We start from the raw sequence: 57671 nt of genomic DNA on the forward strand, positions 1-57671 counted from the left end.
GGTACTTTCAAAGATAGTACCGTTCAACAATCTCCCTTCATAATCTGCAGAGATTACGGTAGAAGTTGAATAAGTTACATTTCCTGAGCCGGGAGCTATAATCTGATAAAAAATACCGCTTGCATCTTTTGTCCCCGAAATATTATTCGTCTTCACAAAAGCAGCTATAGCAGTTGTATCTGCTTTAAATTGTGGAGTAGGGTCGTAATTATCTTCAAAAGATACATCTTTCTTACAGGCGGTAAAACATCCTGCAAGGCAAATTAAAAATATAAAATATTTAAACTTAACCATCATCCGCAAAAATAAGCTTTTAATGTGGTTGCAACAATTTTTAACCTATTTTAACAATTGTTGCACTTAAAAAACAGACTTATCGTGAAAATAAAAATCGCTGCTTTGGTCTTTCGCCTTTAATCTTATGCTTATTGTACGTTTGATAGTTGGATATTAAAATCCAACACCGAATTTCCGGGGATGGGGCCTACCGAACTACTGCCATAGCCCAAACCCGGTGGAACAATCAATCTGATTTCGCCACCTTTCTGGATTTTAGGAATGCCTATTCTCCAGCCCTGGATTAATTCTGCCAGATTAAAGGTCTGTTCTTTTCCGCCGCCATTATCAAATACACTTCCATCTAACAACCTGCCTTCGTATTTAATGGTGATTTTGGTATTACCCGGATAAGTAAACGAACCCGAACCAGGTTTAATAATCTGATAATATAAACCAGAATTGTCTCTAACCGCATTGATATTATTTTTTTTGATAAAATCGGTGATCTGTTTTTCCGGATCTTCATCCTTTTTACAAGATGAAACTGCAGCTACACATAAAAAGAGTATGGTGAGGAATCTAAATTTAATCATATGCGAAAATAGGATTTAATATCATAAAGCTAAGGACTTATTATTTTTTCAACAGCTGTCATGCTGAGTTTTAATTTGCCACATAAAAATCAATATAAGCGACTGTAATCAATTTACTTGTAAAAAAATCTCTCAAGTTACAATCATTTTGAGCTGCTTGCAACGCAGTCGAGAACCCGAAGGCTCTGCGAAGCAAAATCTGCCTAGATAGATCTCTCCATTTCGCTGTGCTACAGTCGAGATGACTACCATTCTACTGATGTCCTGTCACTTCGTACCTCAGCATGACAGCATATTATAGCCTTATGTAGAATAAAAAAAGGTTTAGCGCTTGAGTTAATGCACCCAAACCCTAAACCTTAAGCCCTACACCCTAAACCTACCTTAAAAAATATATTTATTTGCCTCAATCAGCTGCTGTGCAACTCTTTGACGGGCATCTTTAACATTAAAAGGTTCTACTTTTGTAAAACGACGTAAACCTACCTGCATCATACGTAGTTCATCGCCTTCTGCAAAAGCCCAAAGTGCTTCTTTACCCGCTTTGGCTATACCATCTACGGCTTCCACCATGTAAATCCGCAATAAATCGAGCTGACCTGCACATGCTTCTTCACCTCGTGTATGTACCAGTTTTTCCGTCCTTAGCAAAGCCGATTCAAGTACATAAACGTAACTGGCCATGTCGGCAATGTTCATTAAAATTTCCTGTTCCTTGCTTAGGGTCATCATCAATTTTTGAACCGCAGCACCAGCCACCATTAACGTTGCTTTTTTCAGATTGGAAAGTACTTTTTTCTCTGCTGCAAATAAGGTATCATCTTCTTCACCAAAATCAGGGATGCTCATCAGTTCGGCAGCAACTGCAGTAGCAGGCGTCATCAAATCAAGCTCACCTTTCATGGCGCGTTTCAACATCATATCAACCGTTAGCAGGCGGTTAATTTCGTTTGTACCTTCAAAAATCCGGTTGATCCGGGCATCGCGGTAAGCCCTGTCCATTGGTGCATCGGCGCTAAAGCCCATACCACCGTAAATCTGCACACCTTCATCTACCGTATAATCTAAAGCTTCAGAGCCCCATACTTTTAAAATGGCACACTCTACCGCGAACTGCTCAACCGATTTCAGCCTGGCTTTACCAGATTCCATTCCACCTGCAACCAGTTGATCATAAGTATCATCAATATTTTGCCCTGCGCGATAGTTTGCCGCATCAACTGCATAAAGCTTAGCCGCAATTTCTGCAATTTTAAAACGAATGGCACCGTATTTAGAAATCGGACGTCCAAACTGGATCCGCTCATTTGAATAATTAATGGCGGTATTTAAAGTGGCTTTGGATGCTCCGATAGCTGCCGCGGATAATTTGATCCGGCCAATATTTAAGATATTTACTGCGATTTTGAAACCGTTTTCACGTTCACTTAACATGTTCTCAACAGGCACCGGGCAATCGTTAAAGAAAACCTGACGTGTTGATGAACCCTTAATACCCATCTTGTGCTCTTCCGGGTTCATGGTTATGCCACCAAAACCTTTCTCTACAATAAATGCGGTTAAGTTCTTGTCATCATCAATTTTCGCAAAAACAATAAAAATATCGGCGAAACCACCGTTGGTGATCCACATTTTCTGACCATTGATAATATAATGTTTACCATCATCGCTCAATTTGGCCTTCGTTTTGCCAGAGTTTGCATCTGAACCGGAATTTGGTTCAGTTAAACAATAAGCAGCTTTCCATTCACCCGAACCGAGTTTAGGAATATACTTTGCTTTTTGTTCTTCGTTACCATAATATAAAATGGGTAGTGTACCAATTCCGGTGTGAGCAGAAAGCGCAACGGCAAAAGAGTGTCCGGCACCAACTACATCTGCAACCAACATGGAAGTATTGAAGTTTTTACCAAAACCTCCATATTCTTCAGGAACCGAAACGCCTAAAATACCCAGTTCGCCAGCTTTGGTTAAAAGTGTTGGCATCAGTTCAGGATCTTCCTGCTTATCAATTTTATCTAAATTCGGATAAACCTCTGCTGCCAGAAAATCGCGACAAGTCTGTGCAATCATCTGCTGCTCTTCGTCAAATTCTTCAGGTATAAATACTTCCTGATAAGTGGTATCCTTAATTAAGAATTCTCCACCTTTAATTGTCTTTTTTTCAGTTGTTTCCATTGTTATGAGATTTGAGAAATGAGATTTGAGATTTGAGACCTGCCCAAATTCAAACTCAAATCATTTTTGTATGAGTTTTGAGATATTAGATGTGAGATTTGAGTTTTTTTGATCGAACCGCATTGTCTCAAATCTCATATCTAGCTTCTCACGTCTATAAAAGTTCAAAAATTCCTGCGGCCCCTTGCCCGGTTCCTACGCACATGGTTACCATTCCGTATTTTTTGTTCTGTCTCTTTAGCTCGTTCATGATCTGCACAGTCAGTTTTGCTCCGGTACAACCCAGTGGATGGCCCAGGGCAATTGCTCCACCGTTTACATTAATCACGTCGGGGTTTAAATCCAGTGTTCTGATTACCGCTAAAGATTGTGAGGCAAAGGCTTCATTCAGCTCGATTAAATCGATATCTTCCTTTTTCAAACCGGCTTGTTTCAATGCTTTTGGAATTGCCTCAATCGGACCAATGCCCATAATGCGGGGCGGAACACCTGCAACACCGTAACTTACCAACCTGGCAATCGGCTCGGCATTTAATTCCTTCATTTTCTTTTCAGACACCACCAAAACAAAAGCAGCTCCATCTGATGTTTGCGATGAATTACCAGCGGTTACACTTCCCACCGCATCAAATACAGGTTTCAGTTTAGCCAACTTTTCCAGCGTTGTATCTGCACGTGGCCCCTCATCGGTATCAACCACATAAGAACGGGTTTTCTTTTTAAGGTTGTCATCCAGATAGTTTTCGTTTACCGTTATCGGCAGGATTCCATCTTTTAAATGACCATTTTTTATCGCGTGAATAGCTTTTTCATGAGATTTTAATGAAAAGGCATCCTGATCTTCACGGCTTATGTCATATTCTTTGGCTACGGCTTCGGCGGTTAAACCCATACCCCAATACCAGTCCGGATTGTTTTTTGCGACCTCTGCGTTAGGCACGAGCTTCCATCCGCCAAAAGGCATTCCACTCATTACCTCTACCCCACCGGCAATGATACAATCGGCCATGCCAGCCTTAATTTTGGCAACTGCTGTGGCAATGGTATCTAAACCCGATGCGCAGTAACGGTTTACGGTAACACCCGGAACTTTATCGGTATCCAGGCCCATTAGCGAAATCATCCGGCCAATGTTGAGCCCTTGCTCTGCCTCTGGTGTAGCATTACCCACTATTACATCATCAATCTGTTCGTTATCTAAATTCGGAACCGATGCCACTAAAGCCCTGATAACCTCTGCGGCTAAATCATCAGCTCTTGTAAAACGGAATACGCCACGGGGTGCTTTACCCACTGCTGTACGATATCCGGCTATAATATATGCTTCCATTGTTTAAGTATTTTTATGGCAATAGCCAATATTATCTTTTTAATTTTTTACGCCCGTCATGCTGAACTTGTTTCAGCATCTATCCTGTAAAGACCCTGAAATAAATTCAGGGTGACGACCTGCACAAATCCTACTAGTTTCTCAACGGCTTCCCTTTTGTAATAATACTCTGAATCCGTTCTAACGACTTCCTTTCTCCTGCGAGTGATAAAAATGCCTCCCTTTCCAGATCCAATAAGTATTGTTCAGTTACCTCTGTTGGCGCAGATAAATCGCCACCACACATTACATAACCTAATTTCTCAGAGATTTTTTTATCGTGTTCAGAAATGAAATGCCCGGCATACATGCTATTTGCACCGGCATACACAATTCCCAAACCTTGCTTTCCTAATACTTTAATATCGTTCCTTTGTACGGGTTTCGTGTAACCAGCATCGGCAAGTTCTATGGCTTTAGCTTTTGCATCGGCCAATAAACGGTTCCGGTTCATCGAGATCGAGAATTTATCTTTTTGCAGATAACCCAGTTCGTAAGCTTCGTAACCTGAAGTAGAAACTTTTGCCATTCCGATGGTTAAGAAACGATCTTTCAGGGCATTCTGCACAATTTGATCATCTTTATATTCATCAGATGCACGCAAAGCAAACTCTTTGGTACCGCCACCACCTGGGATAACACCCACGCCAAACTCTACCAGTCCCATATAGGTTTCGGCAGAAAGCTGCACATGATCGGCGTGTAGACTGAACTCGCAACCACCGCCCAAGGTTAAATTATGTGGGGCTACCACAACCGGGATAGAGGAATAACGGATACGCATCGAGGTATTCTGGAACATGCGGATCGCCATGTTCAACTCGTCCCATTCCTGTTCTACCGCCATCATAAAAATCATCCCTACGTTAGCACCGGCAGAAAAATTTGCACCATCATTGCCGATAACCAAACCGCGATAATCTTTCTCCGCCATATCGATGGCTTTATTGATTCCTGAAATTACATCACCGCCAATGGTATTCATTTTAGTGTGAAATTCTACATTCAGAATGCCATCGCCCAGATCGATAATGGAGACCCCGGAATTTTTCCAAAGCGTTTTATTTTCGCGAAGGTTATCCAGAATGATAAACTCATCTGTTCCAGGTAAAGCTTTATAACTTTTAGAAGGGATATCATAATATTTTTTAATACCGTTCTCTACTTTATAAAATGAGGTATTTCCGGCGTCTAACATTTCTTGTACCCATGCTGCGGCTTTATTACCATATTGCTCCATTCCCTCGATACCTTCCTTTACGCCAACGGCATCCCACAATTCGAAAGGACCAAGTTCCCAGCCAAAACCGGCCCGCATGGCATCGTCAATACGATACAGTTCATCAGAAATTTCAGGGATCCGATCTGATACATATTCAAATAAACCAAATGAAGAATGGCGAAACAATTCGCCGGCTTTGTCTTTTCCCTTGGCGAAAATCTTCATCCGCTCACGAAGGTTCTCCACCGGTTTAGTCATTTCTAAAGTCGCCGATTTTATTTTTTGCTGAGGCTTATATTCAAGGGTTTTTAAATCTAATGCCAGGATTTCGGTTTTACCGTCAGCAGTTTTCGTTTTTTTATAGAAGCCCTGTTTGGTTTTATCGCCAAGCCATTTGTTCTCTTCCATTTTCTGCACGTATGCCGGAAGTTTAAACAAATCGTGCGCTTTATCATCCGGGCAGTTATCATATAGCCCTTTAGCCACTTTGATCATGGTATCTAAACCCACAACATCCGACGTGCGGAAAGTAGCCGATTTTGGCCTACCTAATGCCGGCCCTGTAAATTTATCAACCTCCTCTACTGTTAAATCCAATTTATCGACTAAATGCAAGAGTGCCATAATCGAATAAACACCTACCCTGTTCGCAATAAAAGCCGGGGTGTCTTTACATAAAACGGTAGTTTTTCCTAAGAACTTATCACCGTAATGCATCAGGAAATCAACAATTTCAGGCTTTGTGTATGGTGTAGGGATAATTTCCAATAATTTTAAATAACGCGGAGGATTGAAAAAGTGTGTTCCACAGAAATGTGATTTAAAATCTTCACTTCTTCCCTCAGCCATTAAATGAATAGGAATACCAGAAGTATTTGATGTAATTAAAGTACCTGGTTTGCGGAATTGCTCTACCTGTTCGAAAACTTTTTTCTTGATATCAAGATTTTCAACAACGACCTCAATTACCCAATCATAACCGGAAATTTTAGACATATCATCACCGAAGTTTCCGGTTTTGATCTTATTTAATGCTTTTTTGGTATAAACCGGCGATGGGTTTGTTTTCACAGCCGTTTGCAAAGCAGTATTTACAATCCGGTTTTTTACAGCGGGGTTGTCCAATGTTAATCCTTTTGCCTGCTCCTCGGGGCTCAGTTCTTTTGGCGCGATATCCAACAACAATACCTCAACACCAATATTGGCGAAGTGGCATGCAATACGCGAACCCATAATACCCGACCCTAAGACTGCAACTTTATTAATGCTTCGTTTCATTATCTATTTGCTTTTCATTAGTCTGATAGAAACAATTTAAGAAGTTACCTACCAAACAGGTTTGATTACTCTATTTATTAATCTACAGTATAGGCTACTGTAATATCATTTAATTTGATCAGCAGGTTAATAAAGGTCTCTTTTTCTTTTTTCGAGAAATGCTCATCAAGATATTCATTAAATTTCCGAACAACTCCCTTGGCCAACTGTTTTTTCTCTTTACCAAAGTCAGTTAGAAAAACCTTTACCGAACGTTTATCGCCTACTGATGTTTCGCGGAAAATAAGGTTAGCCTCTTCCATGTTGTTTAACATTCGCGATAAACTGGTTGCCTTAACACCAAGCAAGCCCGCTAAATTTGAAACCGCAGTCCCCTCAACATCATCTATATTAATAAGCATATAACCAATAGCCTGGGTAATCCCGAAACCGGATGCCATCTGATTATACTTATTAAACATATTTTGCCAGGCAAACTTTACATGATAATCTATGGTTTGTTGTTGTTTCATTTTCACTAATTTATTATGCTTGCATAACAAAGCTAATGAATGTATTTTGTTAATGCAATAGAAAAACTCAAAATATTTGTTAAATTTTTCTTATCATAGTCATGCACAAAAGAAAACACGTAATATGTTTAAAGTAAAACAAATACTCTTGTTTAGTTTCTTTATTTTATGGGCTACCATATGCCAAAGTCAGGTTTCTTATTTGGGAGAATCCCTTTTAAACAGTCAAAAACTGGAGGTTTTCAAAAAAACAACCACCTTATTTACTTTTCAGTATGCGGATTATGCTGAGCTGGAAAAATTTGATCAGGCCATTAAAAAAAACTGGACAATTACGTCGTATAAGATTATTAAGCCAGAAGAGCTGGCCCATTATGATACGCTTGCCAACTATTCTGTTTTTTATTTTGACGCTTATGCCGAGAAGTCAGACAGCACCAGCAATGTAAATATTATCTATGCACTGAAATTATTAACGCCATCTAAAAAACCCAAGGTAAAAGAAGAAAGCACATTAGCCACTGTAGCAATTTTTGCTGATCCGAACACCAATCTACTGGTGGAAACGCAGGATCAACAATACGGCACCAAAAAAAGTGTGAAAAATAATATTTTATCCTATTTATATAACAAGTCCAGTTTCTTTAACTGGTCGCCAGGCTTTTTAACGGGTTACTTGAAACAGATTAATGACGGATTGCTCGCCAATCAAAACTGTAATATAGATTACCAATTTTACAATAAGGTACGCTTACCGGAACTGGCCAGGGAAACGCTTTACATACCTGAATATATTAAGCAAGTTTTTTCTTCAAGATTAACTCTTTTACCCCCTTCAGGTATCATAGCTGAACCTTATAATTACAAATTTAAATTCGTATCGTACGAAGCGTTGGATAGTTTAATACTTAATAAAACTGCTCCTGTGAAATACCTGGTTTACACCCAACGGTCTAACGATAAGATAATAAGCGTATATGATAGCAGGGATGATAAAATTATTTATCAGCGTTTTTACCCGCAATCACCAAATTTTGAGATGAATGATTTAAGCGAGATTAAAAAGGTGATTGTTTCGCTTAAATAAGTTGAGTTCAAATACCAATTGTTATGCTGTAATTCTAACACAGTGAAGAATCCTTAAACAAGGCCTGCCATCTTATAAATTTCACGATCCAATAGAGTCATGATAAGAAAGATCCTTCACTGCGTTCAGGATGACAATTTGCTTTACAGGCTACTTTGAAATTTGTTTTAGGGTCTTTCCTGCTAAAAAAGATGCTGAAATAAATTCAGCATGACGATTGCATTAAAATTGGCCTAAGAAAAATCCTTCATTATACTTTGTATAAACATTAACCGGCTAGCGACCATACACAAAACCTCCAAACCAAAAAAGTCCCGATTTTCATCGGGACTTTTTAAATCTATTTAAAAACAGACTAGTAAAGTGTAAACTCTACACGACGGTTTTGTTGACGACCGGCTGCTGTTTTATTAGAAGCAATTGGTTGACCCATACCGTAACCTGTAGCTTCGATACGTGATGCATTGGCACCTTGAGAAACCAAATAAGCTTTAACAGATTCTGCTCTTTCTTTTGATAAACGTAAGTTTAATTCTTTTGAACCTGTGTTATCTGTGTGACCAGCTAATTTTAAGCTAAAGTTTTTCTGGATCAATAACGCAGCAACCCTGTTTAATGAAGCATAAGATTTAGAACGAATGGTCGCTTTACCTAAATCGAACTCTAGATTTTTAATCGCTTCGTTAACTACTTTACGATCTTCTTCCGTTACGATTACTTTTTCCACCACTTTTTCCGGTGTTTTTAAAGGGCAACCAGCACCATCAACAACAGTACCTGCTGGTGTATCCGGACATTTATCCAGTTTATCTGCAACACCATCACCATCTGTATCTTTCAATACATCATTCAGTTCTGAACGTAGTTTTGCATTATCAGCTTTTTGTGCATTCAATTCAGATCTTAAACCTTCTGCAGTTTGTTTTGCTTTTAAAGCTTCATCATAAGTTAAAGCTACCGGATTGTGGAAAGCCAATTGTTTTCCACTACCTAAAGCAAATTCTAAACCTGCATAAGCATAGTTATATTTATCATTTCCATTTCTGTAATAACCATCTAAATTATCACCATCAACAAAGTTGATAGTCCAACCTAAATCAAAGTTTACGGCATCAGAAATTTTAAATTTTGCACCTAAACCTACAGGAATGATCAGTTCGTGGATATTATCACCACCACCAAATGTTGAAGTTCCTGCTGCAGTAGTTATAGTAGGTTTGTAAGCCGCAATACCCGCACCAGCAGAAGCATAAAGCTGCAAAGCATTTTCTTTTTTAAACATATCGATATTGAACATGTTTACGACAGCATTTAAACTTCCTGAATAAGATAAGTCAGTATCAAAAGCTTTTACAGGCGAGTTATTTACCAAACCGCTTTCATAAGGTTCGGTATTATCGCCTTTTAATTTACCACGAACCCCGTCTAAACGAAGAGAGAAATAAGGTGTAAATTGTTTTTTAATGTAAAGGCCATAACCTAAACTTGATTTGTTATTACTGAAATCATTTTTTCCGCCCAATGGAGAAAGTGGAGTAAGTACACCAGCGTTTACACCAATAGACCATGTTCTTAATGTTGTAGTTGAGGCTGCCGGACTTTCCTGAGCTGATGCAACTGACCCGATTAATAAACCAGCTAGTGCAACTGGTAGGGCTTTAGATAATTGTAGTTTCATAATTTTCTGTTTAACGTTGAATAGCGTTTCACAACCTTTACAATAGCCATACCAAAAATACACGACCGTAAAAATACTTATCAACTTTTCAACAGCACATTCAAATATTTCTACTTGAGGATTATTATTGAATTACGATCAGGACATTACATTATATGCCGCTATTTAATCTCACCGGCAAATTTCCAGCGGGTAGTAAAATTTTCAGGCAATTGCTGACGGGTTAATAAGACCCTTACCATTTCTACAGGCATATTATTTTCGTGTAGGATGCGGTTATGAAAATCAATATTGGTCATTTTACCACTTTGAACCAGCTCTTTCTGTAACGCCCTAAACTGCAATCCACCTAACATGTATCCAATTTGGTACAATGGTCCGTACCCCCCGGTAAATGATCTACGTACCTCTGCTTCTGCATTGGCACGTTCAAACCCTACACGATCTACCAAAAAGTTGATACACTGCTGAGGTGTCCATTTACCTAAATGGTAATTCATCGAGAAAATGATACGTGCACAGCGGTGCATTCGCCAAAAAAGCATTCCAATTTTATCTTCCGGAGATTTTGCAAAATTCTGGTCCCACAGTAACATCTCCCAATACAGCGACCAGCCTTCCGTCCAGAAAGGTGTACCAAATACCTTGCGATATGGCTTATACCGGCTTTGCATAAAATATTGAAGGTTATGCCCCGGAATAAGCTCATAAAAAACTACAGCTCTGGAAAAATGCCTGTTGTTGCCACGCAGGGTCATCATTTTGGCATCTTCGCTCATATCTGCTGTAGGATAAGCGATTAACACCGATTCGCCACCCAGGAAAAACGGTGCAAACAATTGTTCCTGCGGGCTTAACATGCGCATGCGCCAGCCTTCTTTGGCCAGTGCAGGAATGGCGATAAGTTTATTTTTTTCTACAAAATTTATGGCTTCGTTGGCCAGTTCATAAACCAGCTCAGGCTGTTTCCCTAATTCAGGGTAGTCGGCTTTTACCTTTTCGAGTGCTTTTTTCCAATCGTTACCAAAGCCCATTTGTTGCGAGGCTTTAAGCATTTCTGCATCACACCAGGCAAATTCCCTGATGGCAATCGCTTCAATCTGTTCAGGTGTGTAAGCAATCATCTCATCATTCAAACTGCTTAATAAAGCTTTTCTACCTATCGGATGACCAATAATGCCACTTCCATCATCCTTAATATTTGATGGTTTAGCTATTTTTTCCATTACAGCTGCATAATCCTTCAATGCCTCTACCACATCAGGATAAACTGCTTTTGTGGCTTTGGTAAATTGCGGATCATAACCATCATAAAATTTATAGGCTTCGGTAAATACAGCCTGGTATTGATTAACAGTTTGCTGTGCCCAGGAAGCCTGTACCGCTGTAACTGTCAAATCTTTGTTTTCTATGGCTTTAGTGGTTTTCCGGATAGCTTCTTTCAGCTGTTCGAACAGTTGTTGGGTAACTTTACCGTCCTGTTGCGCACCGATTCGTCGTTTTGCCTCAAAATCCAATATTGTTTTAGCAAACGGTAACGTAAAAATGTTGCTTTTATAATCAGTATAGTTTTGCTGCAAGCTGGCCGAATCAGCACGGATATCGCGTTTTAGCAAAATATAATCTACCCTTTCGTTTACCGTTAGCTTATTAAAAGGCAATGCTTTCAATTGGTTTTGCCAATCAGCATAAAAGCGTTCCATACGTTTAAAGTATTCTTCAGATCGCTTCAATGCATATTTACGGTTAAACATCGTCTCATCTGATTGGTATTGATTAATCAGCGGACTTACCAGGCTGGCCTCATTAGTTTGAGCCCGTAATTGTAATGTAACGGTTAGAAACAAAAACAGATAAAATAGTTTGCGCATAGCGGTGGGGGCATTTTAAGTTAGTTAACGCAATATAGCTAACCGATAAGCTTTACTGCAAGGTACTTATGTAACTTATTAAAGATGTTAGATAGATCTTTTCTGTAGAAATTGATCAAAACCGTTGATACTGACTATTCGCTCTGCGAATGACTAGCATTGAGATAGAGATAGGTGGAGAAGTGGCTACCAACCAATGGCCTTATCATCCCCCCTGGGGTCGGCACCGCCCTGATAATTGCCCCATTTGGTTCTTAAAATAGCATCAACTCTGCCGATTGGGCCTCTTTGTAAAATTTTATAACCTTTTGCCTTTAACTTTTCTGTTGATAGACTATCGATGGCATCTTTTTCTACATATACCTCATCTGGCAACCATTGATGATGAAACTTTTTAGCCGTAACCGCCGACTGCATAGACATATCGAAATCGATTACATTAATGATGGTTTGGAATACAGAAGTAATGATGGTTGATCCGCCAGGTGTACCTACTACCATAAACAATTTTCCCTCTTTCTCTACAATGCTTGGTGTCATAGAGCTTAACATTCTTTTATTCGGTGCTATGGCATTGGCTTCTCCACCAACCAAACCATACATATTGGGCGCACCTGGCTTAACCGAAAAATCGTCCATTTCGTTGTTCAGTAAAAAACCGGCTCCTTTTACAGCCACTAATGATCCATAGGAACCATTTAAGGTAGTAGTAATGGAAACGGCATTTCCATCGCGGTCTACAATAGAGAAATGTGTAGTTTCTTCATGTTCCGCTCCTTTTATTTCACCAGCCGAAATAGCAGTGCTTGGCGTTGCTGCCGCCCAGCTGAAGTTTGCCATTCGGCTTTTGTTATAGCTGGCTCTTAATAATTGTTGCTGTGGGACGGCATAAAAATCGGGATCGCCTAGATGCGTTGCACGATCAGCATAAACTCTTCTTTCTGCTTCTACCATCACCTGCACGGTTGAATCGGCATTATGTCCCCATTTTTTAAGCGGATAAGGTTCTATTGACTGAAGCAGTTGGATTAGGGCAATACCTCCACTTGAAGGAGGTGGCATGGTAATAATTTTGTAGCCCCTGTAATTCCCGGTTATAGGTTTGCGCCAAATGGCGTGATAATTTTTTAAATCTTCTTTTGTAATAAGCCCTTTTCCGCGCTTCATTTCGGCTACAAGCGAATCGGCCACAGCACCTTCGTAAAAACCCGACCTGCCTTTTTCCTGGATCAGTTTTAAGGTATTGGCCAACTCCTGTTGTACCAGTACATCATTTTCCTGCCAGGTACTTTCTAAATTTACGAAAGCCGTCCCGTTTGGATTAAACTCCATAAATTTTCTATGCAAAGCATTCAATTCACCCGCTTGCCTTTTAGTAATTTTGAAACCAAGTTGTGCCAGGTTTATTGCGGGCTGCAATACCTGTGCCCAGGAAAGCTTTCCGTATTTTTGATGCGCTTCTACCATGCCATCTACTGATCCGGGTACCCCCACAGCCAGGTGTCCGTAAAGGCTTTTATCCACAACCGGATTGCCGGCAGCATCAAGATACATATCTCTACCGGCCTCCGCAGCTGCCTTTTCTCTGAAATCTAATGCATTTATTTTGCCATTTGCACCTCGGTAAACCATAAAACCGCCCCCACCAATATTGCCTGCATTGGGATAAACCACTGCCAACGCAAACTGAACCGCCACAGCGGCATCAACCGCATTCCCACCTTTTTTTAAAATATTAATACCTACCTGTGATGCTTCCGGATGGGCCGAAACCACCATGCCGTTTTTATACTCACCACTGTTGTTTTTGCCCAACTGCCCGGTTACACAACCAGACAATGCAAGCGCAACAATCAGGTAGGCTAACGCTTTTTTAAAATTATTGAGGGGCTTTATAGTTTTCTGCATCCCTATAGATTTTTTCAATTATGTCATTGTTTTTTTCGGTAATCACTTTTCTTTTCAAACTTAATTTCGGGGTAAGTTCACCGCCATCTATGCTCCACTCTTTAGGCAAAAGTGCAAATCTTTTTACCTGTTCCCATTTTCCAAAACCCACATTTGCGGCTTCGATCACCTCATTATATTTAGTGAGTACCTGCTCATTTTTAATCATCTCCTCATTGGAGTTAAAAGTAATACCTTTTCTGCCAGCCCAGGTTTTTAAGGTTTCAAAATTGGGCACAATCAGCGCAGAAGGGAATTTTCTATTCTCGCCCAAAACCATAATCTGTTCGATAAAAATCGATTCTTTATATTTATTCTCCAGCATTTGAGGGGCAACATATTTTCCGCCTGCGGTTTTAAACATTTCTTTTTTACGGTCAGTGATTTTTAAAAAGCGGCCATCAACCAGTTCACCAATATCTCCGGTGTGAAACCATCCTTCCTGATCTACTGCTTCCTGGGTTAGGTCAGGCCGGTTGTAATAACCTTTCATTACCTGGTGTCCGCGCGTAAGTACTTCACCATCAGGGGCAATTTTAACTTCCACACCCTTAATTACCTCACCAACGGTACCGAACATGGTTCCGCCGAAATGATTAACCGTAATTACAGGTGAGGTTTCTGTTAATCCATACCCTTCAAAAACAGGCATACCAGCCGCCCAGAATATTCTGGCCAATCGCGGATTTAACGCTGCTCCGCCAGAAACGATCACCACAATTTCACCACCTAAAGCTTCCTGCCATTTCTTGAAAACCAGCTTACGGGCAATACCCAGTTTGAAGTTGTACCAGGCACCTGCATCAATGGTATATTTCTCGGCTAAAGCTACCGACCAGAAGAAAATTCCTTTTTTAATCCCGGTTAGTGCTTTCCCTTTCTCCATGATCTTATCGTACACTTTTTCAAGCAGCCTTGGAACGGTAGAAAATACATTAGGTTTTACATGTTGAATATCGGCTACAATCGTTTCCATACTTTCTGCATAATAAATTCCCGTATAATTAAACAGGTATAGATAAATGATCATCCGCTCGAAAATATGTGATAAAGGCAGAAAACTTAAACCTTTTTTAACACCTTCAGGTATAACTACAGCTGAATTTACAAAATTTGCAACCAGGTTATTATGTGTTAACATTACGCCTTTAGGCGTACCTGTTGTACCTGAGGTATAAATCAAGGTCAAAACATCTTCAGGTTCTACTTTTGCACGGTATTCTTCCAGATTAATATCGGTGCTTGCTTTACCCAGTTCAATTAAAGTATTCCAGTTTTCGGTTACTGTAATTTCGTTAAAGCTATAAATCTTAATATTCGGGTTTACGGCATCGGCACAAGGCTTAATTTTTTTATATAACTCTTCATCAGCCACAAAAATGATGGCGATTTCTGCATCTTTTAAGATGAATTGTATATCGTGCTCGGCTAAAGTTGGGTATAGCGGAATCTGATAAGCGCCGATCTGGTTGGCAGCAAAATCGGCAATATTCCATTCAGGCCGGTTATGCGACATCACGGCAACCCTGCCACCTTTGCCAATACCTTGCTTAATCAATCCACGGCTTAGGTTATCTACAGCATTACAAAAATCTATTGTACTATAATTTATCCATTTTCCGTTAATTTTTCCGCTGATGAATTCCTGCTTAGGATTTTCGAGGCTGTACTTCAAAAGATCAAAAACCCGTTTAATTTCTGCCGCCATATGAATTGTATATTATTTGGTTAAGTTAAAAAAATCAAACATAAAGATTGCTACCTATTATGCTCTTTTAATGAAAATACTACCCCATAGTTGGTAAAACACTGTATTTATTTCCCTTAAAAATATTTTAATAAACTTAGCAATTACAAAATTACTATGCAAGCATTGTTTTTTATCTTATGAAAATTTTTACCCCTAAAACAGAAACGGCATTAAAGTTGTTAGGCACAGATAATAATTAGAAAAACATTATAAATATTAAATTATGAAAAAATTATTTACCATTCTATGTTGTACCGCAATGTTCGCTCTTGCAACAACATCTGTAAAAGCACAAAGTTACAAAAATGCACTTGGTGGCCGTTTTGGTAGCTATAATGGTGTTTCATTTAAAACAGGCCTAAACAAAAATGCCATGTTAGAGTTAATCGGAAACTTTAGAAGTTCTAGAGGTGTAAATTATGTTCAATTAACTGGTCTTTATGAGGTTTATAACCCAATTGGCGGTGCACCTGGATTAAACTGGTATTATGGAGGTGGTGCCAGTATAGGTTCTGTAAAAGTTAAAGGATTTGATGGTGATGTTTACCTGGGTGCAAATGGTGTTCTTGGTTTAGATTACAAATTTAAAGGTGCTCCAATCAATTTATCTTTAGATTGGATTCCAACTTTAAGAATTACCCCAGATACAGATTTCTATGGTGGAGATATTGGTTTAGGTGTTAGATTTACCTTCTAAACAAAGCCTAAATTAAAACATAAAAATCCCGTAAGAAATTATCTTACGGGATTTTTTGTATCTGAACTATAGACTCAAGACTGAGAACTTAAGACTAAGGACTAAACCCCAGTCCATTTTTTCAGTACTGCTTTTTGAGCCGGTGTTGCATTTTCATTAACAGTTGCGTTTAAGCGTACATTTGGATTCTCTTTAAGTGTTAAAGAGATTTCTTTTTCTAATCCATCACGTCTTACTTTAAGTTTCAACACATCGCCAATGTTCTTTTTACCCACCAATGGGATAACATCCAAAGAGATCATTGGGCTTTTTAACCTTACTGTTGATAGTGCATCGCTTAATGAGGTATCATCTAAACTAAGTACGAGGTCATTCACATTTAGCCCACTCACCCAGGCTGCAGAATTTCTTGTTGTAGAGGTAATCATCAAACCTTCATTTGTTAATTGTCCCGAAGCACCTGTAACCGGTTTACCAGGAGTTGCATTTTCGGAAGAAACATTTACGCCGGCATAACCGAAGTATTTTGTATATTCTACATCATCTACCCCGTTTACATATTTTGTCCAGAAATTGGTAAAACTGATTCCGGATATTTTCTCTACCATCGCTTTAAACTCGGCATCGGTATAACCGCGCTTTAAAGTTTTGCATTGCAGGTACATGGCTTTCATGACATCATCGAGGCTTTTGGCACCTTTGGTGGCGTTGATAATTTCGAGATCCATTAAAATACCAATCACTTCGCCTTTATTATAGTAAGAAATTGAATTGTTCTTTGAGTTCTCATTCGGGCGGTAACCAATGATCCATGCGTCGTAACTAGATGAAGCTGCCGATTGGTATTTGGCACCCGGGGTATTTAAAACTGTGCCTACACCAACTATTAAATCTTTCAAAAATTCGTTCACGTCAGTAAACCCGGCACGATGCAGGTATTTGTTCTCGTAATAAGAGGTAAAACCTTCAGCTACCCAAAGGTTGGTGGTGTAATTTTCGTTATCGTAATCAAATGGGCCTAAAGCAACAGGGCGCAAACGTTTTACATTCCACAAATGATGATACTCATGCGCAACCAAACTTAAAAAGCCTTTATAACCTTCGGCTGTATTGTAAGCATTTCTTGTAGCACCTAAAGTGGTAGAGTTTAAGTGTTCTAAACCACCGCCCCCTTTTAAGAAATTATGAACAATGAACAGGTAATATTTATTAGGGTTTTCTCCATAAACTGCAGTTTCCTTTTCTACAATTTTGGCCATATCTACTTTTAGCTTTTCCTTATCGTAATTGCCTCCACCGTACATGGCTACTTCATGCCGAACACCCGCGGCAGTAAATTCAAAAACATCCTGATTACCCACTTCAATAGGGCTATCGTAAAGAATATCAAAATCGCTGGCCTTATAAGTAAACTGCTCGCCGGCAACAGGGGTTAACCCGGTAGAAACCTTACTCCAGGTATTAAAAGGAATAATTTTTACCGTACTTGGCGATTTGATCATGCCGTCAGGGTGCATAAAAATACCTGTTGGTGATAAAAAAGCATGAGATTCGTCGATAAATGGTGTACGCACTGAAATTTCAAAGGCATAAACACGGTAATTAATCTGGATATTAGCCGCTTTGGCTGAAAAAATTCTCCAGGTATTTTTTCTTACTTTTTCAACTTTTACGGCCTTACCCGCTGCTGTAGCCTTAAATTCTTCTACACTTTTTTCAAATTCGCGAACCAAATAAGAACCTGGTGTCCAAACTGGCATTTTTACATCGATATAATCTTTTGTCAGTCCAGAAATATTCATCTGCACCTCCGCATAATGCGCTTGCGGTTCTTTAAAAGAAACCTCAAAACCTATTTTTACCTGTGCCTTCGCTACCATAATACACGTTAGTAGTAAAACTAAACTTAAAATTGATTTTTTATTAAACATATTCACTGTGTTTTGCTGCAAATTTATATTTATTGATGGGGTTTTAATATAAAATAGCTAAATGTGGTGTAAAATAATCAATACTTAGCCTGGATAGTCTTGAGTCCAAAGTCTTGAGTCTTTAGTCGATTCGGACTCAGGACTTGAGACTTTGGACTTTTGACTGGAAAAAACGCTGTAACATCCTTAATACAACAAAATTAGGACTAAACTATTTGAATATTTTTATGCTCTAATTCCGGAACATTAATCTTATTTTAATGTTTGGAATACGCACGACACAATATAAACATGAAGAAAAGGTATATTATCTATGCTGTTTTAGCCATAGGCCTGGCTTATTTAGTCTATTACAGAATTAACGCTAACAAGAAACTCGAAGGAAAAGGCGGGGCATCTGCAGGATCTGGCAAAGGTAAAGACGGGGGTAAGGGAGGTGCTTCTGCGCCATTGGTAGTAGATGGAATTGTCGTAAAGCCAGTATCGTTCGATAATGACCTGGAGATCACCGGCGCCATTGAGGCAAACGAATCGGTTGTGCTAAAAAGTGAAGTATCGGGATTGGTTACCGGAATTTATTTTCAGGAAGGCGCAACAGTTTCAAAAGGAAGTGTACTGGTTAAAGTAAATGATAGAGATATACAGGCGCAATTACAGGATGCACTGACCAAACAAAAACTTTCGGGCACAAATGAGAACCGGGCAAAACAATTGCTGGCCAAAGGAGCAATCAGCCAGGAGGAATACGATACGGCCCTGGCAGATTTAAAATCGTTGCAGGCACAGGCGCAATTAGTTAGGGCGCAGTTGGCCAAAACCACTATCCGTGCTCCTTTTACAGGGCATGTAGGCTTACGTAACATCTCTACAGGTACTTATTTAACCCCCACCACGGTGATTGCCAATCTGGTGAGCACCAATCCGGTTAAAGTTACTTTCTCTGTTCCGGAGAAATATGCAGGACAGATTAAAGTGAACTCAGAAATCATGTTTACTACCGATGGCTCTTCAAAACAGAACAAAGGCAAAGTTTATGCGATAGAGCCCGGGATTAATGCCGCTACCAGGACTTTACAAATTAGGGCTTTAGCTCCAAATGCAGACAACGCTTTATTACCGGGTTCTTTTGCCAAAATTAAACTGGCTTTAAATACCCTCCAAAATGCTATCCTAATCCCTAATGAAGCTGTTATCCCGGTTTTAAAAGGTAAAATTGTGTACATTCAAAAAGATGGCAAGGCACAGGAAGTTAAAGTAGAAGCGGGTACACGTACCGATGAAAACATTGTGATTACATCAGGATTGAAAGCTGGCGACACGGTATTAACTACCGGATCAATGGCTTTAAAGAAAGATGCGCCGGTTAAAGTTCATTTGGTTAAAGAATAATTATGAGTATCTCTACTACGAGTATAAAGAGGCCTGTTCTGGCCATTGTGATGAACCTTTTAATTGTTCTTTTTGGGATTATAGGTTATACTTTTTTGGGTGTTCGCGAATACCCTTCAATTGACCCTACTGTAGTTTCGGTAAGAACCTCATATCCTGGGGCTAATGCCGATATTATTGAATCGCAAATTACCGAACCTTTGGAAAAATCGATCAATTCTATTGATGGGATCAGAAATATTTCTTCGTCGAGTAACCAGGGGGCAAGTAATATTACCATTGAGTTTAACCTTGATAAAAATATAGAAGAGGCCGCTAATGATGTACGTGATAAAGTATCGCAGGCGGCCAGAACTTTACCTAAAGATATTGACGGTTTACCCGTAGTAAGTAAAGCCGATGCCAACTCCGATCCGATTTTATCGATGACGATACAGAGCGATAAACGCAATACACTTGAATTAAGTGATTTCGCCGAAAATGTAATTGCCGACCGGATCCAAACCATTCCGGGGGTAAGCAGTGTGCAAATCCAGGGGCAAAGGAAATATGCCATGCGCATCTGGATGGATCCGAACAAGCTCAGTGCTTACGGGTTAACCTCGCAGGATATTGTTACGGCCTTAGATAATGAAAACGTAGAACTCCCTTCCGGAAAAATTACAGGGGCTACCACTGAACTAACGGTTAAAACCCTAGGAAAACTGACCAACGAAAGTCAGTTTAACAACTTAATTTTAAAAGCTGACAGCAACCAGGTAGTTAAACTCAAAGATGTAGGTTTTGCCGTTTTAGGGCCAGAAAATGAAGAGACTATTCTGCGCGAATCGGGCAAACCGATGGTAGCCATTGCCATTATCCCCCAGCCAGGAGCCAATTACCTCGATATCAGCAAAGAATTTTACAAACGTTTTGATAAGTTAAAGGCTGATATCCCGCAAGACATTAAACTAAAAGTGGCATTGGATAATACCCTTTTCATTAAACGTTCGGTAACCGAAGTGGCCGAAACCATTGGTTTATCACTTGTATTGGTAATCCTGATCATTTACCTGTTCTTTAGAGATTGGGCCATCGCCTTTAGGCCATTGATCGATATCCCCGTATCTTTGATTTTTACTTTCTTTATCATGTATGCCTTTGGCTTCTCCATAAACGTACTGAGTTTGCTGGCCATTGTACTGGCTACGGGTTTGGTGGTAGATGATGGTATTGTGGTTACCGAAAATATCTTTAAAAAGGTTGAAGAAGGCATGTCGCCATTTGAGGCCGCCATTAAAGGATCCAACGAGATCTTTTTCGCGGTAATTTCGATTTCCATCACCCTTGCAGCCGTATTCTTACCCGTAATTTTCTTACAGGGTTTTGTTGGGCGCCTGTTTAGAGAGTTCGGTGTAGTAATTGGTGCCGCAGTATTGGTATCCGCCTTTGTATCACTTACGCTTACACCGATGTTAAATGCCTACCTGATGAAAAAAGGTGGACATAAACCTTCCAGATTTTACAATTGGACGGAACCTTATTTTGTAAAATTAAATGATGCCTACGGATCAAACCTGAATAAATTTTTAGCCAAAAGATGGCTTTCGGTACCGATTATCCTGGTTTGTATGGGACTCATTTTCCTCTTCTGGAAAATATTACCAAAAGAAACTGCGCCGTACGATGACAGGAGTGCCATCAACATCAATGTATCTACACCAGAGGGTGCTTCATTTGCCTATACGGATAAGTTTATCATGAAGCTAAATCAGTTGGTGATCGATTCTGTACCTGAAAAAAATGTGAACATTACCATCACTTCTCCAAGTTTTGGTGGCTCTGGCGCGGTAAACTCTGGTTTTGTACGGATGGGTTTAACCGATCCGGAAACACGTGAGCGTTCACAGAAGGAGATTGCAGATATGCTTACCCGGGTAACTAAAAAATATACCGAGGGTAAAACCATCGTGAACCAGCAACCCACCATTTCGGTGGGGCGCCGTGGCGGCTTACCCATCAGTTACATCATCCAGGCACAAAATTTTGAAAAGCTACGGGAGAAAATCCCATTGTTTATGGATGCAGTAGCTAAAGACCCAACATTTACGGTTTCGGATGTAAACCTGAAATTTAACAAACCAGAAATTAACCTCACCATCGACCGGGATAAGGCCAAAAATCTGGGCGTTTCTATTTCTGCCATTGCCCAAACCCTGAATTTAGGATTGAGCGGACAAAGGTTCTCGTACTTTTTCATGAACGGGAAACAATATCAGGTCATTGGGCAGTTTGACCGTGGCGACAGAAAAGATCCGTTGGATTTAAGTTCGGTTTATGTACGTAACGATAAAGGAGAATTGGTGCAACTTGATAACCTGGTAACCGCCAAAGAAGAAAGCAGTCCGCCACAACTGTACAGGAACAACCGCTTCATAGCGGCTACCGTTTCGGCAGGTTTAGCACCGGGCAAAAGTATCGGCGAAGGTATAGATGCAATGGATGCTATTTCAAAAAAAGTATTAGATGAGACTTTCTCTACCGATTTAGGCGGAGAATCGCGCGATTTTAAGGAAAGTTCTTCCAATACCTTTTTCGCATTCGGTTTGGCCCTTCTTTTAGTTTATTTAATTCTTTCGGCGCAGTTTGAGAGTTTTAAAGATCCGGTTATTATTATTTTAACTGTACCAATGGCAGTTGCAGGTGCATTTTTATCACTTTGGTTATGTGGCCAAAGCTGGAATATCTTCAGCCAGATCGGCACCATTATGCTGATTGGCCTGGTAACCAAAAACGGAATCTTAATTGTAGAATTTGCTAATCAACTTAAAGAAAAAGGCATCCCTATTCCCGAAGCCATCAGGGAAGCTGCGGTTTCACGTTTACGCCCAATTTTAATGACTAGTTTGGCCATTGCCATCGGGGCACTGCCTATTGCACTTGCATTGGGCGCTGCGGCAAAAAGCAGAATGAGTATGGGAACGGTAATTGTAGGCGGAACCTTGTTCTCTCTGGTATTAACTTTATTTGTAATCCCGGCCATTTACTCTTACTGGGCCAAACCTTACCGACCAAATCAAGAATTAAAAGAAGCAAATCGTTTTGAACAGGAAGCTTTACATACAGAAGAATAAGATGAGCAAGAAATTAAAAATATTTATCCTGCTGATAAGCTTATCGCTTTCGGGTTTTGCACAAGAAAAGTTAAGCCTGCAGGAAGCCATTGCCATTGCTTTACAGCATAATTACGACATCAAAATCAGTAAAAACCAGATCGATATAGCCAAGAATAATGCCAATATTGGCAATGCAGGTATGTTACCTAATGTAACTGGAAATTACTCCAATGGCGGAAGTATCCAAAATACACGACAAAGCCCGGTAACAGGTCCGGACCGGGTAATTACCGGAGCGAAGAGTACCAATAGCAGTTATGGTGCTGAATTAAACTGGACTGTTTTTGATGGTTTTCGCATGTTTGCTAATTACGATCGTTTAAAAGAACTGCAAAAACAGGGCGAATTAAATTCACGTTTAACCATTTTAACTACTGTGGCAGATGTAATTACGGCCTATTACGATATTGTAAGACAACAACAATTGGTTAGGGCGGCTGATAGCGCAATGGATGTTTCGGTATTGCGTACCAATATTGCCAAAACAAAATTACAGCTGGGGCGTGGTTCAAAACTGGATGTATTAACCGCACAGGTTGATTACAATACGGATACATCAAATTACCTGCAAACCAAAAATGCTTTACAGATTGCTAAAGTCCGTTTAAACCAATTAATGGTCAGGGATATCGGTACGACCTTTTCTGTTGCAGATAGCATTGATGTGGATAAGGGCATCTTGTTTAGCAAAATGGCCGAAATGGCCGAAAAGCAGAACCCTGACGTACAGAATGCATTTATCAATCAACGCATTGCTTCGTTAAATTTAAAATCCATCCGCGGGGCACGTTATCCTGCAGTTAGCCTAAATTCTGGTTACAGTAGGGCAAACAGTACCAGCCCAACCGGCTTTAACCAAAAATTTGCGGCCAATGGATTTACTTATGGCGTAACGGCAAGTATCAATTTATTTAATGGTTTTTTACAGCGCCAGCAAGAACGTAATGCCAAAATAGAGATCGATAATTCAGTCCTTAACCTCAACAAAACCAAGCTGGATGTAAATACACAGCTGCTTACTGCCTACGAAAATTATAGTACTTATTTGGATCTGATCAAATTAGAACAGCGAAATGTAGATATTGCGAAGGAGAATCTAGATATCACTTTAGCAAAATACCGTTTGGGCAGCATAGCTCCATTAGAATTGAGAGAAGCACAGCGTAATGCCATTGATGCACAAAACCGTTTCATCGAAATGCAATATCAGGCCAAAATAGCCGAAAACACGCTGAAAACGATTAGTGGAAGTATTGATTTGGTCAACTAATAATTCACCCCTAACCAGAAAGTTATCAGATACATCAGGCATAGCCGGTGGCTAAATCATTCGTTAATGTTAAAAAGCCTTTTTTAACATTAAAATCAAACTATTTTCTGATTAATTTTTAAGCTGCCAGGCCATTGGTTAAAAGCTTCGCCAAACCTGCATCCACGTTAAAACACCACCAATAAGCGTTAAAAGAGGTAACGAAATTATTTCAAATATAAAATACTATAATTAATTTTTATATTTATTGCCATGATACTTGTTGCAGATAGTGGCTCATCAAAAACAGATTGGATGGGTTATCATAATGGCGAAACCATTAAATTTAGTACCCCTGGAATAAATCCTTATTTTTTAAGTGAACAAGAAATTACCAAGCTGATTTCTAAAAATGAATCCTTGTTACAATATGCCGGTGAGGTAAAAGAAATCTATTTTTTTGGAGCGGGTTGTTCTTCTCCAGACAAACATGAAGTCGTTTCAAATGGTTTATCAGCTGTTTTTGGCAATGCTTTCATTTCTGTAGACCATGATCTTCTGGGTTCCGTATATGCCACCTGTGGAAACGCAGAAGGTTTAAACTGTATTCTAGGCACCGGATCTAATATCTGTTACTTTGACGGAAAAAAAATCCACGATGGGCACCATGGCCTGGGCTATGTTCTCGGCGATGAGGGATCAGGCACTTTCTTCGGGAAAAAAGTGCTTTTAAGCTATCTGTATAATAAAATGCCGGCCACGTTAGCGGCAGAGTTTAAAAAATCTTTCCCTGCAGAAAAAGAACAGATTATTACCAATATTTATCAGAAACCTTTTCCAAATATCTATCTGGCAGGCTTTAGCCGCTTCATGGCCAGCCATACAGACAACGCTTTTATTCAGGAAATATTAAGAACAGGCTTTCAGGAATTTGTAGATACGAATGTTAAAGACTATCCCAAACACAAAAACGTACCTTGCCATTTTGTAGGCTCAATTGCCTATTATTATCAGGATGCACTTATTTCGGTATTGCGTGAAAATGGCATAGAGCCCGGCAAAATTTTACAGAAGCCCATCGATGAACTGTTTAATTTCATTTTACATAAAGAAGGCATTATTCAGCAGGCCAGCTAAGTCAAAATATACATTCACATAATAATTTGTTAAAATATCCTTAAGATTGTAAACATATCCACGCAAACTTTTGTTATACTTTTAACAGCATATAATTGCACACACATATGAAGAGAATACTGGTAGTAGATGATGACATTGAGGTTTTAGAAACCATACAATTAATCCTGGAAATTGGAGGGTTTAAAGTTTCGGCACTAAGCGACGGTGAGGAAATTTTTAATAGGATCGAAAAATTTAGTCCTGATTTAATCTTACTTGACATCTCTCTTGGGCATATAGATGGTCGTGTATTATGCGAACAATTAAAATCAATTGAAAGTACCTCTAAAATCCCTATTCTGCTTATTTCTGGCTTGTACGATCAAAAAGATTTTACAACCTTAAACTATGGTCAGGATGATTTCTTATCAAAACCTTTCCAAATGGATGTACTGCTTAAAAAGATCACCAAAATTCTTTCACTTGAAGAAGATAAACCAAGTTTTCTTTTAAATTAAATTTAATCCGACATTAAAATACTTAGCCAAGAAGACCTTAAATTTTCTTGGCTTCTTTATTTTGATGAAACCAATTATTTATCTTCATGCCAAATAAATCTAATCATCATGATACCAGATAATGAATGGTTAAACACCTGGAACCAGAAACGTGCATTATTAACCTGCCCCAATAATCTGAACGATTATTTTGAAGAAACAGCTGTTGCGGGCAAAAAGATAGATCGCCTCGAACTGGGAAGTGTTTCTATTCCTACAGGAGAAATTCTGGTTAGAGATCCGTTGGTATATATCCAAAAAGATGCTGAGCCATATTTAATTAAGGTTCCTGCCGGCGAATTCCCGGTAACTGCAGCTGTAGTTGTTCCCGATGGCGAAGATTGCGCAAGGTATGCCGCCGTTAAAGTGCAGTTTACAGCTGATGATGCTATTCGCTTTGAAGAAGCATTAATTGGTACGGAAGACCTGGTTGATTTTACTGAAGGACAATTTTTTGGTTTTAATGTGGATGCGGGTTTAGGTTGTGTTCTGGATAAAGAAACACTAAAACATTTCTGTACGTTTCAGGATAAATTTCATAGCGAACATCCGGGTAAAAACCTCTATGATGATTATTTCGCAGCACTTTTTGCAGCTAATTACGTTGAAAATCCAATTTATCAACGCGAAGCCGGCGACTGGATCAACTGGAAAATCCCCGGAACAGACTATCATATTCCATTTTTCCAGAGTGGTTTTGGCGATGGCGCCTACCCGGTTTATTATGGTTTTGATATTGAAGGTAAGGTATGTTCGCTAATTATTCAATTTATAGATATTGAATTGGCTTATGGTGAAGATGAGTAACTTTTTCCATGAGATTTTGATTTTGGCTGATCGTCATTCCCAACTTGATTGGGCATCTTAATTCACTGATAAATAATAGTATTGCTTTCCGAGTTAAAGCCATTAGTCTGGAGCAACAGATCATGGAATCTGAACCGACTACTTAAGAAAAAGGTCTTCGACTCCACTCAGACTGACAAAGACCGTGCTTAATTTAACAACGTAGCGGAAATAACGACCATGGAATAAAAGCAATAAGTGCCCCCTATTGTGGCACAGCACGGCCAGATCTAAACGCGATTGCACGAATGCCCCCGATTTTTTATCAGGGCAGAAGATACAGCGGGGCTAACATGAATAGGAATACAGGCTTTGTTTTCCAAAATCGTAGCTTCAAATTACTTAATAAAACAAATTATATCCTGGTACACAAGCTACAGCCTGCCAGTCTTTGAGACACCAGTCAGGCAACCAGGAATCAGAGATGGAGATTATATGAATAGTGGCACCCAGAAATGAATAACATACATTTTCCCTCTCACTTATATCTGTCATTTTGGCAAACAAATTCTTTTGGAACAACCCTTGATATGCTCGATATAGATTAAACAATTATTTACATATGAGCATACAGGAAAAAGGAAATATTTCTATACACACCGAGAATATTTTCCCGATAATTAAGAAATTTTTATACTCTGATAACGAAATTTTTCTTCGTGAGTTGGTTTCTAACGCAGTAGATGCAGTCCAGAAAATTAAAAGACTGGGTTCCCTAGGTCAATTTAATGGCGAAGTTGGTGCGCCATTGGTACAAGTTGCGGTTGATAAGGAAGCAAAAACCATTACCATTAGCGATAACGGTTTGGGAATGACGGCCGAAGAGATTAAAAAGTACATCAACCAGGTTGCATTTTCTGGCGCAAGTGAGTTTGTAGAGAAATTTAAAGATGCAAAAGATGCCAATGAAATCATCGGTAAATTCGGTTTAGGGTTCTATTCGGCCTTTATGGTTGCTGATTTGGTTGAAATTCAAACTTTATCGTACCAGGATGGCGCCGAGCCAGCACGTTGGGTTTGCGATGGAAGTACAGAATTTGAGATTACTGAAGGTACTAAAACTACCCGTGGTACCGATATTATCCTCCATGTAAACAAAGATTCGGAAGAATTTTTAGAAGAAAGTAAACTACAGGAAATCCTTAATAAATATGCTAAATTTTTACCAGTTCCGATTAAGTTTGGTACTAAAACCGAATCGGTTGAAGATGGCGTAGATGAAGAAGGTAAAGCTAAATTTAGCGATGTTGAAGTTGATAACATTATCAATACCACTAACCCGATCTGGACAAAAGCCCCTGCAGATTTGTCAGACGAGGATTACCTAAACTTTTACCGTGAGTTATATCCATTTAGTGAAGAACCATTATTCTGGATCCACCTGAATGTTGATTATCCATTTAATTTAACCGGCGTACTGTATTTCCCTAAGTTGAAAAACGATTTTGAAATGCAACGCAACAAAATCAAATTGTACTCCCGCCAGGTATTTATTACTGATGAGGTTAAAGATATTGTTCCTGAATTTTTAATGTTATTACATGGTGTAATCGACTCTCCTGATATTCCTTTAAATGTATCGCGTAGTTTCCTGCAGGCCGATAGCAATGTTAAAAAGATCAACAACTACATTACCAAAAAGGTTGCTGATAAATTAGGTGAGCTATTTGCTAAAGACCGTAAAGCTTATGAAGATAAATGGAAAGACATTGGTCTTTTTGTTAAATACGGTATGATCAGCGAAGAGAAGTTTTACGACAAAGCCAAAGATTTTGCTTTAGTAGGCAACACGAAAAACGAGCTTTTCACACTTCCTGAATACAAAGAAAAAGTATCTCCTTTACAGACTGATAAAAACGGCACGGTTGTGTATTTATACACGAATGATGCTGCTAAACAAGATGCTTTTATCCAATCAGCCAATAAAAAAGATTACGATGTTTTAGTGCTGGATTCGCCTATCGATAATCACTTTATCAATCAATTGGAGCAAAAGTTAGAGAAAACATCAATTAAACGTGTTGACTCTAGCGTTGCAGATAAATTAATTGAGAAAGACGAGCAAAATGAGCATGTTTTAAATGAAGATCAGGTAAAAGAAGTGACCACTATTTTTGAAAAAGCAATTACCAAACCAGGTATGCATGTAGAAATAGTGGCTTTACACCCTGAGGAACTGCCTGTAACGATTACCATGGATGAGTTTATGCGCCGTATGAAAGATATGGCTGCTATGGGCGGTGGAATGAATTTTTACGGCCAAATGCCAGACAATTACAAGGTTGCCATTAACGGGAACCACAAGTTGATCAGCAAGATTTTAAACGCTGATGAAGCAGAACGAAGCACTTTGGCCAAACAAGCAGTAGATTTAGCGCTTTTAGCACAAGGTATGTTAACCGGAGCAGAGTTAACAGCTTTTGTAAGCAGAAGCGTAGAATTAATATAATTAAAAAATCCTATCCTTTAAAAGGAGAAACCGGGCCGGTTTCTCCTTTTTTGTTTTACAGAGCGGAACAAAAAAAAGTCCTGATCAGATCAAGACTTTTTGGATGAGATTTTTTGGGAACTTTTAAATTAAAATTAATATGGTTAGCTGGCTACATGAGCTCTTTGATCTACATTAAAGTAATCTTTATGATCTTGGATCATTTTTGCAATGATAGCTGCTTTAGTGTCAGTTAATTTAAACTCGAACAATGGCTCTTGATTTTTCTTTGATCTTACCATTTTCTCTGTATAAAAGCGATAAACTAAGCCATTGGTTAATAAACCATATTTAGCTTTTGTTTTACGGAAGTATTTAGATAAGCGCGAATCGTGAATATCCAAATTATCGTTGTGGTGTTTACATTCAACAAGAATTGTCGGTTCGCCATCTTTCATAATGGTGTAGTCAACTTTTTTGCTTTTTTTAACTCCGAAGTCTAAAACAGCCTCAGATTGAACCTCAGAGGGGTCAAATCCCAAGATTTGGATAAAAGGCATAACTAAAGCGTTCCTTGTTAAATCCTCAGATTGAACTTGTGGAAGCATTTTCTTAATTCTTACGGCAAATTGCCCGATTTCGTCTTTCAATTCCATATTGTTATCTATTAGGTAGTTAATTTTTTAAATGATATTGGTTAAATACCGAATTTGCAGTAGCAATAATCTGATCTAAACTTTGTTTATCAAAAAAGTTTCTGTTCAACATATCAACCATATAAGTCAATTTGTTGATATCATTTGTCTGCATCGTAAACTGAAAATTTTTCATGCCATCTTTGATAGCCTGTTGAACGTAATTACGTACAACTAAAAATGATTTTCTGAATGCATATTCTCCATCTAACTGGCCCCTAACAGGCTGTTGTCCATCAAGATTGCTATATTCATTCTGCATTCTTTGGTACATATCGGAGTTGATTCCTTGATTTTCCAGAATACCTTTGTAGTAGATTTTATTAAGTAAATATTCGTATTCGTTGTTTTTCATGTGGAGGATTGGTAGATGTAGGGGGAATATTCTTTGTTTTTCGGTATTTCTTGTTTTTTAAGTTTAATAGTCTAACCCAGTATTGTATGGCCTGTTTTTAATATTATTATCTACAGGCTACACAAGATTGGGCAGGCAGATGTTTTTTAATTAGTAGCTTCTGACCACTAATTATTTGTTTTTGGCAAACAGTATAAAGATTATAAAAAGAAGGGGTGCGAATAATTTTTTTACATCAACCCCCCAGAATATTACACGAAACCCAGGTTTTTTATAGACAAAACCGGGAAACAAGTTTTTTTGAGGCGCAATTGTTAATTCAATTCATTTTTATTTAACTTGCATTCAAATCAAATAAACCAACAAATTTTACTCATGAATCTAAAATGCGTTGTTATAGACGACGAGCAACATGCAATTGAAGTGTTAACTGACCATATTGCAGAAATGCCTGGCTTGACAGTTTTTAAAACTTTTACCAGTCCTGTCCAGGCACTTACCGAAATAAGTATCGAAGACGAAATTGATTTATTATTTATGGATATTGATATGCCAGGAATAAATGGATTAGAACTGGCCAAAAATATCAGGGAAAAAGCAAAGTATTTGATTTTTACTACTGCGCATCCCGATTATGCCCTGCAGGCATTTGATGTACAATCAGATCAGTATTTATTAAAACCTATTTCCTTTGCAAAATTTGCTTTAGGTGTAGACAGGATTTTAAAAAAAGAATCAAATAATAATAGCAAGGCTACTATGAAAGAAGCGGATCAGGTTGCGGCCCTTTATATTAAAGGCGACCATAAATATGCTTTTTCCAATATTGCTATTGATGAAATACTTTATATCAAAGCATTACAAAATTATATACAGATTATTACCAAATCTGAAATCCATACCACCTATCTTACACTTAAGGAAATTGAAAAGGCCTTAGAAAACCACCCTTTTATCCGTGTTAATAAATCGAACATCGTGGCTAAATCGGCAATCAAAAAAGTAGATGGAAATATAATCCGTTTGGTGAATAACGAGATGATACAAATTGGCGAAGGTTATAAAGAAACTTTCTTCGCCTATGTACAGAGCAGTTTATTAAAATCGAACCGCAATCAGTAGATATTAAAATATCATATTGCTAACTGTAGCACTCGTAATTATAGTATGACCTTGATCACCGGGCTTTCATGATTATGATCTGGTATAAATTAGTTCATTAATTGACTTATATTTATAAAACTGCAATCCAGCTGGTCATTACTATTGTATGGCTTTGGTCACCTGTAGGCGTTGTAGAATAATTATTTTGAGCTTTGATATTTTTATAAACGAAAACAGTTTTTTTAGCTAGTTTAGTTGTGTGTTGCGCTTTCATGATATTAATATTTATATGTGATTATTTATGGTTGTTATTAATTTCTGTAAAGATGCAGCCTAAAATTAACCAGCACCATTTTTTTACACAAAACCCCAATTTTAGGAGACAAAAACCCTATTTTAATAGATTAAAAGCGAAAAAATGAATTTTTCAGCCCTCAAAACATTATATAAAAAATACAAACTCCACCTGCTTATCTGGAGTATTTACATCATATATGAAGTATTTATTTTAGGTTATGCATCTAAACAATTTAAACCACCGGGCATCTATCTTCTCATTTATTCCACTAATATTGCTACATTTTATCTTCATGCTTTTTTGCTCAAAAAAGTATTGAGTAAAAAAAGTACTCCCCTCAGAATTATAAACATTCTATTACTGATTGCTGCAATGTTAGCCATCTACATTATGGCAAGTTATATACTCCTTTTGTTGTTTCAAAAAATCAGGATCATAGAATTCAACATGGCAAACTTTGTACCGCGTGATTTCGTATTGTCCTGCATGTATAGATCACTATATTTTATCGGGTTCGCAACCGGTTATGTTTATCTTATTAAATCATTTCAGGACCAAAAGAAAGTAGAAGCATTAGAACGACAGAACCTGGTTACCCAAATAGAGAAACAGGCTTTAGAAAATGATCTGGTTCAATCGCAAAACAATTATCTGCGTAGCCAGATCAATCCACACTTTTTATTTAATACCTTAAACTTTATTTATAACGATGCCCGCAAAAAGGCACCCATGGCAGCTGATGCCATTATGAACCTGGCAGAAATGATGCGTTATGCGTTAAAACGCCCTGCAGCATCAGAGATGGTTCCGCTTAATGAAGAAATTGAACAGATTGAACACCTTATCAATCTCCATAAACTCCGAACGGCCAATACCATCAACCTGGAACTCAAAGTAACCGGCGATATGTTCGGATTAAGATTTCCGCCTCTTATCTTACTAACGCTGGTCGAAAATATATTTAAGCACGGAAATGTTTCGCACTCTACGCAGCCGGCAATTATTAAAATCGCTTACGAACATGACAGGCTGAATATCAGTACCATCAACATGATTAATGATAATAAAGGCAAACAAACAGAAAGCCATCATGTAGGGATTGACAATGTTGGCAAACGCCTTAATAGTTTTTATGGCAATGCTTATGTATTCAGGTATTACCAAGATCAGCTTAATCGCTATATTACTGAAATAGAGGTAATGGTCGTTAATCCATTGGCCAGGCTAAACCGTTAAATTTTTGTTGCATGCTGACGCTGGATATCTTTTAGCAGAAAATAGTACATCACCATTTCGTGCGTACGCTGATCTTTACTAAAAAGACGGTTTACATGCATATGTATTAAATCGGTTAATAGCTTTAATGCATTTTCCGCTGCACATTGCTGAAGCATTTTGATGAACGAACCTGAAAACACACTAAACCGCTGCTCCTGTTCCGCAGTTGATGCTGCCCATTCTGTTTTTCGAAATTCCTGATAATGACTATTTAATTGTTTAAAATCGGCCGCATCTAACCTATGCTCTTCATTAAAGCTATCAGACATTAGTCTTACGATCTTGCTGATGGCCAACCTGTCCAAAATGTCAGATTCAATAATCCTGGAAAACAAAAGACTGCACCATCTATATTTATTGAAATCATCGGTCTGTGTTTCTAAAAGCGAGAATACAAATTCACTATCTATAGCAAAGTGTTGTTCAACATCTTCGATCATATCGCTGCCATAACGCTCCAACTCACGCCTGTAGGTTTTAATCTGTACATCTGATACCAAACCTGAATTTAAAAACAGTTCCAGATCATCCATCAAATTTGAGGTTAGCAACTGTCCGTCTTCTGGATTGTTAAGTTGTACCCTAAACCTGATGTGGTTTCCATTTTCATTGTAGCGGATAAAAAACCATGATTTGACCAATTCTGTATAAGTACTAAGAAAGGGGGCGATTACTTCGGTCAAAATATGATCACTACGTTGCTGATGGCAATAAATTTCAAAATACAGCCATTCTTTACCTGGCAGAAAAAAGCGCGTCACATCAGTATTTGCAGCTGTCTGAGCCCAACCACGGTAAATTTGTTCGCTGTGGCCTATGCTTAGAACAAACTGCGCTAAATAGGGTTTCGCTGCTTCATCAACGACAATGCTATTTTGAGGCATTACCATTTCTTCAATGTAAATATTACCCTGTTTTAACACATATTGCAGAAAAGCATTTATATCATCGTCATTCTGTAGGCCGAAGCATAAGGTTTGATCGGAAATACCTGCTTTAAAATATTCGCTAACACCTAAATTATTCAGGTATGATCTACATTCGGCAATGGATATCATTTTTTTTTGATCAGCCCCTAACAACGCTTCTTTTTTAATTCTCCATTTGTTATTGCTTAAAACAATATTCTGATATTGTAGCCTTGGATAATAATCCAGATCCGGAATAATAGCATCGAGCGGAAAGGAAAGATTTGTTTGCAAGCCCTGATGCTGCAGATCACACAATAGCCTGAATACAGAAAGATCTGAACGAATGTAATTATAGGCAGAAGCCATTCTTGGTACCAACCGTTTATTTAACTGCTTAGAGCGAAGAATAATCTCTGTGCCCTTTACTGAAATCTGTATATCATTTAAAGCAAGTGGAGCTGCCGAAGTATCGAAATTTAAAATTGACAATTGATGCCCATAAATCAACTTGCGCCGGTTAACATTATCTACATTGGCTTCTACCATATAGGCTACATCAAAAAACAGAACATCGGGGTTTGCCTGTTGTTCTGCAGCTGCAATATTTTTCGCATAATGTGTTACCAATTCATCTGCCATGGTAAATCTTCCGCTTAATGCATTGGAAGTTGCGCCACCAATCTGTTCTACAAAAATCAGCTCATCATGAACTGACATCACCATACTGAAAGAATTAGGCAATGATGTTAATTTCTGCTTCGGTGCGAATGCCATCCTGTTCAGATAAATTGGCTTATCTTTTTCGAATTTATGTTCAGTAAGATAAGTTTTTAATGCTGCTTTAATACTGTCTGATTCTGCCTTTTTAGCAGGCTTATTAATAAAGTGTGTAATAAAATCACTTTTTTGACCGGATTGTTCCAACTCATCGTAGCCCACGCCCATTTCAGGATCCAGTGCCAGTAACAATGGTACTTCCTGATCTTCGAATTTCTTCTTGAACCTAACCTGAAACTGACCAAGGGCATCATGATCTTTTACCGGCATGATGTTATGGAGCATACCAATCAAACCCGGAATGGCCTGAAGCGAACGTTCATTGATACATCCAGACAAAACTGTACGCTGCGCAATAAGGTATTTAGGCAAATCAGCCGTAGCGGTAAGGCCTAAACGTTCAAAATAATCTTCTCCGATGATATTGGGATCGTAGTTGGTAAAAACAAGCTGTAAATCATACATGTCATGCAACAAACCAAACAAATTCTGAATTTCATCATCATTTAAATTTAATTGTTTTACCAGATCGTTAATCCGGACCGGCTTTAAGCAAGCAGCTAATATCTGCTGTACAAAGTCGTTTTGATCTAACTCGGCCAGTTCGAAAACGCCTTCAGTGCAGGCTATATAACGGATACTATTGGATGTTAAGTAATAGCTGCTGTTGCTAAATAATAGACAGTTCTTCTGCAACAGGTCTGCCAATGGCAATTGAAGATTATTTTTATAAGGCCAATCTATCAGTTCACCTACTTTTTGAATCTCTTCAATCACTATCCTGCTTTCAGATGGTTTAATGGCATCGTTTAATAAGCTAAAACCAGCAAAAGTGCCATAAGGGGTTGACCGGAATTTTGCACGGTTAAAATATTTCCAAATGGTAAAATAAACCTTAGGTGGAAGATCCTGGAGTTCGTTTGCCTTTACTTCTTTTATGGTTTCGTAAAAAGCTGATGATGATATTGAAATGGCAGACTTCAATTCCTCCCAACAATCTAACAGTTCGGATTGATATGAAAATTTAGGTGTTCTAAAAATTATGGTTGGTTGGATATTGAGCTTCATTGCGTTTAAAAGATAAGCCGAAAATTACAAAGATTAATTCAATTATTAATTTTCAGTTTAGAATTGGAGAAAATATATTCATAATTTCTCTCAAAAATTAATCTACAGTAATAACCGATCTCAAATGGTTGCCCATTGGTTTTTCGTTAGTTGAACACACGAGACCAGGGCTACATGGCGGCAAAAGGTTAATCCGGAATGGTAACCCTTTCTGAATAAACTAAGGATTTCCAATCCTTTAATAGTGGATTAAAAATTTAAAGCATAATAGCGTAGGTTAACAAATACATCAACCAGCACAAAAAAGCCATCTCCTTTTCAGAAAGATGGCTCAACAGGATGATTATATACCTTATTTTTTGGTTACTTTAAACTCTGTTCTTCTGTTTTTTGCCCTTCCTTCAGGGTTATCCTTTTTCTTGCGCTTTACCATAATTTCGTTTGGCGCAACAGGCATCGACTCTCCATATCCTTTAGAAGTCATTCTGGCCGCGGCAATTCCTTTACTTTCCAGATAATCTGTACAAGATTTTGCTCTTCTGTTCGATAGATCCAGGTTGTACTCATCTGTTCCGATATTATCGGTATGAGCGCCCAGCTCAATTTCCATTTCCGGATTATCTTCCATAATCGGGATCAGGAAGTCCAATACTTTTTTAGAAGGCTCGGTAAGTTCGGCACTGTTAAATTCATAATAAATATTTTCCAATGTGATTGGTATGCCCAATTTAAAAGGACTTAGACAATAATCTTTATCAATCAGGGTATCTGCTTTTGCCAATTCCTCGTAAAGATAATTTTTAGTAATGGCGAAGTAATTATCTTTTGCTAAAAGCAATTTGATCGGTCTTTTCGAATCTACTTTAAACCTGTAAATACCATCGGTTCCCGTAGTTATTTTCTGCGATCCTTCTGCATTGGTTAAAGTTACACTGGCACCTGCTAAAGGCAATTTTGTTTTACAATCGGTTAAAAGACCTGCTATGGAAAGGTATTCCTTTTTCACTTCAAATACTTCCAAACAGCAAGATGATTCGCGATCAGAGCTGATATATCCTTTTATTCCTTTATCATCAGTTGCGGTAAAATAAAGATCATCTTTCGATGAATTGAATGGATAACCCATGTTTTTAGGGTTAGACCAATTGACCAGATCGCCATCCGACTCAAAGAAATCAAGACCACCGAAACCTACTCGGCCATCGGTACTGAACAATAACTTTCTGGTTAAAGAATTATAGTATGGTGCACGCTCGTCATCTTCGGTATTGATAGTCGGACCAAAATTTACTGCCTGACCTAATGAACCATCTTCACGCAAGGTACAATACCAAAGATCGAATTTACCGTAACCACCGCTTCTATCAGACGAGAAAAGCAGAAACTTACCATCGCTGGTAACGAAAGGTTGTGAAGAATTAAAATCTTTGCTGTTTACCTGTAAACCAACAGGTTGAGGATCCGCCCATTTATCGCCAGTTTTTTTTGAAGAGTAAATAGCATATTTTTCTTTATCCTTCCAGGCAGTAAAGTACATCGTATTTCCGTCAGGAGTAAAAGTGGCTGCAGCAATTTCTATGTTTTTAGGAAAATTAATATCAACTTTCTTTACAGCAATATCAACCGAAGTTAATTCTCCTTTAGCTATATAGATATTATTAATAAACGGATTAGATTTAGTTGATACCTGAATTTCTCCGGCATCCGTTTTAACCATGTCTTTTTTACTCCCTACAGCGACCGGACGGGATGAGGTAAAATACAACTCGTTATTGATTTTAACGGGTGCGTAATTAGATCCTAAGCCATTTATATTGGCCGGTACTTTTCTAACCTGTATCATACGTGGAAAACGCATTTCTCCGATGGCAAACTTACATGATTCAATTTCCTTTTGGGCATCTTTAGCTAAAACATCGCCGGGATTTTTCTGGATGAACTGCTGAAATGCATCAATAGCCTGATTAAATTTTTTATTTGCCCTTAAGCTTTCAGCATAATAAAATAAGGCCTTTCTGAAACGTGTATTGGTAAAGGTTATGGCTATAGCATAGTATTTTTCAGCCTCGTTAAATTCCCTGTAAAGCCTACTGGATTCTGCAAGGTTGTAAACAGATCCTTCATAATCTTCTATTACTTTATCATCATCTGCTGATTTTCTTTCTTTACCATATGGTAAAATAGCCTGGGTACTATCGCCGGTTATTTTTAAGGCCTTTTTATAAAAAGTTGATGCTGCGTAATAATCCTTATTTTCAAAATAAGTATCTGCAACCTTTTTATAGTTCACCACATACTGTGCGTTTGCAAAACCGCCAAATGCCACTAACAAAAAGAGTAATATTTTTTTCATCTTTTTAAACTTGTTTTCAAATGATGATGAAGCCATTATGATCGGAAATCATACTGGTTTCATTTGATTAATTATAAACGTGGGCAAAAGAAGTTTGGACCAATTATGCCATTGCGGCCGATAAGCGATATGGAAAGCTCTAAACCACCGTTGCTGTTTGATGCACGATTAAAAGAAGAGGTATTTATATCATAACTTAATCCGAAAACCATATTTTTTAGCTGCAAACCCACAAAAGCAATGGCAGCATCTTTATTGCGATAATTACCACCAAATAGAATGTTAGCAGATGGATTAACGTTAAGTTGTGCATAAGCACCCAGCGAAACTTCATTTGTATTACCCTGATACATAAATAATGCATTGGGTACAATATCCAATAACGCTGAAGCCTTGATCCTGGCGCCTCCATGTGCGGTAAAACGTACCGGAAGCCGTGAATTTGTTCCCGAGAAACGATCCATAGGCCGGGTTAAATGCGCTGCACTAGCCCCTAAAAAAACATTTACGCCCTTGTTCGGATCACCATCAAAGAACATGATACCTGCATTTACATCAGGAACCAAAGATGATTGAGATGAAAGTGTTTCGCCGCTCATCATACCACCATCATAACCCGTAATTGGATTATACTGGTTACCAAACCTGGCCTGAGAAAAATCGAAACTACGGTTGATGATACCGGCCTGTAAGCCAAAACTCACCATCTGCAGGCCCTCGTTACCAAACCTTAAACGGTACGAACCTGATACCAGAGCTGAGAGATAGTTAAAATCCAGCTCTCCCGCCCGCTGGTTTAAAATGGTGGCACCAAATGCGAAGTTCTTTTTTGGGGCCATATCAAACGATGCGCCACCGGTTAAAAAAGAACTGTTCAATGCACTCCATTGTTGTTTAAAATTTACAGTTGCACGGTAATCTCCATCTATTACCCCGGTTAAGGCCGGGTTGAGGTATAATGGGTTTGCATAATATTGTGAAAAATGCGGATCAGTTTGTGCAAAGGACTTAGCTGTAAACAGCAGCAATCCCAGCACTGCAACATATATTTTTAAAGCCGATAGTATTTTCATGGTCTTTTATTTTATCTGTTTATGATTAATCCTCTTCTTATCTAATCAGCGTAACTGTACCTTTTCTCATCGATGTTGTTCCATTGCTGAAGGTAATATCAACCATGTACACATAAACGCCGTTCGGTTGATTTACCCCTTTGAAAGTTCCATCCCATCCGTTTGCAACATTGTCTGATTGGAATATCAACTGCCCCCATTGGGTGTAAATACTCATTTTTGAACTTGATATGGTGTTACCGTAGATTAAGAATATATCGTTTTTCCCGTCGTTATTTGGTGTAAATGCATTTGGTATGTAAACCTGATCTCCAAAAGGATTGGCTGCTTTGCCGGTTGCTGAACCATTTTGACTGGTTTGGCATGCAGTCTGACCTTTAGCTCTCACCAGGATGCTTACATTTTGATCTGGTTTCAGGCCTGATACTAAGTACGTTGTTCCGGTAGATCCGCTTGTTGGGTTGACCCAGGTTAAACCATTATCTAACGAAACTTCGTATGCCGTAGCTCCTGCAACCGCAGCCCAGGCAAACGTTACGCTATTTGCTGTAGTAGTTTGTACAACTACTGTTGGCTTATCTAATACCGGCAGTACAGTTACCGTAACACCTGTTCTTGTTGCACTTGCGCAACCACCTGCTGCAATCGCTTCTACGTAATAGATTGTTGTCGCATTTAAGTTTGGTGTATTAAAGGTTATACCTTCTGCCAACACTGTTCCGCCCGAGCTTGCAGCGTACCATCTGTACACTAATCCGGCTACCGGATTATTTACCGTTAATATAGTTGAGCTACCTGCGCAAAGTGTTCCACTTGCAGCTGTTACCGATGCCGGTGCAACTGGTACAGGTAGTGAAATTACATTTACTGGTGTTCTGGATGATGATATACAAGTTCCGTTTGCGCCTTCAACATAATAAGTAACATTTGCAATAACTGCAGGTGTTGTAAAGTTAATACCTGTTCCGGCTAATGTTCCGCCTGCTGATGCGGTGTACCAATTATAGGTTACACCCGTTTGAGGATTCGTAACCGTTAATATTGCTGAACTTCCTGTACAAACGCTGACCGATGTAGCAGCTACCGTTGGTACCGATGGTTTTGTGTTAACAATAACCGTTACTTTTACACGACCACCGCTATTGTTACATCCACCTGTTCCAATTGCTAAAACATAGTAATCTGTTGTTGTGGTTAATGCTGTTACATTAAATGTTGTGCCGGTGAATAATAAGTTCCCACCAACTGCTGCATTATACCATTCGTAAGTAACACCTGCCTGTGCATTAGTTACTGTTAGTGTGGCTCCATCACCAGCGCATATACCTCCATTTGGAGCCGATACCACTGGGTTGTTAGGTGATGCATTTACCGTAATGGCTACTGCCCTTCCTGTTGCAGCGGTGTTTTCACATTTGTTATCACCTTTAACCGTTACATAATAAGTGGTGTTTGCTGTTAATGTAGGCGTATTAAATACTGCTCCGGTAAATACCACTGTATTTAAAGTAGCATCGCTATACCAGGTAAATACCGGGTTAGTAACCGTTGTGCTTGTTGCGGTTAATGCTGCTGCTGTATTGGCACAAACTGAGGTTGATCCGTTTACGGCAATATCTGCTGCTACAGCATTTGGATTAACAGTAACAGTTACTGTTTTAGCGTTTGCTGCCGTATTTTCACACTTGTTAGTTCCTTTAACAGTAACATAATAAGTTGTGGTAGCCGTTAATACCGGTGTGGTAAATATTGGTCCGGTAAAGGCTACACTGGTTAACGAAGCATCATTATACCAGGTAAATACCGGATTGGTTACGGTTGTTGAACTGGCATTGATTACTGCAGTGCCGGAACCACATACCGCTATTGGAGTCGATAGCGTAATATCAGTAGCTGTTGCGCCTGCATTTACCGTAACCGTAACCACTTTTGCATTTGCGGCAGAACTTTCACACCTGTTATCGCCTTTAACTGTCAGGTAATATTTAGTTGTTATAGTTAATATTGGTGTGTTAAATGTTGCTCCTGTGAATACAGGTATTGTTAAAGCAGCATCGCTATACCAGGTAAATACCGGATTGATTACTGTTGTAGTGCTGGCTACCAAACTTGCTGATGAACCGGCGCAGATAGTTGCATCGGCGGCTGTAACATCAGTTGCCGAAGCTACCGGGCTAACTACAACATTTACAGATTTAGCCGTTGCTGCGCTGTTTTCGCATTTATTGTCGCCTTTAACCGTTACATAGTAAGTGGTACCAGCGGTTAGTGTAGGTGTGGTAAATACTGCACCAACAAAAGCTACATCAGTTAAGGTTGCGTTGGTATACCAGGTAAATACCGGGTTAGTAACCGTTGTGCTACTTGCAGTTAGTATTGCTGAAGATCCTCCGCAAATATTTGTTGACCCATTTACAACTATATCACTTGCAACTGCTATCGGATTAACTTTAATAGTGACTACTGCTGCATTTACTGCTGTATTTTCACATTTGTTGTCTCCTTTAACAGTTACATAATAAGTGGTGGCGGTTGTTAGCACCGGTGTGGTAAATATTGGCCCGGTAAAGGCTACACTGGTTAACGAGGCATCGTTATACCAGGTAAATACCGGATTGGTAACGGTTGTTGAACTCGCATTGATTACTGCAGTACCCGATCCACATATCAATGTAGGTGTTGATAGGCTAATATCAGCAGCTGTTGCACCCTGATTAACGTTTACAGTTACCACTTTTGCGGTAATACCTGAATTTTCACATTTATTATCGCCCTTAACCGTTACGTAGTATTTAGCTGTTGCCGTTAATACCGGGGTAACAAATGATGTACCTACGTAGGCTATTGAAGTTAAAGCGACATCATTGTACCAGGTAAAGACTGGGTTGGTAACAGTTGTTGTACTTGCTACCAGCGTAGTATTAGATCCTGAACAGATGGTTGCATCAGCAGCAGTAATATCAGCAGCGGTAGCTACGGGACTAACGGTAATGGTAATTACCCTTGCAGTACCAGGCGCATTTTCACATTTATTGTCGCCTTTAACCGTTACATAATAAGTAGTAGTAGCATTTAATGGTGGTGTAGTAAATGTTGCACCAATGAAACTTACATTAGTTAAAGCCGCATCACTATACCAGGTAAATACCGGATTGGTAACGGTTGCCGAAGTTGCACTTAATACCGCCGATGATCCTGCACAAGCAGCAGTGCTTCCATTGAGAATAATATCTGTAGTGGTAGCCAATGGATTAACCGTTACAGTTACCGGTTTGGCATCTGCAGCACTATTTTCACATTTATTGCCCCCCTTAACACTTACATAATAAGTAGTGGTGGCGGTTAAACCCGTTACTGTAAAAGTTGGTCCGGTAAATACTGCATTTGTTAAGGAAGCATCACTATACCAGGTAAATACCGGTTGAGTAACCGTGGTACTCGAAGCCATTAACATTACGGTAGAACCTGAACAGATTTGCGCATTACTTACTGCAATATCAGCAGATGTGGCAAACTCTTTAACCGTTACCGTAACAACCTTGGCGTTTGCAGCTGAACTCTCACATTTATTATCCCCTTTTACAGTTACATAATAAGTGGTGGTTGCATTAAGTGCAGGTGTAGTAAAGCTAGCCCCAACATAAGCCACTGTAGTTAAATTAGCATTGCTGTACCAGGTAAATACAGGATTAATTACCGTTGTTGTTGAAGCAGATAATGCTGCTGTCGATCCCTTACAAATTGATGTAATTCCACTAATAGCAATATCTGAATCTGTGGCTGCAGGATTAACCGTAATGGTGATCGATTTTGCATTAGCCGCCGTATTCTCACATTTATTATCTCCTTTAACCGTCACATAATAAGTGGTGGTTGCACTAAGTACCGGAGTAATAAAATTGGCACCTGTAAATGCCACTGTACTTAAAGCAGCATCACTGTACCAGGTAAATACCGGATTGGTTACAGTTGTGCTGGTTGCATTTAAAGTAACTGAAGCCCCCCCACAAACGGTACTTGTTCCTGCCAGGCTAATATCAGCCGGGGTAGCCACAGGGTTTACCGTTATGGTAACCTCTTTTGCATTACCTGCTGTATTTGCGCATTTATTTGTTCCACTAACCGTAACATAGTATTTGGTGGTTGTGTTAATTGCTGGTGTATTAAATACTGCCCCAACATAGGCAACCTGTGTTAAAGCAGCATCAGTATACCAGGTAAATACCGGACTGGTTACGGTTGTACTGGTTGCTGTAAGCACTGTTGTACCAGAAGCACATAGTGATGTATTTCCGGCAATGGTTACATCAGCAGGTGATGCTGATGGATTAACCGTAATAGAAACTTTTGTACGCGTTGAGTTTGAACAACCTGTTCCACTTACCGCTTCAACATAATAATCATATGTTCCTGCAGCAAGCGACGCAGATGTGGTAAAACTACTGTTGTTGGTTACCAGCATATTTCCGGCTACCGCAGCATCGTACCAGTTATAAGTTACTCCTGCAACGGCCTGTACGCTTAAAGTAGCAGATGAGCCGATACAAGTTGTAGCAGGATTGTTAGTTGATGGAACCGGTGGTACTGGTGGCGTTAAAATGGTTACCGTTACTTTGGCTCCAGGAGTCTCGCAACCATTAGCCGTGGCGGTTACTGAATAAGTATAAGTTCCTGCAGCTAAAGCAGGGTCTGTTGTGAAAGTTGATCCGTCTTTTCCTGCCTGGTAAGTTGTGCCTAAGTACCATTTATATACTACACCTGCCTGTGGATTCTGTACACTTAAGGTTGCAGATGATCCCTGACAAGCACTTACAGTAGCTGTTGTAACGGTTGGCGTAGTGATTACCCTTTGGGCATAATCTAAATTAACAGAAGTTAATGCACCAAGAAGTCCTGAGTTTAACCTCAATTCTACACCATCAAATCTGCTGGTTGGTACGAAAGTTAATATGGCCGATGTTCCGCCTGATAATAATTGTAAGTTGATTAATGGGTTGGATACAGATACCGCATCATTATTGCTGGTTGTACCCTGGAAAGTAGTTACCGTTAAGTTAGACAATACACCTGCCGAAAGTAATGTACCAGGAGTGGTAATTTTAACTCTCAGCGTATCGCCAACATTCGATAATCCTGTAAAACCTACCTGGTGATAAACAGATGCACCTAATAAGCCCACAGGAATAACCAGGCTAGACCCTGTATTGATGTCGTTATCAACCGCGAATGTTGGATTATAAACGCCAGCCAATACTGCTACCCCTGTTACACCGCTTGCCACTGTTGTAGTTGCTGCGCCGCAAGGTGTAACTACCGGATTACCGTTAGGCACAACGGTGACAGTTACAGTAGCCCTGCTGGTTGCAGTACATCCACCAGGAATTGTCGCCTCAACATAATAAGTTGTTGTGGCGCTTAATTGTGGCGTTACATAAGTTTCGCCGGTAAACACAGGAACCACGCCATTTGCAGTAGTGTACCAGTTAATAGTTGCTCCTGCTGTACTAGAAGTTGCCTTTAACACCGCAACAGAACCTTCACTGATTGTGATCGATGGTGGTGTAATTACCGGAATATCAATCGTTCCCAATATGATTTTGGCCTCAGTTCTTGTTGATGAGCTACCACAGCTGTTTACTGCCGCAACAAAGTAACTTCTATCTGCAACAATTGATGGTGTAGTGAAGTTGTCGCCAGTAAATAAGACGGTAGCAGATGTGGCAGTATCGTACCAGTTATAGGTTGTACCTGCAATCGGATTTTTAACCTGAAGCGTAACCGAAGTATTCGGACAAGTATTAACAGATGCTGAAAGTAGATCTGGTGCTACCGGTGCCGGATTTGTAACTACATTAACCGCTGTTTTGTAACTCACACAACCAGTGGCAGAAACTGCGGCAACGTAGAATTTAGTATCGCCTGTTAGTATTGGCGTAGTGAATATGATACCATCTTTACCAGTTAAATAGGTACCTGTGGCATCGTACCATCTGTAAGTTAAACTTGCCGATGGGTTGCTTACTTCAAGCTGCGCAGTTTGACCAACACAAGCTGTAACGTTACCTGATGCTACAGTAGGTGCAACCAAAATTCGCTGTGCGTAATTTAAGTTGATTGATGTCAGGGCTCCCAATACACCTGAGTTTAACCTAACCTCTACCCCGTCGAAAACATTCGTTGGAACAAAAGTAATTAAAGCCTGGGTATTACCGCTTAATAACTGAACATTGAGCAAGTTATCATTCAATAATTTCGAATCACCATTACTATTGGCTCCCACATAAGATGTAATTGAAGCGTTTCCTAAAAGAGAAAGTGATAATAGTTTTCCTGGTGATGATACTAAAACACGTACGGTATCCCCAACTTTAGATAATGAACCAAAACCCACTCTTTGATAAACTGATGCACCAAGTGCCCCAACCGGCATCACCAATGAAGATGCGGTTTGTGTGTCATTATCAATAGCTAATGTTGGATTAAACACACCTGATAATAAAGCTACACCAGTAACGCCCCCAACTTGCGTTATTGCTGCCTCACAAGGCACAGGATTTGGAGATCCGTTTCCATCAACAGTGATGGTAATCTGAACACGGCTTGCTGAAGTACAACCGTTAGTAGAAACAGATTCCACGTAGTAAGTTGTAGTAGCCAGCAATGGTGGAGTAACATAAGTTGCGCCTACATAAACAGGTGTAGTTGAAGTATTTGAAGTATACCAGTTGAAAGTATGGGTAGGATCTGCAGAACTAGCTGTTAAAATTGCAGTTTGTCCTGCACTCACTGTTGATGAACTAGCGGTTACAGCAGGTAAAGCCGGACGTGGATTTACGGATACAGCTGCGGCTGCACGTACAGCACTTGTACAGTTTCCTTGAACAGCCTCTACATAATAAGTAGTAGCCGCTGTTAAAGCTGGTGTTGAGAATACTGCACCTGTGAAAACCAGGTTTCCGCCTACCGCAGCATCATACCATTTATAGGTTACCGAAGCATCTGGATTAGCAACAGATAAAGTTGCTGATGATCCCTCACAAACATTCGCAATGGTTGCCAACACCGGTGTTGGTAATGCTGGTGTTACCGTTACAGTTACCGGAATTCTTATGGTATTCGGACAACCAGCTTTGCTTACCTGAATATAATAAGTTGTGGTAGCTGTTAAAGCTGGAGTGGTAAATGTTTCGCCAGTGGCCAATTGTGTACCACCTGTTGCTGCATCGTACCAGGCTAATGTTGTACCGCCATTTGCCGTTGCAGTTAATGTTGCCGTACTTCCTGCACAAATAGTTTGCGCACCGGCGGTTACCGTAGGATCAGGATAAATCACAGTTGCCCCATAAATATCCAGGCTGGTTAAGACGGTAGCTAATGCACCGAAACTAACCTGTATCCTATCGTATGCGCCACCTGCCAATACAGTTGCTGCAAAACGGTTACCAGATAAAAGTCGGAGATTTAACAATCCACCATTTAATTGTGTCGTTTTTACAACCGTAGCACCATTTAATACCGTAACAGTTACGTTATTTAATAAGCCTACATCTGCCAAACCGGTAGGCAAGGCTAAATCTAAACGAATACTATCTGTAGCTGTTCCTACCGTAGGGAAAATTAATTGCTGGTAACCCGATCCACCGACACCTACTGCCAGCGATATCCTGGTAAAGTTGGTAGGATCAGCATCAGTAGAATTTCCTGCACCAGTTATACCGCATAATAAACAGATTCCGTTAATTCCGGAATTTTGCGCACTGGCCGCATTACATGCAGTACCGCCGCCATTATTTAGTACAGTAACCGTTACAGGTACGCGGCTTGCACTTTTACAACCGCTGGCATTTGTAGTTTCGACATAATAAGTGGTAGTAGCAGATAGTATTGGTGTAGTAAATGAATTACCTGCACCTACCTGTGTTCCTCCCGTAGCAGCATCATACCATTGAATGGTATTTCCGGTATCGGCCGTGGCCATTAAAGTAGTAGACTGGCCGGCATTAATTACCTGGCTGTTGGTCGTTACCGTCGCTGCAGTAGCTGCTGGGTTAACCGAAACATTAACGGCAGTTCTCTGGCTTACTGCAGTTCCGGATACTGCCTCAACATAAAATACCGTAGGAGCGTTTACCGCAGGTGTGACGAAAACACCTGTGTTATTGGTAACCAATGGTGTACTTCCGGTAGAAGCATACCAGTTATAAGTTACACCACCCTGCAAGTTACTAACGCTTAAAGTGGCTGAACTTCCGGCACAAACTGTTGCTGAAGCAACTACAGGAGCATCAACCGTTACGGTTAAGCTGTAAGCGGTTGTTGCTTTGTTTCCGTTAGCGTCTGTTGCAGTTAAAGAAATGGTAAAATTTCCACCTAAAGTTGGCGTTCCTGTAATTTCTCTTGTTGCAGTATTAAAACTTAATCCCGGAGGAAGGTTTGTGGCCAAATAAGTATATGGCGCTGTTCCACCTGTTACTGCTGGCAAAGTTTGTGTTGGGTAAGGTGTACCTACAATTCCGTTTGGTAAAGTTGCGCCTGGTAATGATAATACACCTATCACTTTAAGTGAATAATTATTACTTGCTGTTCTGCCCTCACTATCTGTTGCGGTTACACCGATCGAATAATTTCCTGCCTGTGTAGGTGTTCCGGAAATTGCTCTTGTTGTTGGATTAAAGGTTAATCCTGCCGGCAGATTGCTGGCCACATAAGTGTACGGACCAACACCGCCGGTTGCAGATGGCAAGGTTTGCGTAGCGTAAACTGTCCCTTCTGTTCCATCAGGCAAAGTAGCTGCTGGTAAAAATAGCGGATCAACTACTACGATTGTATAATTATTGGTTACTGTTTTTCCATCAGCATCGGTTACCGTTACAGGTACTGTAAAGGTTCCGGGTTGTGTGGGTGTACCGGTAATTTCTCTCGTTGCCGGGTTAAAAGCCAATCCCGGAGGAAGACCAGATGCCGCATAGGTGTAAGGTGTTGAACCACCTGTAGCAGATGGAATAGTTTGAGTAGGATAAACGGTGCCGGTAGTTCCATTGGCTAAAGTTGCTGCTGGTAAAACCAGAGGATCTGTTACTTTAAGTGTATAACTCGCAGTAATTGTATTGCCATTGGCATCTGTCACCGTAACCGGAATGGTATAGGTTCCGATCTGAGTGGGTGTGCCTGTAATTTCTCTTGTTGCAGGATTAAAAGTTAATCCCGGAGGAATACCTGTAGCAGAATAAGTGTAAGGACCTGTTCCACCGGTTGCCGCTGGAATTCCATTGGTTGTGTAAGCTGTACCTGTTACGCCATTAGGCAATGCGCCTGGCGCCAGGGTCAATGCTGGTGTTACAGTTAATGTAAATGTTGCTGTTGTATTACAACCTTTCGTATCGGTTACTACAACATCGAAGGTTGGGTTACCCGTTGCAGTTGGTGTTCCGCTTACCAGGCCACTTGCTGATAAAGTTAAACCAGCCGGCAAAGAACTTCCTGTAGCCAAGGCATAAGTATAACCTGGCGTTCCACCAGTAGCTACCGGAAGTTGTTTACTGTAAGGAGAAGCAATTGTTGCATTGGTTAAAGTGATACCTGCAAATACAATTGCCGGGTTAACCGTAATAACCACCGGAACCCTTGTTGTATTTGAACAAGTTCCTTTACTAACCTGAACATAATAAGTTGTTGTACCTGTTAATGCAGGCGTAGTGAAGTTTGCACCTGTACCCACCTGGTTTCCACCTGTTGGCGCATCAAACCAGGCTAAAGTAGTGCCTCCGTTTGCGGTTGCACTTAGTGTTGCCGTGCTGCCTGCACATATTGATTGCGCACCGGCAATAAATGTTGGGTTAGGATAAATTATTGTTGCACCATATATATCTAAACTGGTTAAAGCGGAAGCTAGGGCTCCAAAGCTTACCTGAACCCTGTCATAAGCGCCACCAGCTAAAACAGTTGCTGCAAAACGATTGCCCGATAAAAGTTGAAGACTTAATAATGCACCGTTCAATTGAACTGTTCTTACAACCGTGGCACCATTTAGTACTGTAACCGTTACATTATTTAAAAGGCCAACATCAGCTAAACCAGATGGTAAAGCTAAATCTAAACGGATACTATCTGTAGCAACACCTGTAGAAGGGAAAATTAATTGTTGATAACCTGTTGCCGCAACACCTACAGCGAGAGAAATCCTGGTGAAATTATTTGCATCAGCATCAGTAGAGTTACCGGCACCGTTTACAGCACATAATAAACAGATACCGTTAATACCCGTATTCTGACTATTTGCTGCATTACAAGCTGTTGCGCCACCGCCGTTAATTACCGTTACAGTAACCGGAACGCGGCTTGCGCTTTTACAGCCATTGCTACTTGTGGTTTCTATATAATAAGTTTTTGTTGCTGTTAAAGCTGGTGTAGTAAACGAAGTTCCTGCTCCAACCTGTGTGCCTGCTGATGGAGCATCAAACCAGGCAATGGTATTTCCGGCGTCAGCGGTAGCTGTTAAAGTGGTGGTTTGTCCAGAGTTGATTACCTGGTTATTTGTAGTTACGGTTGCTAAAGTTGCAGGTGGATTAACGGAAACGGTAACCGATGTTCTCGAACTGGTTGCCGTTCCGGAAACGGCTTCTACATAAAATACTGTAGCTGCGTTTACTGTTGGCGTTACATAAGTACCGTTATTGCCAGTTACCAATGGTGTACTTCCTGTTGATGCATACCAGTTATAAGTTACACCTGCCTGCAGGTTACTTACTGTTAAGGTAGCCGTGCTTCCGGTACATACTGTAGCTGAAGCCACAACCGGTGCATTTACCGTTACAGTTAGGGTATAAGTAGTTGTTGCCTTATTATTGTTAGCATCTGTAGCGGTTAAAGAAACATTATAAGTACCACCCTGTGTTGGTGTTCCTGTAATCTCCCGTGTAGTTGGGTTAAACGACAATCCCGGCGGAAGACTTGTTGCTGCATAGGTATATGGAGACGTTCCTCCTGTTACAGCCGGTAAAGTTTGTGGTAAGTAAGAAGCGCCAACAATCCCGTTAGGTAAAGTTTTGGTTGGTAAAGTTAAGGTACCGTTTACTTTAACAGCATAAGTGTTGCTTGCCGTTTTACCTTGACTATCGGTAACCGTAACACCAATTACATAATTGCCCGCCTGTGTTGGTGTACCGGTAACCTCTCTTGTAGCCGGATTAAACGATAAACCTGCAGGAAGATTATTACCTACATAGGTGTAAGGTCCAACACCACCGGTAGCAGCTGGCAAAGTTTGCGTAGCATAAACTGCTCCTTCTGTTCCATCTGGTAAAGTCGCAGCTGGTAACAACAACGGGTTGTTAATGTTAATGGTATAATTGGTGGTCACCGTTTTCCCATCTGCATCGGTTACGGTAACCGGTACAGTATAAGTTCCAATGGTTGTTGGCGTACCGGTAATGGCTCTGGTTGATGGATTAAAAGTTAAACCTGGAGGAAGACCTGTTGCGGCATAAGTGTAAGGCGTAGTGCCGCCGGTTGCGCCTGGAATAATCTGTGTAGTAAAAACTGTTCCGGTGGTACCATCAGCCAAAGTTGCTGCAGGTAACAATAAAGGATCAGTAATTTTTAGTGTATAATTAGAAATTAGCGTATTGCCATTTGCATCAACCACTGTAACTGGAATGGTATATATTCCAGGTTGAGTTGGCGTTCCGGTAATTTCCCTTGTTGCCGGATTAAATGTTAAACCCGGCGGAACACCTGTTGCGGCATAAGTATATGGCCCTGTACCACCGGTTGCTGCCGGAATGGTCTGTGTTGGATAAACCGTTCCGGTTAAACCATCAGGCAATGCACCAGGCGTAAGAACCAATGCAGCCGTAACTGTTAAATTATAAGTTGCAGTTGCTTTACAGCCTTTGGCATCAGTTACAACTACAGAAAAAGCATAGGTATTGGCTACGGTTGGCGTTCCGGTAATAGCACCTGATGATGATAAACTTAAACCTGTTGGCAATGTACTTCCCGAAGCCAGAGCATAAGTATAACCTGCTGTTCCGCCTGTAGCTACATCCAATTGTTTAGAATAAGCAAATCCCGGTGTGGCATTTGTTAAGGTGGTGCCGTTAAAAATAATTTGTGGATTTACCGTAATTACAACCGGTATCCTCGCCGATTCGGCCGTACAGCCTACCCTTCTGGCGGCAACATAGTAAGTTTTATTAGCGGTTAATGCCGGTGTGGTAAAAGTACCATTAAAAGCGACTGTTTGTAATGCCGTTCCGCCCTCTATTGCTTCATACCACCTCAATTCGTTGGTATTCGGAGTAGTAGCGTTCAAAGCTACCGTGCTATTGTAACATGCAGCAATTGCAGTGCTTGCTGGCGTTGGCCGACCCGCAGAGCGGATTACACCATACAAATTGATGGTTTGTGTAAGGTTTAGGGCAACAACTGATCCCAGTGTAACCTTCACCCTGTCGTACACTACGTTGGCACCTGGAGAAAAAGGTATTGATACCGGCTGTCCACTATTCAGTAAACCTAATAAGTCCAGATTTAATAAACTTGAGGCCGAACCTGTGTATACCTGGTTGCCGCCATTATAAGCCGTTATAGAAATGTTTTGTAAAAGCCCTGCAGTTAGTAATGCAGGCGAAGCGCTAAGCCTGAGGTTAATATCGTCGCCAGGATTTGATGGCGTTGCAAAATAGAAATTCTGGCTAATGGATGAACCCGCACCAAGTATCCCTAAACTCAGCTGAGAAAAATTATTTGGATCTGAATCTATTGCCCTTTCACTATTGGTTACCCCAGAACTGCCCAGCTGTAAGGCATCAAGTGTAATACCTGTTCCTTCAAAGCCTGTAGCAAATGCCTGCGCACACGGATCAGTACCAGAAGTGTAAAAAGCATAATAAACCTTGGTGTTATTGGCAACCGAAACCAGAAGTGCATTGGTAACATCTTTAATAAAAACCCTATCATAAGCCTGTGTTGGCGTTATTGCCAGGTAAAAGAAACCATTTGCATCTTTTACCAACCGCAGGTTATCTGAAGAAAATCCATCAACACTGTTCCCGCCGGTTGGGGGAACAGCCGAGGCACCATTTCTGGCCCCTACCTGGAATGAATGGTTTCCGAGAATCACGGTTCCACCTACATTGGCCAGTAAAGTACCTAAACTACCACCTAACAACCTGTTCAGCACATCGCCGTCAAAATCTATCCTGATATACGATGTTACTCCCGCAGCAACAGCAGCCGGGTATTTTAACTCCAGTTCCCCGTTATATGCCCCTATTCCAACAGCAATGCCGCCATATGAGTTAACAGTAGCGAAAGTGTTATTGTCTAAGGTTGCATTGCTTGCATTGTCTACCCTGCTTTGAGCAGATACCGTATTTGCAAAAATTTTAGTCTGCGCATACGATTTGGCGGAGAAGAGCGTTATTAGAATGATGACTGCAATAAAAGTATTGCGGATTATCCCTGTGCGGGATGAGAAAGTAAGGGTTTTCATCATATCAGGCGTTATTTTAGAAGACATACTATGTACTAATGCTACTGTATTGGTTCTATTCCTGTAGTCGCATTATATAATCATGACAAATCTAAATTTAGAATAGCTTCCTATTTTATCCATTGCTATTCATTTTTATTCATGCCCTTTCATTCATTTTATTCATACCGGTCTTTCTTGGTGAATAGATTTCTTCAATTGTTAAATTATGATGACATTAGCATTAGTCATCCTATAAGCTAACTCATGAATGCTAACGATCTCCTAATCGAACTCCGGAAGTTTGTCCTCATAAAATCTGGTTTGAGAAATATCGACCCGGCTCATTGTAAGATTATTTCTGAGTATGTATATCAGGAAACCAAAAATTATGTAAGTGAAACAACGATCAAACGATTTTTTGGCTTTGCAAACACTTTACATAAATTCTCTTTATTTACATTAAACAGCCTGTCGCAATATATAGGTTATAACGATTGGGAATCCTTCTGTAAGGACAAGGAAAGTCAGACAACCTCTGCCCAAAGTATCTGGCAGGATTTAAAGCTAAAAGCACATGCCATTACCGAAGTATCGTTAATCGCAAAAAAAAACAATTCAGGTGTTCCGTTTAATACCACCGCTAACAGAAGTTTTTTTTATCCGGACTTTGATTATTTCTTAAAAAACAATTACCAGTTTACAACGATAAGTGCCCAGCCGGGCCAAGGTAAATCGATATTGCTTGCACATATGGTAGAGTATTTTTTCTTTTCAGAAAATGCACTTTATAAAAACGATGTTGTGTTGCTGATCAACTCTACCAGTATTAACAGCATTATCCAAAATGGCGATACTTTAAAAGATTGGTTTTTAAAAGAATTTAAATTCGGGAGCCTTAGCGAGTTAATCAGTTTTTTTAAAAAAAACCCTGAAAAGAGAGAAGGCCGATTTATTATTATTGTTGATGGTATTGATGAACATTTGGCCAAAAGCGCTTTTTTTAAAATATTTATCGACCTTTTATACAGTATAGAAGAAAACAATTTTGTTAAGCTCATCTTTGGACTTCGAACAGATACCTGGATCAATCTTCAACCTGCCATTTACGGTTCTGCATCTTTAACTAAAACATGGTATACGGGCTTATTTTATGATGAGGAAACGCTAAGTAATGTGCCATCATTAAATGTTGAAGAGATACTCTATACCTTAAGCCACATAGAAAATAAAATTATCAATCGGGCAGACGTCAGTTTGCCACTTTTAAACCAGTTTAAAACACCTTTCTGGTTACAGGTTTATTTCAAGCTTAAAGATGAAAATCAACAGCTTGAGCTAAATAACCCGTTATTATGTTACGAATTAATCAGCTATTTTTTGGAAAAGCGTGTATTTCTGGCAAAAAAGAGCACCGAAAAAATATTTCTCCTTAAAAAAATAAGTGATTGCATTTCAGAAGGAAATAAGAAGTTAAGGGTGGCTAAAGAAAAAATCCTGAGCTACATTAATTGTTATCCCGATGCCTATGAAGAGCTTTTGAATGCTGGCATTATCATTGAAGAAAAAAGGTTAAGTACAACCATTCCTACAGAAATCGTCCGCTTTTTAAACGACGATATCTATACCTATTTTCTATTTATACAGATTACCGATAAATTTGATTATAAACCGGATAAACTATTTTTCGAACACATCCTAAAGAGTTTCCCCGGTCAAAATTCTAAAAGAGACCATATCCTTAACTGGTCTATCAGATTTTGTATCAACCGAAATGAAATTGCTGCCTTAAAAAGTATATTCAGGCTACCATTTTCCAACCGTGAAAAAAACAATGCTTTCGATTTTATCTGTTACGTATCAAAATATGAGCTAAGCAAAACCAATGCAAACTTCAATAAGTTGAGCATAGGTATAGATTTTATCGATATTATGGCTGCAGGGCGGACCATGAGCAACCTGTACAAAGAAACCATCAGAACCATATCGGATAATGTACTGAACGAAGACATCCAGATTATGCTGCATGTAATAGAGTGCACGGTAAACCTTATTGATGTGGATAAAGTGGCATTAACCAATACCATGCAGCTGCTGAAGAGAAATTATAAAAGGTTAAATGAACTGTTTCCGATCAACCCTTATGATTTAATCCTGTATTTCCATAACAACCTGAACAACAAGCCTAACGAGAGCAAAAGTCTTGAAGATAAAATCATAAAACTTTGCAAAGAGATCGATCAGAGCAAACCAAAGAAAAACGAAGAAATTACCTCTGCCGAAATGCTTACTTACCGACTGGTTGTGATTACCTTATTCTCTCAAAAAAATTATGCAGAATGCCATCGTTTTATTATGGCGATACTGCATAAGTATCCGAATATTTTCTACGTCAGACATTCGGTGTTTTCGCCGTTCTTATTGCTCCATTTAGGCCAAACCTACATTAAACTCAACTATTTTAAAAAAGCGCAGCGCATTATACAGTTTGTAGATAAAATCATCAGCAGCGATTACACCTATTATACCAACTTTATATTGGCTAGTTTTAATGTTTTTAAAGCAAACTTTTACAATGCCACACACCACTACGAACAAGCGCTCATAGAAACGAATATCGGTTTGGACATTACTAAAAAGAATAATTTTAAGATGTTCGAAATAGCCTTATTACTGAGTAAGATCGATACCCTGAAACATACTGAAGAATCGGAAGAAGTATCAAACGTAATTAAAGAACTGCTTAACTTTTTAACGGCTAATAAGCTTTCCATGCCCGATTATTCTAACCTTAGCAGCCACGAATTTGAACATACCTTTAAAATTTTAAAATCTTACCGCCGGCATCAAAACTTATAATAGAGATTGCGTTTTCAACTCGGTTCGTATGGATGAAATTGGTCCGAATCCTGTTGAACTCGATAAGTCAAATACATTGGCATAGATATTATTTGTTTTTGCGCAGGATCAGCTGTAAAATTAAAGGCTTTTTCCGATTTGGAGCGCAAGGCCGCTACAAATCACTAAATTTCCTCCCGTTTTCCGCTTTTACGCTTCGCTGCCTCGTCCCTCGTTGCTGCAGGGTAACCGCTTCAACCGGGGCTAGATGGATACAGCAGTATTTCCATTTGTGGGGTTGTTAGGTGCAGACTCCACGGTTCCTAAACCCGACAGCAGCGAAAATACTTTTTGTTGCAGCAACCCTGAATCAGCAAGAGAGCAGCACAAAAAGATTGAAGCGAATGGCGGGACTGCAAAATCCCAGGCACCGCTGCACGTTCATTTCCTAATCATAAAAACAATTTGATTTCGGTTGGTGAGACATCAACCGATAAGATTATGGTGGGACTGAAGTCGTCAGGAACCACAGACCTATGGTTTATAATCCCAAAAAATTATTTTTTATCTGGAGCGCACGGACTTTGCAAAACACCAAGTCTCCTCCCGTTTTCCGCTTTTACGCTTCGCTGCCTCGTCCCTCGTGGCTGCAGGGTAACCGCTTCAACCGGGGCTAGTGAACACAGCAGTATTCCATTTGTAGGGTTGTTAGGTGCAGAATCTACGGTTCCTAAACCCGACAGCAGCGAAAATACTTTTTGTTGCAGCAACCCTGAATCAGCAAGAGAGCAGCACAAAAAGATTGAAGCGAATGGCGGGACTGCAAAATCCCAGGCACCGCTGCACGTTCATTTCCTAATCATAAAAAAAAATTTGAATTGGTCCGAATCCTGTTGAACTCGATAAGTCAAATACATTGGCATAGATATTATTTGTTTTTGCGCAGGATCAGCTATAAAATTAAAGGCTTTTTCCGATTTGGAGCGCAAGGCCGCTACAAATCACTAAATTTCCTCCCGTTTTCCGCTTTTACGCTTCGCTGCCTCGTCCCTCGTTGCTGCAGGGTAACCGCTTCAACCGGGGCTAGATGGATACAGCAGTATTTCCATTTGTGGGGTTGTTAGGTGCAGACTCCACGGTTCCTAAACCCGACAGCAGCGAAAATACTTTTTGTTGCAGCAACCCTGAATCAGCAAGAGAGCAGCACAAAAAGATTGAAGCGAATGGCGGGACTAAAGCCGCCAAGAACCAAAGACCTACCGTTTCCTAATCCTAAATAGATTTTTTTATATGGGGCGCAGAGACATGGCAAAACACCAGGATCGCTCCCGTTTTCTGCTTTTCATCCTAATGCTAAAATCGATCTCTAACTTAGAGCCTGGAACCTTTTAGTCCCTCTCATGATGTTAATACTGTTATTTTATTAGATTATAAAGTTCATCCAGTTTAGGCGAAAGTACAATCTCTATCCTTCTGTTTTTACTTCTTCCATCTGCATTTGCATTTGAACCCAGGGGTTGAAATTCGCCTTTACCTGTAGCCGTCATCCTTACACTTTCTACCTTCTCGTTCTCTGTTAAATAACGCACTACAGAAGTAGCTCTTAATACACTTAAATCCCAGTTATCTTTAATCTGCCCCAGGTTATTTATTTTTTGATTATCGGTATGGCCTTCCACTGCAATGTTAATTTCGGGCTGCTGTTTTAATACATTCGCCAATTGTGTTAAAGCCTGTTTACCTTTTTCATCAATAATGATACTTCCTGATGGAAATAAGAGTTTATCGGTTAGTGAAACATATACCTTACCATTTTTAATTTCGACAGTTAAGCCGCTTTTGGTAAAGCCTAACAGGGCCTGCTGCAATTTTTCTTTGAGTGAGTTGGTGGCTTCATCGCGTTTACGCAACACCTCTTCCACTTCTTTTAAGCGTTTTTCACGGGCAGCCAAATCACCTGATAACTTGGTAATTTCGCTCGAAGAATTATTTTTAAGCTTTTTGTAATTGGCATCAACAGTATTGTAATTATTTTGCAGGTCGCGAAGCTCTTCAGCCATCAACGTGGTATCCTTTTTTAATTTTGCAACTTCTTTTTCGAGATTTTCGATTTTAATTAAACCTTCGTTAAAAGCGGTATAAAGCGAGTCTTTACTCCCCAATAAAGCTTTATACTTTTTAGGGGATAACACTACGCAAGAAGTTAGCGAAGATAAAAAGAGGAGAATAGCAAAGGCAAAAAAGGTATTTTTCATACTTAAAGTTTCAGGAGTTTAGTATTTAGTAGTAAGTATTTAGGAGCAAGTAGCCAG

At 39.6% G+C, this 57671-nt stretch carries 33 protein-coding genes (1 of these 33 only partly in view); 14 read left to right on the plus strand and 19 right to left on the minus strand.

Annotation, left to right across the window (positions count from 1 at the left end; translation table 11 throughout):
- The 6 genes from ABEG20_RS15285 to ABEG20_RS15310 form a co-directional block, all read right to left on the minus strand.
- A protein-coding gene (locus tag ABEG20_RS15285; RefSeq protein ID WP_406824154.1) for an FKBP-type peptidyl-prolyl cis-trans isomerase crosses the window boundary here: on the minus strand, nt 1–297 show its 5' portion. Its footprint begins 192 nt before the window's first position; only the first 297 of its 489 coding nucleotides appear in the window; the start codon lies at nt 295–297; its stop codon lies off the left edge, out of view.
- A 128-nt stretch (nt 298–425) separates the two neighbouring features.
- Complete coding sequence (locus ABEG20_RS15290; RefSeq protein WP_387507466.1) at nt 426–872, minus strand: FKBP-type peptidyl-prolyl cis-trans isomerase; 447 nt, start codon at nt 870–872, stop codon at nt 426–428.
- A gap of 384 nt (nt 873–1256) precedes the next feature.
- Nucleotides 1257–3050, minus strand: coding sequence for an acyl-CoA dehydrogenase family protein (locus ABEG20_RS15295; protein ID WP_406824155.1), 1794 nt, complete (start codon nt 3048–3050; stop codon nt 1257–1259).
- A gap of 154 nt (nt 3051–3204) precedes the next feature.
- A complete protein-coding gene (locus tag ABEG20_RS15300; RefSeq protein WP_406824156.1) occupies nt 3205–4380 on the minus strand; it encodes an acetyl-CoA C-acyltransferase in 1176 nt (391 codons plus the stop codon).
- Nucleotides 4381–4513: 133 nt separating this feature from the next.
- The gene (locus ABEG20_RS15305) at nt 4514–6919 is read right to left on the minus strand and encodes a 3-hydroxyacyl-CoA dehydrogenase NAD-binding domain-containing protein (protein WP_406824157.1); all 2406 of its coding nucleotides are present in this window, start codon (nt 6917–6919) and stop codon (nt 4514–4516) included.
- Nucleotides 6920–6996: 77 nt separating this feature from the next.
- Nucleotides 6997–7431 carry a MarR family winged helix-turn-helix transcriptional regulator gene (locus ABEG20_RS15310; RefSeq protein WP_205058158.1) on the minus strand — a complete coding sequence of 145 codons (435 nt, stop codon included), beginning with the start codon at nt 7429–7431 and terminating at the stop codon, nt 6997–6999.
- A gap of 124 nt (nt 7432–7555) precedes the next feature.
- Here ABEG20_RS15310 and ABEG20_RS15315 point away from each other — a divergent pair, with 124 nt between their 5' ends.
- Entirely contained in the window at nt 7556–8518 is a 963-nt protein-coding gene (locus ABEG20_RS15315) for a hypothetical protein (RefSeq protein WP_406824158.1), read from the plus strand.
- A gap of 355 nt (nt 8519–8873) precedes the next feature.
- Here ABEG20_RS15315 and ABEG20_RS15320 read toward each other — a convergent pair whose 3' ends face one another.
- The 4 genes from ABEG20_RS15320 to ABEG20_RS15335 all read right to left on the minus strand — a co-directional run bounded on the left by ABEG20_RS15320 (nt 8874) and on the right by ABEG20_RS15335 (nt 15722).
- On the minus strand, nt 8874–10196 hold the full coding sequence (locus ABEG20_RS15320; protein WP_406824159.1) for a DUF6089 family protein: 1323 nt from the start codon (nt 10194–10196) through the stop codon (nt 8874–8876).
- A gap of 161 nt (nt 10197–10357) precedes the next feature.
- Nucleotides 10358–12067, minus strand: a complete 1710-nt coding sequence (locus tag ABEG20_RS15325; protein ID WP_406824160.1) for a DUF885 family protein — start codon at nt 12065–12067, stop codon at nt 10358–10360.
- Nucleotides 12068–12253: 186 nt separating this feature from the next.
- Nucleotides 12254–13975 (minus strand): gamma-glutamyltransferase, encoded by a 1722-nt coding sequence (gene ggt, locus ABEG20_RS15330; RefSeq protein ID WP_406824161.1) that lies wholly within the window; start codon nt 13973–13975, stop codon nt 12254–12256.
- Nucleotides 13947–15722 carry an AMP-dependent synthetase/ligase gene (locus ABEG20_RS15335; protein ID WP_406824162.1) on the minus strand — a complete coding sequence of 592 codons (1776 nt, stop codon included), beginning with the start codon at nt 15720–15722 and terminating at the stop codon, nt 13947–13949. The genes ggt and ABEG20_RS15335 overlap by 29 nt, the downstream gene beginning before the upstream one ends.
- A gap of 265 nt (nt 15723–15987) precedes the next feature.
- On the opposite strand from ABEG20_RS15335, the gene ABEG20_RS15340 reads away from it, so the two are divergent.
- On the plus strand, nt 15988–16461 hold the full coding sequence (locus tag ABEG20_RS15340) for a hypothetical protein (RefSeq protein ID WP_406824163.1): 474 nt from the start codon (nt 15988–15990) through the stop codon (nt 16459–16461).
- Between the two features lie 101 nt (nt 16462–16562).
- Here the strand turns inward: ABEG20_RS15340 and ABEG20_RS15345 are convergent, their stop codons facing one another.
- A complete protein-coding gene (locus ABEG20_RS15345; protein ID WP_406824164.1) occupies nt 16563–18392 on the minus strand; it encodes a M61 family metallopeptidase in 1830 nt (609 codons plus the stop codon).
- 291 nt (nt 18393–18683) lie between these two features.
- On the opposite strand from ABEG20_RS15345, the gene ABEG20_RS15350 reads away from it, so the two are divergent.
- From ABEG20_RS15350 to htpG, 7 genes are all read left to right on the plus strand, one after another.
- A complete protein-coding gene (locus tag ABEG20_RS15350) occupies nt 18684–19781 on the plus strand; it encodes an efflux RND transporter periplasmic adaptor subunit (protein WP_406824165.1) in 1098 nt (365 codons plus the stop codon).
- 2 nt (nt 19782–19783) lie between these two features.
- Nucleotides 19784–22894, plus strand: a complete 3111-nt coding sequence (locus ABEG20_RS15355) for an efflux RND transporter permease subunit (protein ID WP_406824166.1) — start codon at nt 19784–19786, stop codon at nt 22892–22894.
- Between the two features lies 1 nt (nt 22895).
- A complete protein-coding gene (locus ABEG20_RS15360; RefSeq protein ID WP_406824167.1) occupies nt 22896–24206 on the plus strand; it encodes a TolC family protein in 1311 nt (436 codons plus the stop codon).
- Nucleotides 24207–24458: 252 nt separating this feature from the next.
- On the plus strand, nt 24459–25322 hold the full coding sequence (locus tag ABEG20_RS15365) for an N-acetylglucosamine kinase (RefSeq protein ID WP_406824168.1): 864 nt from the start codon (nt 24459–24461) through the stop codon (nt 25320–25322).
- A 107-nt stretch (nt 25323–25429) separates the two neighbouring features.
- Complete coding sequence (locus tag ABEG20_RS15370) at nt 25430–25822, plus strand: PleD family two-component system response regulator (protein ID WP_406824169.1); 393 nt, start codon at nt 25430–25432, stop codon at nt 25820–25822.
- Nucleotides 25823–25930: 108 nt separating this feature from the next.
- Nucleotides 25931–26668 (plus strand): DUF4241 domain-containing protein, encoded by a 738-nt coding sequence (locus ABEG20_RS15375; RefSeq protein ID WP_406824170.1) that lies wholly within the window; start codon nt 25931–25933, stop codon nt 26666–26668.
- 601 nt (nt 26669–27269) lie between these two features.
- Entirely contained in the window at nt 27270–29156 is a 1887-nt protein-coding gene (gene htpG, locus ABEG20_RS15380; RefSeq protein WP_406824171.1) for a molecular chaperone HtpG, read from the plus strand.
- Nucleotides 29157–29299: 143 nt separating this feature from the next.
- On the opposite strand, the gene ABEG20_RS15385 is transcribed toward htpG, so the two are convergent.
- Nucleotides 29300–29791, minus strand: a complete 492-nt coding sequence (locus ABEG20_RS15385) for a type I restriction enzyme HsdR N-terminal domain-containing protein (protein WP_406824172.1) — start codon at nt 29789–29791, stop codon at nt 29300–29302.
- Between the two features lie 19 nt (nt 29792–29810).
- The gene (locus tag ABEG20_RS15390; protein ID WP_406824173.1) at nt 29811–30185 is read right to left on the minus strand and encodes a hypothetical protein; all 375 of its coding nucleotides are present in this window, start codon (nt 30183–30185) and stop codon (nt 29811–29813) included.
- A gap of 375 nt (nt 30186–30560) precedes the next feature.
- Here ABEG20_RS15390 and ABEG20_RS15395 point away from each other — a divergent pair, with 375 nt between their 5' ends.
- A complete protein-coding gene (locus ABEG20_RS15395; RefSeq protein WP_406824174.1) occupies nt 30561–31307 on the plus strand; it encodes a LytR/AlgR family response regulator transcription factor in 747 nt (248 codons plus the stop codon).
- Nucleotides 31308–31419: 112 nt separating this feature from the next.
- Here ABEG20_RS15395 and ABEG20_RS15400 read toward each other — a convergent pair whose 3' ends face one another.
- A complete protein-coding gene (locus ABEG20_RS15400) occupies nt 31420–31563 on the minus strand; it encodes a hypothetical protein (RefSeq protein ID WP_406824175.1) in 144 nt (47 codons plus the stop codon).
- Between the two features lie 144 nt (nt 31564–31707).
- Between ABEG20_RS15400 and ABEG20_RS15405 the strand changes: the two genes are divergently transcribed.
- The gene (locus tag ABEG20_RS15405) at nt 31708–32823 is read left to right on the plus strand and encodes a sensor histidine kinase (protein ID WP_406824176.1); all 1116 of its coding nucleotides are present in this window, start codon (nt 31708–31710) and stop codon (nt 32821–32823) included.
- Here ABEG20_RS15405 and ABEG20_RS15410 read toward each other — a convergent pair.
- The 4 genes from ABEG20_RS15410 to ABEG20_RS15425 all read right to left on the minus strand — a co-directional run bounded on the left by ABEG20_RS15410 (nt 32820) and on the right by ABEG20_RS15425 (nt 52545).
- Entirely contained in the window at nt 32820–35621 is a 2802-nt protein-coding gene (locus ABEG20_RS15410; RefSeq protein ID WP_406824177.1) for a thiopeptide-type bacteriocin biosynthesis protein, read from the minus strand. The genes ABEG20_RS15405 and ABEG20_RS15410 overlap by 4 nt on opposite strands.
- Nucleotides 35622–35973: 352 nt before the next feature.
- Nucleotides 35974–37974: an OmpA family protein gene (locus ABEG20_RS15415; protein WP_406824178.1), complete on the minus strand. Its 2001-nt coding sequence runs from the start codon at nt 37972–37974 to the stop codon at nt 35974–35976.
- 71 nt (nt 37975–38045) lie between these two features.
- Nucleotides 38046–39047, minus strand: a complete 1002-nt coding sequence (locus tag ABEG20_RS15420) for a PorP/SprF family type IX secretion system membrane protein (protein WP_406824179.1) — start codon at nt 39045–39047, stop codon at nt 38046–38048.
- Nucleotides 39048–39084: 37 nt separating this feature from the next.
- Nucleotides 39085–52545 carry a putative Ig domain-containing protein gene (locus ABEG20_RS15425; protein WP_406824180.1) on the minus strand — a complete coding sequence of 4487 codons (13461 nt, stop codon included), beginning with the start codon at nt 52543–52545 and terminating at the stop codon, nt 39085–39087.
- Between the two features lie 243 nt (nt 52546–52788).
- Between ABEG20_RS15425 and ABEG20_RS15430 the strand changes: the two genes are divergently transcribed.
- The 3 genes from ABEG20_RS15430 (at nt 52789) to ABEG20_RS15440 (ending at nt 56629) form a co-directional block, all read left to right on the plus strand.
- Complete coding sequence (locus ABEG20_RS15430; protein WP_406824181.1) at nt 52789–55380, plus strand: hypothetical protein; 2592 nt, start codon at nt 52789–52791, stop codon at nt 55378–55380.
- A gap of 247 nt (nt 55381–55627) precedes the next feature.
- The gene (locus tag ABEG20_RS15435) at nt 55628–55828 is read left to right on the plus strand and encodes a hypothetical protein (protein ID WP_406824182.1); all 201 of its coding nucleotides are present in this window, start codon (nt 55628–55630) and stop codon (nt 55826–55828) included.
- A gap of 618 nt (nt 55829–56446) precedes the next feature.
- Nucleotides 56447–56629 (plus strand): hypothetical protein, encoded by a 183-nt coding sequence (locus ABEG20_RS15440; protein WP_406824183.1) that lies wholly within the window; start codon nt 56447–56449, stop codon nt 56627–56629.
- A 145-nt stretch (nt 56630–56774) separates the two neighbouring features.
- On the opposite strand, the gene ABEG20_RS15445 is transcribed toward ABEG20_RS15440, so the two are convergent.
- Complete coding sequence (locus tag ABEG20_RS15445) at nt 56775–57614, minus strand: OmpA family protein (RefSeq protein ID WP_406824184.1); 840 nt, start codon at nt 57612–57614, stop codon at nt 56775–56777.
- Nucleotides 57615–57671: the final 57 nt, after the last annotated feature.

This window comes from Pedobacter sp. KACC 23697, from assembly GCF_045348445.1.
GTDB lineage: Bacteria > Bacteroidota > Bacteroidia > Sphingobacteriales > Sphingobacteriaceae > Pedobacter.

What these genes read in the sequence shown, in the direction of transcription:
- ABEG20_RS15290 (WP_387507466.1), bottom strand. Translation starts at nt 872, where the DNA reads ATGATTAAATTTAGATTCCTCACCATACTCTTTTTATGTGTAGCTGCA.
- ABEG20_RS15295 (WP_406824155.1), bottom strand. Translation starts at nt 3,050, where the DNA reads ATGGAAACAACTGAAAAAAAGACAATTAAAGGTGGAGAATTCTTAATT.
- ABEG20_RS15300 (WP_406824156.1), bottom strand. Translation starts at nt 4,380, where the DNA reads ATGGAAGCATATATTATAGCCGGATATCGTACAGCAGTGGGTAAAGCA.
- ABEG20_RS15305 (WP_406824157.1), bottom strand. Translation starts at nt 6,919, where the DNA reads ATGAAACGAAGCATTAATAAAGTTGCAGTCTTAGGGTCGGGTATTATG.
- ABEG20_RS15310 (WP_205058158.1), bottom strand. Translation starts at nt 7,431, where the DNA reads ATGAAACAACAACAAACCATAGATTATCATGTAAAGTTTGCCTGGCAA.
- ABEG20_RS15315 (WP_406824158.1), top strand. Translation starts at nt 7,556, where the DNA reads ATGTTTAAAGTAAAACAAATACTCTTGTTTAGTTTCTTTATTTTATGG.
- ABEG20_RS15320 (WP_406824159.1), bottom strand. Translation starts at nt 10,196, where the DNA reads ATGAAACTACAATTATCTAAAGCCCTACCAGTTGCACTAGCTGGTTTA.
- ABEG20_RS15325 (WP_406824160.1), bottom strand. Translation starts at nt 12,067, where the DNA reads ATGCGCAAACTATTTTATCTGTTTTTGTTTCTAACCGTTACATTACAA.
- ggt (WP_406824161.1), bottom strand. Translation starts at nt 13,975, where the DNA reads ATGCAGAAAACTATAAAGCCCCTCAATAATTTTAAAAAAGCGTTAGCC.
- ABEG20_RS15335 (WP_406824162.1), bottom strand. Translation starts at nt 15,722, where the DNA reads ATGGCGGCAGAAATTAAACGGGTTTTTGATCTTTTGAAGTACAGCCTC.
- ABEG20_RS15340 (WP_406824163.1), top strand. Translation starts at nt 15,988, where the DNA reads ATGAAAAAATTATTTACCATTCTATGTTGTACCGCAATGTTCGCTCTT.
- ABEG20_RS15345 (WP_406824164.1), bottom strand. Translation starts at nt 18,392, where the DNA reads ATGTTTAATAAAAAATCAATTTTAAGTTTAGTTTTACTACTAACGTGT.
- ABEG20_RS15350 (WP_406824165.1), top strand. Translation starts at nt 18,684, where the DNA reads ATGAAGAAAAGGTATATTATCTATGCTGTTTTAGCCATAGGCCTGGCT.
- ABEG20_RS15355 (WP_406824166.1), top strand. Translation starts at nt 19,784, where the DNA reads ATGAGTATCTCTACTACGAGTATAAAGAGGCCTGTTCTGGCCATTGTG.
- ABEG20_RS15360 (WP_406824167.1), top strand. Translation starts at nt 22,896, where the DNA reads ATGAGCAAGAAATTAAAAATATTTATCCTGCTGATAAGCTTATCGCTT.
- ABEG20_RS15365 (WP_406824168.1), top strand. Translation starts at nt 24,459, where the DNA reads ATGATACTTGTTGCAGATAGTGGCTCATCAAAAACAGATTGGATGGGT.
- ABEG20_RS15370 (WP_406824169.1), top strand. Translation starts at nt 25,430, where the DNA reads ATGAAGAGAATACTGGTAGTAGATGATGACATTGAGGTTTTAGAAACC.
- ABEG20_RS15375 (WP_406824170.1), top strand. Translation starts at nt 25,931, where the DNA reads ATGATACCAGATAATGAATGGTTAAACACCTGGAACCAGAAACGTGCA.
- htpG (WP_406824171.1), top strand. Translation starts at nt 27,270, where the DNA reads ATGAGCATACAGGAAAAAGGAAATATTTCTATACACACCGAGAATATT.
- ABEG20_RS15385 (WP_406824172.1), bottom strand. Translation starts at nt 29,791, where the DNA reads ATGGAATTGAAAGACGAAATCGGGCAATTTGCCGTAAGAATTAAGAAA.
- ABEG20_RS15390 (WP_406824173.1), bottom strand. Translation starts at nt 30,185, where the DNA reads ATGAAAAACAACGAATACGAATATTTACTTAATAAAATCTACTACAAA.
- ABEG20_RS15395 (WP_406824174.1), top strand. Translation starts at nt 30,561, where the DNA reads ATGAATCTAAAATGCGTTGTTATAGACGACGAGCAACATGCAATTGAA.
- ABEG20_RS15400 (WP_406824175.1), bottom strand. Translation starts at nt 31,563, where the DNA reads ATGAAAGCGCAACACACAACTAAACTAGCTAAAAAAACTGTTTTCGTT.
- ABEG20_RS15405 (WP_406824176.1), top strand. Translation starts at nt 31,708, where the DNA reads ATGAATTTTTCAGCCCTCAAAACATTATATAAAAAATACAAACTCCAC.
- ABEG20_RS15410 (WP_406824177.1), bottom strand. Translation starts at nt 35,621, where the DNA reads ATGAAGCTCAATATCCAACCAACCATAATTTTTAGAACACCTAAATTT.
- ABEG20_RS15415 (WP_406824178.1), bottom strand. Translation starts at nt 37,974, where the DNA reads ATGAAAAAAATATTACTCTTTTTGTTAGTGGCATTTGGCGGTTTTGCA.
- ABEG20_RS15420 (WP_406824179.1), bottom strand. Translation starts at nt 39,047, where the DNA reads ATGAAAATACTATCGGCTTTAAAAATATATGTTGCAGTGCTGGGATTG.
- ABEG20_RS15425 (WP_406824180.1), bottom strand. Translation starts at nt 52,545, where the DNA reads ATGATGAAAACCCTTACTTTCTCATCCCGCACAGGGATAATCCGCAAT.
- ABEG20_RS15430 (WP_406824181.1), top strand. Translation starts at nt 52,789, where the DNA reads ATGAATGCTAACGATCTCCTAATCGAACTCCGGAAGTTTGTCCTCATA.
- ABEG20_RS15435 (WP_406824182.1), top strand. Translation starts at nt 55,628, where the DNA reads ATGGATACAGCAGTATTTCCATTTGTGGGGTTGTTAGGTGCAGACTCC.
- ABEG20_RS15440 (WP_406824183.1), top strand. Translation starts at nt 56,447, where the DNA reads ATGGATACAGCAGTATTTCCATTTGTGGGGTTGTTAGGTGCAGACTCC.
- ABEG20_RS15445 (WP_406824184.1), bottom strand. Translation starts at nt 57,614, where the DNA reads ATGAAAAATACCTTTTTTGCCTTTGCTATTCTCCTCTTTTTATCTTCG.